The 56,699-nt window shown below is 57.3% G+C and carries 55 protein-coding genes, 1 tRNA gene and 2 pseudogenes (2 of these 58 only partly in view); 32 read left to right on the top strand and 26 right to left on the bottom strand.

Annotation, left to right across the window (positions count from 1 at the left end):
• The 9 genes from C5F53_RS04780 to C5F53_RS04740 form a co-directional block, all read left to right on the top strand.
• Positions 1-2,188, top strand: partial view of an FdhF/YdeP family oxidoreductase gene (locus C5F53_RS04780; RefSeq protein ID WP_105260140.1) — the 3' portion only. The gene continues 116 nt to the left of window position 1, outside the view; only the last 2,188 of its 2,304 coding nucleotides appear in the window; its start codon lies beyond the left edge, outside the window; the stop codon is at positions 2,186-2,188.
• Positions 2,185-2,439 carry a hypothetical protein gene (locus C5F53_RS04775; protein WP_105260139.1) on the top strand — a complete coding sequence of 85 codons (255 nt, stop codon included), beginning with the start codon at positions 2,185-2,187 and terminating at the stop codon, positions 2,437-2,439. The genes C5F53_RS04780 and C5F53_RS04775 overlap by 4 nt, the downstream gene beginning before the upstream one ends.
• The gene (fdhD, locus tag C5F53_RS04770; RefSeq protein ID WP_105260138.1) at positions 2,432-3,256 is read left to right on the top strand and encodes a formate dehydrogenase accessory sulfurtransferase FdhD; all 825 of its coding nucleotides are present in this window, start codon (positions 2,432-2,434) and stop codon (positions 3,254-3,256) included. The genes C5F53_RS04775 and fdhD overlap by 8 nt, the downstream gene beginning before the upstream one ends.
• A gap of 107 nt (positions 3,257-3,363) precedes the next feature.
• Entirely contained in the window at positions 3,364-5,880 is a 2,517-nt protein-coding gene (locus C5F53_RS04765) for an ABC transporter permease (RefSeq protein WP_161499886.1), read from the top strand.
• Between the two features lie 231 nt (positions 5,881-6,111).
• A complete protein-coding gene (locus tag C5F53_RS04760) occupies positions 6,112-6,519 on the top strand; it encodes a type II toxin-antitoxin system MqsR family toxin (RefSeq protein WP_105260136.1) in 408 nt (135 codons plus the stop codon).
• Positions 6,520-6,533: 14 nt separating this feature from the next.
• Complete coding sequence (locus C5F53_RS04755) at positions 6,534-7,100, top strand: type II toxin-antitoxin system MqsA family antitoxin (RefSeq protein WP_105260135.1); 567 nt, start codon at positions 6,534-6,536, stop codon at positions 7,098-7,100.
• On the top strand, positions 7,091-7,513 hold the full coding sequence (locus C5F53_RS04750) for a hypothetical protein (protein WP_105260134.1): 423 nt from the start codon (positions 7,091-7,093) through the stop codon (positions 7,511-7,513). The genes C5F53_RS04755 and C5F53_RS04750 overlap by 10 nt, the downstream gene beginning before the upstream one ends.
• Before the next feature lie 72 nt (positions 7,514-7,585).
• On the top strand, positions 7,586-7,987 hold the full coding sequence (locus C5F53_RS04745) for a group II truncated hemoglobin (RefSeq protein WP_105260133.1): 402 nt from the start codon (positions 7,586-7,588) through the stop codon (positions 7,985-7,987).
• A gap of 23 nt (positions 7,988-8,010) precedes the next feature.
• Positions 8,011-9,045 carry an XdhC family protein gene (locus C5F53_RS04740; RefSeq protein ID WP_105260132.1) on the top strand — a complete coding sequence of 345 codons (1,035 nt, stop codon included), beginning with the start codon at positions 8,011-8,013 and terminating at the stop codon, positions 9,043-9,045.
• On the opposite strand, the gene C5F53_RS04735 is transcribed toward C5F53_RS04740, so the two are convergent.
• Positions 9,046-9,690 carry a Smr/MutS family protein gene (locus C5F53_RS04735; RefSeq protein ID WP_105260131.1) on the bottom strand — a complete coding sequence of 215 codons (645 nt, stop codon included), beginning with the start codon at positions 9,688-9,690 and terminating at the stop codon, positions 9,046-9,048.
• Positions 9,691-9,699: 9 nt separating this feature from the next.
• Complete coding sequence (radC, locus tag C5F53_RS04730) at positions 9,700-10,419, bottom strand: DNA repair protein RadC (RefSeq protein WP_105260130.1); 720 nt, start codon at positions 10,417-10,419, stop codon at positions 9,700-9,702.
• A gap of 78 nt (positions 10,420-10,497) precedes the next feature.
• Between radC and C5F53_RS04725 the strand changes: the two genes are divergently transcribed.
• The 4 genes from C5F53_RS04725 (at position 10,498) to C5F53_RS04710 (ending at position 13,450) form a co-directional block, all read left to right on the top strand.
• Positions 10,498-10,953 (top strand): peptidylprolyl isomerase, encoded by a 456-nt coding sequence (locus C5F53_RS04725; protein WP_105260129.1) that lies wholly within the window; start codon positions 10,498-10,500, stop codon positions 10,951-10,953.
• Positions 10,950-11,909, top strand: coding sequence for a 4-hydroxy-3-methylbut-2-enyl diphosphate reductase (gene ispH, locus C5F53_RS04720; protein ID WP_201740787.1), 960 nt, complete (start codon positions 10,950-10,952; stop codon positions 11,907-11,909). The genes C5F53_RS04725 and ispH overlap by 4 nt, the downstream gene beginning before the upstream one ends.
• Positions 11,910-12,010: 101 nt before the next feature.
• Entirely contained in the window at positions 12,011-13,327 is a 1,317-nt protein-coding gene (serS, locus tag C5F53_RS04715; RefSeq protein WP_105260128.1) for a serine--tRNA ligase, read from the top strand.
• Positions 13,328-13,362: 35 nt separating this feature from the next.
• Positions 13,363-13,450 (top strand) — tRNA-Ser (locus C5F53_RS04710).
• 97 nt (positions 13,451-13,547) lie between these two features.
• Here the strand turns inward: C5F53_RS04710 and C5F53_RS04705 are convergent.
• The gene (locus C5F53_RS04705) at positions 13,548-14,459 is read right to left on the bottom strand and encodes a hypothetical protein (protein ID WP_146097296.1); all 912 of its coding nucleotides are present in this window, start codon (positions 14,457-14,459) and stop codon (positions 13,548-13,550) included.
• 688 nt (positions 14,460-15,147) lie between these two features.
• Between C5F53_RS04705 and C5F53_RS04700 the strand changes: the two genes are divergently transcribed.
• The 7 genes from C5F53_RS04700 (at position 15,148) to C5F53_RS04670 (ending at position 24,405) form a co-directional block, all read left to right on the top strand.
• Entirely contained in the window at positions 15,148-16,521 is a 1,374-nt protein-coding gene (locus tag C5F53_RS04700; protein WP_105260126.1) for an AAA family ATPase, read from the top strand.
• Entirely contained in the window at positions 16,518-17,330 is an 813-nt protein-coding gene (locus C5F53_RS04695) for a retron system putative HNH endonuclease (RefSeq protein WP_105260125.1), read from the top strand. The genes C5F53_RS04700 and C5F53_RS04695 overlap by 4 nt, the downstream gene beginning before the upstream one ends.
• A gap of 320 nt (positions 17,331-17,650) precedes the next feature.
• Positions 17,651-20,173 carry a DEAD/DEAH box helicase gene (locus tag C5F53_RS04690; RefSeq protein ID WP_105260124.1) on the top strand — a complete coding sequence of 841 codons (2,523 nt, stop codon included), beginning with the start codon at positions 17,651-17,653 and terminating at the stop codon, positions 20,171-20,173.
• Between the two features lie 674 nt (positions 20,174-20,847).
• The gene (locus C5F53_RS04685; protein ID WP_105260123.1) at positions 20,848-21,177 is read left to right on the top strand and encodes a hypothetical protein; all 330 of its coding nucleotides are present in this window, start codon (positions 20,848-20,850) and stop codon (positions 21,175-21,177) included.
• A 125-nt stretch (positions 21,178-21,302) separates the two neighbouring features.
• Positions 21,303-22,271 carry a DUF932 domain-containing protein gene (locus tag C5F53_RS04680; protein WP_105260122.1) on the top strand — a complete coding sequence of 323 codons (969 nt, stop codon included), beginning with the start codon at positions 21,303-21,305 and terminating at the stop codon, positions 22,269-22,271.
• A gap of 44 nt (positions 22,272-22,315) precedes the next feature.
• Complete coding sequence (locus C5F53_RS04675) at positions 22,316-23,326, top strand: YqaJ viral recombinase family protein (protein WP_105260121.1); 1,011 nt, start codon at positions 22,316-22,318, stop codon at positions 23,324-23,326.
• A gap of 119 nt (positions 23,327-23,445) precedes the next feature.
• On the top strand, positions 23,446-24,405 hold the full coding sequence (locus tag C5F53_RS04670; RefSeq protein WP_105260413.1) for a hypothetical protein: 960 nt from the start codon (positions 23,446-23,448) through the stop codon (positions 24,403-24,405).
• Here C5F53_RS04670 and C5F53_RS04665 read toward each other — a convergent pair.
• Positions 24,392-24,655, bottom strand: coding sequence for a helix-turn-helix domain-containing protein (locus C5F53_RS04665; protein ID WP_255413697.1), 264 nt, complete (start codon positions 24,653-24,655; stop codon positions 24,392-24,394). The genes C5F53_RS04670 and C5F53_RS04665 overlap by 14 nt on opposite strands.
• 118 nt (positions 24,656-24,773) lie before the next feature.
• Here C5F53_RS04665 and C5F53_RS04660 point away from each other — a divergent pair, with 118 nt between their 5' ends.
• On the top strand, positions 24,774-25,121 hold the full coding sequence (locus C5F53_RS04660) for a hypothetical protein (RefSeq protein ID WP_105260119.1): 348 nt from the start codon (positions 24,774-24,776) through the stop codon (positions 25,119-25,121).
• Between the two features lie 1,251 nt (positions 25,122-26,372).
• On the opposite strand, the pseudogene C5F53_RS04655 reads toward C5F53_RS04660, so the two are convergent.
• The 10 genes and pseudogenes from C5F53_RS04655 to merT form a co-directional block, all read right to left on the bottom strand.
• Positions 26,373-26,474, bottom strand: a pseudogene (locus C5F53_RS04655) (hypothetical protein); the annotation flags it as partial.
• A gap of 603 nt (positions 26,475-27,077) precedes the next feature.
• Complete coding sequence (locus tag C5F53_RS04650) at positions 27,078-27,425, bottom strand: copper-binding protein (RefSeq protein ID WP_105260118.1); 348 nt, start codon at positions 27,423-27,425, stop codon at positions 27,078-27,080.
• Positions 27,426-27,545: 120 nt separating this feature from the next.
• The gene (locus C5F53_RS04645; protein WP_105260117.1) at positions 27,546-30,689 is read right to left on the bottom strand and encodes an efflux RND transporter permease subunit; all 3,144 of its coding nucleotides are present in this window, start codon (positions 30,687-30,689) and stop codon (positions 27,546-27,548) included.
• A complete protein-coding gene (locus C5F53_RS04640; RefSeq protein WP_105260116.1) occupies positions 30,686-32,341 on the bottom strand; it encodes an efflux RND transporter periplasmic adaptor subunit in 1,656 nt (551 codons plus the stop codon). The genes C5F53_RS04645 and C5F53_RS04640 overlap by 4 nt, the downstream gene beginning before the upstream one ends.
• A gap of 1 nt (position 32,342) precedes the next feature.
• Complete coding sequence (locus C5F53_RS04635) at positions 32,343-33,626, bottom strand: TolC family protein (RefSeq protein WP_236635210.1); 1,284 nt, start codon at positions 33,624-33,626, stop codon at positions 32,343-32,345.
• Positions 33,627-33,826: 200 nt separating this feature from the next.
• Complete coding sequence (locus tag C5F53_RS04630; protein WP_105260412.1) at positions 33,827-34,279, bottom strand: hypothetical protein; 453 nt, start codon at positions 34,277-34,279, stop codon at positions 33,827-33,829.
• 186 nt (positions 34,280-34,465) lie between these two features.
• Entirely contained in the window at positions 34,466-36,178 is a 1,713-nt protein-coding gene (gene merA / locus C5F53_RS04625; RefSeq protein ID WP_105260114.1) for a mercury(II) reductase, read from the bottom strand.
• A 40-nt stretch (positions 36,179-36,218) separates the two neighbouring features.
• Positions 36,219-36,641 (bottom strand): organomercurial transporter MerC, encoded by a 423-nt coding sequence (gene merC / locus C5F53_RS04620; protein WP_105260113.1) that lies wholly within the window; start codon positions 36,639-36,641, stop codon positions 36,219-36,221.
• Between the two features lie 23 nt (positions 36,642-36,664).
• A complete protein-coding gene (merP, locus tag C5F53_RS04615; protein WP_105260112.1) occupies positions 36,665-36,940 on the bottom strand; it encodes a mercury resistance system periplasmic binding protein MerP in 276 nt (91 codons plus the stop codon).
• A gap of 13 nt (positions 36,941-36,953) precedes the next feature.
• A complete protein-coding gene (merT, locus tag C5F53_RS04610) occupies positions 36,954-37,304 on the bottom strand; it encodes a mercuric ion transporter MerT (protein WP_105260111.1) in 351 nt (116 codons plus the stop codon).
• A gap of 65 nt (positions 37,305-37,369) precedes the next feature.
• Between merT and merR the strand changes: the two genes are divergently transcribed.
• Positions 37,370-37,789, top strand: a complete 420-nt coding sequence (gene merR, locus C5F53_RS04605; protein WP_105260110.1) for an Hg(II)-responsive transcriptional regulator — start codon at positions 37,370-37,372, stop codon at positions 37,787-37,789.
• Between the two features lie 91 nt (positions 37,790-37,880).
• On the opposite strand, the gene C5F53_RS04600 is transcribed toward merR, so the two are convergent.
• From C5F53_RS04600 to C5F53_RS04575, 6 genes are all read right to left on the bottom strand, one after another.
• Positions 37,881-40,229: a heavy metal translocating P-type ATPase gene (locus C5F53_RS04600; protein ID WP_105260109.1), complete on the bottom strand. Its 2,349-nt coding sequence runs from the start codon at positions 40,227-40,229 to the stop codon at positions 37,881-37,883.
• A gap of 57 nt (positions 40,230-40,286) precedes the next feature.
• On the bottom strand, positions 40,287-40,760 hold the full coding sequence (locus tag C5F53_RS04595; protein WP_105260108.1) for a DUF411 domain-containing protein: 474 nt from the start codon (positions 40,758-40,760) through the stop codon (positions 40,287-40,289).
• Between the two features lie 121 nt (positions 40,761-40,881).
• Positions 40,882-41,223: a copper-binding protein gene (locus C5F53_RS04590; protein WP_105260107.1), complete on the bottom strand. Its 342-nt coding sequence runs from the start codon at positions 41,221-41,223 to the stop codon at positions 40,882-40,884.
• A 56-nt stretch (positions 41,224-41,279) separates the two neighbouring features.
• A complete protein-coding gene (locus C5F53_RS04585; protein WP_105260106.1) occupies positions 41,280-41,765 on the bottom strand; it encodes a plastocyanin/azurin family copper-binding protein in 486 nt (161 codons plus the stop codon).
• Positions 41,766-41,802: 37 nt separating this feature from the next.
• A complete protein-coding gene (locus C5F53_RS04580) occupies positions 41,803-43,215 on the bottom strand; it encodes a multicopper oxidase family protein (protein WP_105260105.1) in 1,413 nt (470 codons plus the stop codon).
• Between the two features lie 15 nt (positions 43,216-43,230).
• Positions 43,231-44,247, bottom strand: a complete 1,017-nt coding sequence (locus C5F53_RS04575; protein WP_161499885.1) for a TolC family protein — start codon at positions 44,245-44,247, stop codon at positions 43,231-43,233.
• Between the two features lie 233 nt (positions 44,248-44,480).
• On the opposite strand from C5F53_RS04575, the gene C5F53_RS04570 reads away from it, so the two are divergent.
• The 3 genes from C5F53_RS04570 (at position 44,481) to C5F53_RS04560 (ending at position 47,000) form a co-directional block, all read left to right on the top strand.
• A complete protein-coding gene (locus tag C5F53_RS04570; protein ID WP_105260103.1) occupies positions 44,481-45,167 on the top strand; it encodes a heavy metal response regulator transcription factor in 687 nt (228 codons plus the stop codon).
• The gene (locus tag C5F53_RS04565; RefSeq protein ID WP_105260102.1) at positions 45,164-46,558 is read left to right on the top strand and encodes a heavy metal sensor histidine kinase; all 1,395 of its coding nucleotides are present in this window, start codon (positions 45,164-45,166) and stop codon (positions 46,556-46,558) included. The genes C5F53_RS04570 and C5F53_RS04565 overlap by 4 nt, the downstream gene beginning before the upstream one ends.
• Before the next feature lie 154 nt (positions 46,559-46,712).
• On the top strand, positions 46,713-47,000 hold the full coding sequence (locus C5F53_RS04560) for a CopK family periplasmic copper-binding protein (RefSeq protein ID WP_105260101.1): 288 nt from the start codon (positions 46,713-46,715) through the stop codon (positions 46,998-47,000).
• Between the two features lie 394 nt (positions 47,001-47,394).
• On the opposite strand, the gene C5F53_RS20060 is transcribed toward C5F53_RS04560, so the two are convergent.
• Positions 47,395-47,667: a hypothetical protein gene (locus C5F53_RS20060; protein ID WP_146097295.1), complete on the bottom strand. Its 273-nt coding sequence runs from the start codon at positions 47,665-47,667 to the stop codon at positions 47,395-47,397.
• A 346-nt stretch (positions 47,668-48,013) separates the two neighbouring features.
• Positions 48,014-48,433: pseudogene (locus C5F53_RS04555) on the bottom strand (GTP 3',8-cyclase MoaA); the annotation flags it as partial.
• Between the two features lie 154 nt (positions 48,434-48,587).
• Here C5F53_RS04555 and czcI point away from each other — a divergent pair.
• The 7 genes from czcI to C5F53_RS04525 all read left to right on the top strand — a co-directional run bounded on the left by czcI (position 48,588) and on the right by C5F53_RS04525 (position 53,424).
• A complete protein-coding gene (czcI, locus tag C5F53_RS20760) occupies positions 48,588-49,034 on the top strand; it encodes a cation efflux protein, CzcI family (protein ID WP_370446702.1) in 447 nt (148 codons plus the stop codon).
• A 127-nt stretch (positions 49,035-49,161) separates the two neighbouring features.
• Positions 49,162-49,680, top strand: a complete 519-nt coding sequence (gene lspA / locus C5F53_RS04550) for a signal peptidase II (RefSeq protein ID WP_146097294.1) — start codon at positions 49,162-49,164, stop codon at positions 49,678-49,680.
• Positions 49,677-50,093, top strand: a complete 417-nt coding sequence (locus C5F53_RS04545; RefSeq protein ID WP_105260098.1) for a disulfide bond formation protein B — start codon at positions 49,677-49,679, stop codon at positions 50,091-50,093. Before lspA ends, C5F53_RS04545 begins: the two co-directional genes overlap by 4 nt.
• On the top strand, positions 50,090-50,746 hold the full coding sequence (locus tag C5F53_RS04540; protein ID WP_105260097.1) for a thioredoxin domain-containing protein: 657 nt from the start codon (positions 50,090-50,092) through the stop codon (positions 50,744-50,746). The genes C5F53_RS04545 and C5F53_RS04540 overlap by 4 nt, the downstream gene beginning before the upstream one ends.
• 55 nt (positions 50,747-50,801) lie before the next feature.
• The gene (locus C5F53_RS04535; protein ID WP_201740807.1) at positions 50,802-51,386 is read left to right on the top strand and encodes an SCO family protein; all 585 of its coding nucleotides are present in this window, start codon (positions 50,802-50,804) and stop codon (positions 51,384-51,386) included.
• A gap of 11 nt (positions 51,387-51,397) precedes the next feature.
• A complete protein-coding gene (locus tag C5F53_RS04530; RefSeq protein WP_105260096.1) occupies positions 51,398-52,633 on the top strand; it encodes a murein L,D-transpeptidase family protein in 1,236 nt (411 codons plus the stop codon).
• A gap of 170 nt (positions 52,634-52,803) precedes the next feature.
• A complete protein-coding gene (locus tag C5F53_RS04525; RefSeq protein WP_105260095.1) occupies positions 52,804-53,424 on the top strand; it encodes a DedA family protein in 621 nt (206 codons plus the stop codon).
• 94 nt (positions 53,425-53,518) lie between these two features.
• On the opposite strand, the gene C5F53_RS04520 is transcribed toward C5F53_RS04525, so the two are convergent.
• The 4 genes from C5F53_RS04520 to C5F53_RS04505 form a co-directional block, all read right to left on the bottom strand.
• Positions 53,519-53,977 carry a copper chaperone PCu(A)C gene (locus C5F53_RS04520; protein WP_105260410.1) on the bottom strand — a complete coding sequence of 153 codons (459 nt, stop codon included), beginning with the start codon at positions 53,975-53,977 and terminating at the stop codon, positions 53,519-53,521.
• 29 nt (positions 53,978-54,006) lie between these two features.
• Positions 54,007-54,381, bottom strand: coding sequence for a DUF3703 domain-containing protein (locus C5F53_RS04515; RefSeq protein WP_105260094.1), 375 nt, complete (start codon positions 54,379-54,381; stop codon positions 54,007-54,009).
• A gap of 62 nt (positions 54,382-54,443) precedes the next feature.
• Positions 54,444-54,947, bottom strand: a complete 504-nt coding sequence (locus C5F53_RS04510) for a TlpA disulfide reductase family protein (protein ID WP_105260093.1) — start codon at positions 54,945-54,947, stop codon at positions 54,444-54,446.
• A gap of 19 nt (positions 54,948-54,966) precedes the next feature.
• Positions 54,967-56,699, bottom strand: the 3' portion of a protein-coding gene (locus C5F53_RS04505; protein WP_105260092.1) for a heavy metal translocating P-type ATPase. Its footprint extends 562 nt past the window's final position; only the last 1,733 of its 2,295 coding nucleotides appear in the window; its start codon lies beyond the right edge, outside the window; it ends in the stop codon at positions 54,967-54,969.

The raw sequence follows: 56,699 nt of genomic DNA, 5'->3' as shown, positions 1-56,699 counted from the left end.
GCTGTCCGCCAACCAGCCCGATGGTTTTGACTGCCCGGGTTGTGCCTGGCCCGACCGCAACCATGCCTCCACGTTTGAATTTTGCGAAAACGGCGCCAAGGCCGTGGCCGCCGAGGCGACCGCACGCCGTGTGACGGCTGATTTTTTTGCGCAGCACACCGTGGCCGAGCTGGCCACACAAAGCGACTTTTACCTGGAAGACCAGGGCCGCCTGACCGAACCCATGGTCTATGACGCGGCGACTGACAAATATTTACCCATCGCCTGGGACGACGCCTTTGCGTTGATTGCCAAATACCTGAATGCGCTGCCCGACCCGAACGAGGCCATCTTCTACACCTCGGGCCGCGCCAGCAACGAGGCCGCTTTTTTGTACCAGCTGTTTGTGCGCGAGTACGGCACCAACAACTTTCCCGACTGCTCCAATATGTGCCACGAGCCCAGCGGCACCGGCATGCGCGAGAGCGTGGGCGTGGGCAAGGGCACCGTCACGCTGGACGACTTTGAGCAGGCCGACGCCATCTTCATCTTCGGCCAGAACCCTGGCACCAACCACCCGCGCATGCTGGGCGAGCTGCGCCAGGCCGCCAAGCGCGGCGCGCGCATTGTGAGCCTGAACCCGCTGCGCGAACGCGGGCTGGAGCGTTTTGCCGACCCGCAGGACAAGCTGCAGATGGCCACGGGCGGCGACACGCAGATCAGCACCCACTATTTCCAGCTGCGCATTGGCGGCGACTTTGCCTTTGTCAAAGGCATGATGAAGCACTTGGTGGAGCTGCAAGACCAGGGCGAGGACGTGTTGGACCAGGCCTTTATTGCCGAGCACACCACGGGTTTTGATGCGCTGCTGGCCAACCTGCGCGCCGAGTCGTGGGACCTGCTGGAGGCCGAATGTGGCTTGGCGCAGGAGCAGATCCGCGCCGCCGCCGAGGTGTACCGCCAGGCCCGCAGCGTGATTGCTTGCTGGGGCATGGGCATCACCCAGCACCAGAACTCGGTGGCCACCATTCAGATGATCGTCAACCTGCTGCTCATGCGCGGCAACATCGGCCGCCCCGGCGCCGGGCCTTGCCCGGTGCGTGGCCACAGCAATGTGCAGGGCGACCGCACCATGGGTATTTGGGAGGCACCGCCGGTGGCGCTGCTCGACAACCTGCAAAAGGTGTTTGGTTTTGAACCCCCACGCGCCCATGGCTACAACACGGTGGAGTCCATCCAGGCCATGCTCGACGGCCATGGCAAGGTGTTCTTTGCGTTGGGGGGCAACTTTGCCGCCGCCACGCCCGACACCGTGCAAACCTGGAAGGCGCTGCGCAACTGCGACCTGACGGTGCATGTGACCACCAAGCTCAACCGCAGCCACATCGTGCATGGCAAGGCCGCGCTGATCTTGCCCTGCCTGGGCCGCACCGAGATCGACATGCAGGCCGCTGGCGTGCAGGGCGTGACGGTGGAAGATTCGATGAGCATGGTGCACATTTCGGTGGGCATTAACCCGCCAGCATCTGAACACCTGCTGTCTGAGCCTGCCATCGTGGCCCGCCTGGCCGCCGCTACTTTGGCGGGCCGCAGCCAGACGCCCTGGCTCTGGCTGCTGGAAGACTACAGCCGCATCCGCGACAAGATCGAGGCCGTGTTCCCCGACTTCAAAGACTTCAATCAGCGCGTCAAAGTGCCCGGCGGCTTTCGCCTGCGCAACACCGCCAGCGAACGGGTGTGGAACACCGCGAGCCACAAGGCCGTGTTCAAGACCCACCAGGTGCCCACCGGCACGCCGCTGCAGCGCGCCCGCGAGCGCAAGGGCGACGCGATTGTGTTTGCACTGATGACCACACGCTCGCACGACCAGTACAACACCACCATCTATGGGGCCGACGACCGCTACCGCGGCGTCTATGGCCAGCGCCGCGTGGTGTTTGCCAACGCCGAGGACATCCACGCCCTGGGCATGAAGGACGGGGACTGGATTGACTTCCAGACCGTGTGGGACGATGGCGAAGAGCGCCGCGCCGACGGCTTCAAGCTGGTGAGCTACAACATCCCGCGCGGCTGTGTGGCCGCCTACTACCCCGAGACCAACCCGCTGGTGCCACTGTCGTCGGTGGCGGCCAATGCGGGCACGCCCACGTCCAAATGCATTCCTGTGCTCATGCTGCCCCACCAGCGCAAGGAGGCGCAGGCCGCATGAGTGAGGACTTGTCTGGCGCCTTGCTGCGCGCCTTGGCAGAGGATGGGGCTCCGGTCTCGATTCCGCGCCTGGGCAAACGCCTGGGCGTGGGGGCCAGCGTGGTGATGCGGGCCCTGACGCTCATGGGCGATGCGGTACTGGGCGGCCAGGCCGGGCCGGGCTGGGTGCATATGCGCCATGAAGAGGGGCGCTGGGTGGTGAGCCTGACCGAAGCCGGGCGCCAGCACTGTGCGCAACGCAGCCATGGATGACACGCTGGTGGACCTGCCCGGCCCGCTCAGTCGCAGCCAGGTGCTGCGCCAGCCCGACGGGCTGCTGCTGAGCGACACCTTGGCGGCCGAGGTGCCTGTGGCGCTGGTGTTCAACGGCATCTCACACACGGTGATGATGGCCACGCCGCAAGACCTGGAAGCCTTTGCCCTGGGCTTTGCGCTGAGCGAAGGCATTCTGGACCACGCCAGCCAGTGCTTTGGCATAGAAGTGCTGCCGGTGCAGATGGACGGCAGCCCCGCGCTGGAAGTGCAGCTGGAGATTGCCACCCCCTGTTTTGCCCGCCTGAAAGACCAGCGCCGCAGCATGGCGGGCCGCACCGGTTGTGGCGTGTGCGGGCTGGACAGCCTGCAGGCGCTAGACCTGGCGCCGCCCCGCATGCCCGAGCAACCTTGGGTGCGTGCGCTGCCCGTGGCCACGGTGCTGCGTGCGTTCGAGGCCATGGCGCCGCGGCAAGTGCTCAACGCGGTCTGCGGCTCGCTGCACGCCGCGGCCTGGGCCACGCCGGAGGGTGAGGTGACGCTGCTGATGGAAGACGTAGGCCGCCACAACGCGCTAGACAAATTGCTGGGCACACTGGCCCGCAGCGGCCGCCTGGGCCCGAACGGCGAGCCGGGTTGGGTGCTCATGAGCAGCCGCGCCAGCCACGAGCTGGTGCGCAAGTGTGTGCGCCTGCAGGTGCCGCTGCTGGCCACCATTTCGGCCCCTACCGACCTGGCCGTGGCCATGGCGCTGCAGGCCGGCCTGCAGCTCTGGGGCCTGTGCCGCGCACCACGCGCAGTCCTCTACACCCCCTGAGTCGGCCTACGCCTGACTCCGCTGGCCCCTAAGGCTCTGGGGAATAGGGGGCGGGGTGAATAATGGGCGACTTGCGGGGCGTGTGTGCCTCCCCTGAGGAGCTTCCCTTGAAACTGTCTTTTTTTGCCCTGGGCTGGCGTACCTTGTGGCGCGATGTGCGCTCGGGCGAATTGCGGCTGCTCATCCTGGCCGTCACGCTGGCGGTGGCGGCGTTGACCGCGGTGGGTTTTTTTGCCGACCGCTTGCAGGGCGGCCTGCAGCGCGATGCGCGCCAACTGCTGGGTGGCGACGCCGTTATTTCCAGCGACAACCCGCCGCCCGAAGCTTTTGAGGCACAGGCCCGCGCCTTGGGCCTGCAGGTGGTGCACACGCTGGGCTTTCCGACCATGGCCCGCGCCAGTGAAGTGCAGGGTGGGGCGGCCAAACTGGTGGCGCTCAAAGTCGTGGAGCCGGGTTACCCACTGCGCGGCAGCCTGCGTGTGAGCACGGCTGCCGACGGCCCGGATGCACCCACCAAAGACACCCCCGCCAAAGGCAAAGCCTGGGTGGATGCGCCGCTGCTGGAAGCGATTGGCCTGAACGTGGGCGACACGCTGCTGCTAGGCGACAGCCAGTTCACGGTGGACCGCATCATCGTGATCGAACCCGATCGCGGGGGCGGCTTTATGAACTTTGCGCCGCGCGTGATGATCTCGCAGCCCGACCTAGCTGCTACCGGCCTGGTGCAACCGGCCAGCCGGCTGAACTACCGCCTGGCCGTGGCCGGTAACGAGCCTGCGGTCAAACGTTTTGTGGACTGGGCCGATGCGCAAGTCAAAGGTGGCGTGCGTGGCGTGCGGGTGGAGTCTCTGCAAAGCGGCCGGCCTGAGATGAGCCAGACGCTGGACCGCGCGCAAAAATTCCTGAGCCTGGTGGCGCTCTTGGCCGCCTTGCTGAGCGCCGTGGCCGTGGCCTTGGCCGCGCGCGCCTTTGCCGCCAACCACCTGGACGACTGCGCCATGCTGCGCGTGTTGGGCCTGTCGCAGCGCACCATTGCCAGCGCCTACGCGTTTGAGTTTGCGCTGGTCGGCCTGTTTGCCAGCGGCCTGGGCGTGGCGCTGGGCTTTGGTGTGCATTACCTGTTTGTGGCGCTGCTGGCGGGGCTGGTGGATGCGGCCTTGCCTGCGGCTTCGCTGTGGCCAGTGTTGCTGGGCGTGGGCATGGGCCTCACGCTGCTCATGGCGTTTGGCCTGCCACCCGTGTTGCAGCTGGCCCAAGTGCCCGCGCTGCGCGTGATCCGCCGTGATGTGGGCAACCTGCGCCCCGCGTCGCTGGGTGTGCTGGCGATTGGTGTAGCGGGGTTTGCCGCGCTGTTGATGACGGTGAGCAGCGATCTGCTGCTGGGCTTGATTGCGGTAGGCGGTTTTGCCGCGGCCGTGCTGGTGTTTGCCGCCTTGAGCTGGGTGGCCGTGAAGGTGTTGCGCCGCAGTGTGAACGAGGCCACCGCCCCGCGCTGGCTGGTGCTGGCCACACGCCAAATCTCGGCGCGCCCGGCCTACACCGTGGTGCAGGTGAGTGCGCTGTCGGTCGGCCTGCTGGCGCTGGTGCTCTTGGTGCTGCTGCGCACCGATCTGATCAGCAGCTGGCGCAAGGCCACGCCACCCGATGCACCGAATCGTTTTGTCATCAACGTGATGCCTGAGCAGTCCGATGCCTTCCGGAAAGCACTGACTGACGGTGGCGTGACCAAGTTCGATTGGTACCCCATGATCCGCGGCCGCCTGGTGGCGGTGAACGGCAAGGCCGTGTCGCCCGACGACTACACCGAGGACCGTGCCAAACGCCTGGTGGACCGCGAATTCAACCTCTCCCACAGCAGCAAAAATCCGCCGCACAACGACGTGATTGCCGGCCGCTGGACCGAAGACGAAGAGGGGGCGGTGAGTGTGGAGGAGGGCATTGCCAAGACGCTGAACCTGAAGCTGGGCGACAGCCTGCAGTTTGACATTGGTGGGGTGCAGACCGAGTCCAAGATCACCTCGCTGCGCAAGGTGGACTGGGGCTCCATGCGCGCCAACTTCTTTGTGATGTACCCGGTGGGCGTGCTCAAGGACGTGCCCAGCACCTACATGGGGGCCTTCAAGGCGCCCGAAACCAAAGGCTTTGACAACGCGCTGGTGCGTGCGTTCCCCAACATCACCAATGTGGACATGACCAGCACCATCAACCAGGTGCAGCGTGTGCTGGACCAGGTGATCCGTGCGGTGGAGTTTTTGTTTGGCTTTACGTTGGCCGCTGGCCTGGTGGTGCTGTTTGCCGCAGTCACTGCTACGCGCGAAGACCGCGCACGCGAGTTCGCCATCATGCGCGCCGTGGGCGCGGGCAGCAGCCTGCTGCGCCAGGTGCAGCGCACCGAACTGGCCGGTGTGGGCCTGCTGGCCGGCTTCTTGGCCTCCATTGTGGCTGCCGCGGTAGGCTGGGCGCTGGCGCGTTTTGTGTTCGAGTTCGACTGGACCGTGCAACTCTGGGTGCCGCTGGTCGGCGCCCTGGCCGGCGCGGTGCTGGCTCTGGCCGCTGGCTGGTGGGGCCTACGCGATGTGCTGCGCCGCCCGGTGGTGGAAACGCTGCGCCGCGCGGCGACCTGATTGCTATGCTTTCAATAGTTGCTAGCGCAATATTCATGGGCTCTAGAGGCTGATTAGGCTTAAAAATAGGTGCAATTCAGCTGTCGGTAGCCAAAATGGCTTCCATCGAAGCGAAAACGGCTACACAGATGCGATCTTGTGGCTTCCTGCGTTGCGATGTGGGGCAAAAGCGTCGAAAGCAATGGATAAACGTACAGCAATACCCGCACTTTTAACCGTAAAATTACCATAATGGTAACTTTTGTCATCGTTTCCGAGTACAGTTTGACTTCGCCCACCTATGGAGGGGGCGAGAAGATTGCGGGTGGGCCGATATATGACCTGAGCCGCGTCAAGTCGATCATTCACGATGGCAAGGGCTTAACGCTGTGGACCAAAGATTGTGTAAGCAACGTCAGAGAGCTTGGATGGGAGAACTCCGATGTCATTGATTTGGTTTTGCAATTGCGCGATGGTGACTACATTGATTCTGAGTGGTGCGAAAACGGTAGGGGCGCCTATGCCGCCTGCGATGCTTATTCGCTGAGAGTCAAAGAGTGGGTCGAAACGGCCAATAGAGAGATGTTGATCGGGTATTTCGTGAAGTTTGCAATTAACAAACTTGGCACGATGGTGTTGACGATTTCTTGTCACACTTGAAATTAGGAAAAAACATGGATAAGCAAGAGCTCTGCCCAATTTGTGGTGAGGGCCACGTGACAGACCACGTGGACCAAGTCGAGAGCGAATACAAAGGGCAAAAAAAATTGTTGCCCTTGCACTATCGGCTGTGCGACGTCTGCCATTCGGATTTTGCTGGTACGAAAGAAAGCAAGCTGAATAAGCGGGGCGTGATGGCTTTTCGCAAGTCTGTAGATGGCTTGCTGACGGGCACCGAAATTTGCGCACTGCGTGATAAATACAAGCTGACACAAAGTCAGGCGGCAAAGCTGTTTGGTGGCGGGCCTGTGGCGTTTAGCAAGTACGAGAACGATGATGTTGCGCAATCCGAGTCAATGGACAAGCTGCTCCGTTTGGTTCGTCGCAGTGAGAGCGCGTTTTGGGAGCTGGTTGAAGAGTGCGGAATGGCAAGTGAGTTCTCGAAAGAGAAAGTCATTGCAACTGCCAGCATTAGTTCGAATGTTGTTTTGATGGAAAACTATCGAGCAGATCAGCAACGCAGCCCCTCGACCGTGACTTTCCGTCCCTATGGGCAAGAAGGGGCCAAACGGTGGAAGTAATCGAGCAACGGCCTAAATTGGTGTCGTTTCGCGCAATTGCTTTTCATGGTGAAAACAGAGCGCCAGCGACGGGCAAAGGCGGGTGGAATTTTCAGCTGACACAGAACATTGAGGTGGGCCTAGCTGTACCTACCCTTCCAGGTGGAATTCTGCAGGCTGTAGTGAAGATTGATCTGAGCACTGTCGCAAATAGCGAAACCGATGCAGCTCATCAAGCATCGTTTCAGGCTGAGTACGAAGCTAAGTTTGATTACCCCGCAGGCGTAACGGACGAAATTGTTGTGCCCAAGTTTGAGCATGAGCAGTACCAATACGTGTTGGTGGCACAGGCTTTTCCATTGGCTATGACGCATTTCAGGCGTGAGTTGCAGTCAATGGGGTTTGATGCACGCGTTCTACCGTTAGGTCTTTGATTTTTGCTCCTCTTTTGAGAGCTGCTTGCGCAATATTCATGGGTGCTAGAGGCTGATTTGTTATAAAAACGTATGACTGACGAAACCCCCACCGGCATCACCCCCTTTGAATGGATAGGTGGCGAAGCCGTGGTCCGCAGCCTGGTGGACCGTTTTTACGACCTGATGGACCTAGAGCCCGGCTATACCGAGTTGCGGGCCGCGCATGGCAGCAGCTTGGACAAGGCGCGGGACCATCTGTTCTGGTTCTTGTGCGGTTGGCTGGGCGGGCCCGATTATTTTGTGGAGCGTTTTGGCCACCCGCGGCTGCGCGCGCGGCACATGCCGTTCAAGATTGGCATTCTGGAGCGCGACCAGTGGTTGGCGTGTATGGACCAGGCGATGGGTGACAGCGCTGTCCCCACCGAATTGCGTGAACGGCTCAAGACCTCGTTCTTCCAGACCGCCGACTGGATGCGCAACGTAGGCACTTAGCCCTGCTGCAAGGACCAAGCCCCATGGAAAACCTTGATGTGATGGTCTTGCGTGCCCTGTGCGGCTGGCGCCAGGCCGGGCGGCGCGCGCTGCTGGCCACGGTGGTGCGCACCTGGGGTTCATCGCCACGGCCCGTGGGGTCCATCATGGCGCTATGTGAGGACGGTGCCGTGGTCGGCTCGGTATCGGGCGGTTGCATTGAGGACGATCTGATTTTTCGCTTTACACGGGCCTACGCGTCTGACGGTGCGGCCTCTGGCGCTGATGCGCAGCAGATCCCCAGCGGCCCGCCGCAGCGCGTGAAGTACGGCATCACCGCCGATGAGGCCCACCGTTTTGGCCTGCCCTGTGGCGGTACGCTGGAGCTGCTGCTGGAGTTTGATCCCGATGCGGCCAGCTTGGCCGATCTGGTGGTCCGGCTGGAGCGGGGCCAGCTGGTGCGCCGCACGGTGCAACTGGCCGATGGCGCGGTGGGCCTGCAGGCCACCACCACGCCGGCGGCACTCAGCCTGTCAGACAGCACACTGACCAACACCTTTGGGCCCGAATACCGCCTGCTCATCATCGGCGCAGGCCAGCTCAGCGAGTACGTCGCCACCATGGCCAAGTTCAGCGGTTTTGCGGTGACCGTGTGCGACCCGCGCGAGGAGTACCGCGGCGCCTGGGCCGTGCCCGGCGTGGTGGTGAACAGCGGCATGCCCGACGAGGTGGTGACTGCCTTTACGCCCGACCGCCGCAGCTGCGTGATCGCGCTGACGCACGATCCCAAGCTGGACGACTTGGCGCTGCTGGAGGCGCTGAAGTCCGACGCTTTCTACATTGGCGCCATTGGCTCGCGCCGCAACAACGCCGCGCGCCACCAACGTATGGTGGAGCACCTGGGCCAGACGCCACAAATGCTGGCACGTTTGCGTGGCCCCATCGGTATTTACATCGGCAGCAAGACGCCGCCCGAGATTGCGGTGAGCGTGATGGCCGAAATACTGGCCGTGAAAAACGGCGTGGCCCTGCCGCGCGATGTGGATGTGTCGCACGCCAAGGGCGGGCTGGAGGGTTAGCTAGCCGCGGTTCAGCGGCTGCAGCAGTACCACTAGCGCCCCCGCGCCACCCTGTGCGGGCTGGGCCTGCACAAAGGCCACCACCTCGCTTTTTTGTACCAGCCACTTGTGCACTTTGTCCTTGAGCACCGGCGCCTTGCCGGGCGAGCCCAGGCCTTTGCCGTGCACCACCCGCACGCAGCGTATGCCCTGTTTGTGCGATTCGCGGATGAAGGCACCTAGCGCCTCGCGCGCCTCGTCGCTGCGGTAGCCGTGCAGGTCAATCTGCTTCTGGATGCTCCACTTGCCCTTGCGCAGCTTCTGCGTCACGTCGGTGCCCACGCCGGGGCGCCTAAAGCTCAGGTTGTCGTCGGTGTCCAGCAGCGTGGTCACGTCCACCTCGTCGCTGATGGCCTCTTGCAGTGCGGCCGCATCGTCCAGCAACTGCTGTTTGGGGATGGGTTGGGGCGGCGCGGGTGCCAGTGCGGCCCGCTGGGGCGGGGCCATGGGTTTGACCTTGCCAATAGCGGCTTGGAACAGGTTGCTGGCGGCGGCCTTGCGTTTGGCGTCCAGCGCCTTTTGCGCGGCCACGGCAGCCTCACGCGCAGCCTGGGCTTCGATTTCTTTTTTGACCAGCTTCAGGTCGGACAGGGCGTTGATCTTCATGGCAGCCCCTTAGAGTAAACCGGCCTCGGCCATGGACAGAGCCTGGCCTGGCCCAACAATGATGTGGTCCAGCACACGCACGTCCACCAGCGCCAGCGCGGCCTTCAGCGTCTGGGTCAGGGCTTCGTCCGCGCGGCTGGGTTGCACGGTGCCGCTAGGGTGGTTGTGCGCCAGCACCACGGCAGCCGCACTGTGGTGCAGCGCGCGAATGACGACTTCGCGCGGGTAGACCGAGGTTTGGGTCAGCGTGCCGCGGAACAGCTCTTCCATGGCCAGCAGTTTGTTTTGCGTGTCCAGAAACAGCACGGCAAAGACTTCATGGCCCTTGGCCGCCAGGTGCAACTGCAGGTAGTGCTTCACAGCCTGCGGGTCGGCAAACACCTCGCGCTCCTGCAGGCGCTGGGCCATGGCGCGACGCGCCAGTTCCAGCACCGCCACAATCTCGGCGCGCTTGGCGGGGCCCAGGCCCTTGACGCGCTTGAGGTCGTCCGCAGTCGCGCTTAAGAGCCCCGCTATGCCTCCAAACCCGCCCTGGCCCCGGTCCGTATTGCGCGGGGTGCTATGGTTTTTGAGTTGCAGCAGCTCGTCCGCCATCTGCAGCACGCCTTTGCCCGCAATGCCGGTGCGCAGCAGGATGGCCAGCAGCTCGGCATCGCTGAGCGCGCCGGGGCCACGCGCCAGCAGCTTTTCGCGCGGGCGGGCATCCAGGGGCAGGTCTTTGAGCGGCATGGCGTGGGGGTGAAGCAGGGGGCGGAATGCCGGGCGGGGCAAGCTTTCTACAATAGAGGGCAGTTTATCGGGACTTTTATGACCACCACGACCCCCCGCGTCCAAGCGGGCTCTTTCCTCACCTTGCACTACCGCCTGGGCGGCCCGGCTGGGGACATCATCAACACCTTCACCGGCAAGCCTGCCACGTTGAGCCTGGGCACGGGGGAATTGTCCCCTGCGGTGGAAGCCTGCCTGATGGACATGGAAGAGGGCGCACGGGCCACATTCGAGCTGCCCGCAGGCGCCGCTTTTGGCGAGCGCAACCCCGACATGCAGCAGTGGCTGGCGCGCAAAGTGCTGCGCGACATGGGCGACCCGCACGAGACCTATAACGTGGGTGATGTGGTGCAGTTCCCCACGCCCGATGGCCAAGGCCAGTTTGCCGGTGTGGTGCTGCAGCTGCGGGACAACGATGCCGTGCTGTTCGATTTCAACCACCCATTGGCCGGCCAGCCCGTGACGTTTGAAGTGCAACTGATCGGGGTTCTATGAGCAGCGCCGTGAACATCACGCTGCCGCAGGAAATCATCCTTGCCGAGCCGCGTGGGTTTTGTGCGGGTGTGGACCGCGCCATCGAGATCGTGGACCGGGCGCTGCAAAAATTTGGCCGTCCCATCTATGTGCGCCACGAGATCGTGCACAACACCTATGTGGTGAACGACCTCAAGGCACGCGGTGCCATTTTCATCGAAGAGCTGGACGACGTGCCTCCCGGCGCCACGCTGGTGTTCTCGGCCCACGGCGTGAGCCAGGCTATCCAGAAAGAGGCAGAACGCCGCGGCTTTCAGATCTTTGATGCCACCTGTCCGCTGGTGACCAAAGTGCACGTGGAAGTAGCCAAGCTGCACAAAGAGGGTTATGAATTCATCATGATCGGCCACAAGGGCCACCCCGAGGTGGAAGGCACCATGGGCCAGCTGGAGAGCGGTATCCACCTGGTGGAAGACGTGGCCGACGTGGCCAAGGTGCAGCCCAGCCAGACCACCAAGCTGGCCGTGGTGACGCAGACTACGCTGAGCGTGGACGATGCGGCCGACATCACCGCCGCGGTGGTCGCCCGTTTCCCGCTGATCAAAAAGCCCAAGATGCAGGACATTTGCTACGCCACCCAGAACCGCCAGGACGCGGTCAAGGTGATGAGCCCGCAGGTGGACATCGTGATCGTGGTGGGCAGCCCCACCAGCTCCAACAGCAACCGCCTGCGCGAAGTGGCCAAAAAGCTGGGTACCGAGAGTTATATGGTGGACAACGCCGAAGAACTGCAGGCTGAATGGTTTGAAGGCCGATCCCGCGTGGGCTTGACCGCCGGCGCCAGCGCCCCCGAGATTCTGGTGAAAGCCGTCATCGACCGCATCAAGGCGCTGGGCGCCGTGTCGGTGCGCAAGATGGACGGGATCGAGGAGACCGTGAAGTTCCCGCTGCCCAAGGGGCTGAAACTGGACACCTGAGGGCTCGCAAGGGCGCTATAAAAATAGTAGCTGCTTGCGCAATAAAATAGAGGGCTAGAGCCCGATTTGAATCTGATTTGACTTAAGAGTACGAGAACGCCATGTTAGACATCACCCTGCTGCGCAAAGACCTAGATTCGGTGGTTGCCCGCTTGCAAACCCGCAAGAACCCGCAAGCCTTTCTGAACGTGGACGCCTTCAAGGCGCTGGAAGCCGAGCGCAAGACCATCCAGATGCGCACCGAAGAAATGCAGGCCAAGCGCAACACGGTCAGCAAGCAGATCGGCATGCTCAAGGGCAAGGGCCAGCACGCCGAGGCCGATGCGGCCATGGCCGAAGTAGCGGGCCTGAAGGCCGAGCTGGAAACCTCCGCCACGCGCCTGGACGCTATCCAGGTCGAGATGCAAACCATGCTGGAAGCCGTGCCCAATCTGCCGCACGAGAGCGTGCCCGTGGGCGAAGACGAACACGGCAACGTAGTGGTGCGCTCTTGGGGCACGCCCAAGACGTATGACTTCGAGATCAAGGACCATGTGGACTTGGGCGCACCCCTGGGCCTGGACTTTGAAATGGGCGTGAAGCTCACCGGTTCACGCTTCACCGTCATGAAGGGGCCGATTGCCCGCCTGCACCGCGCGCTCGCCCAGTTCATGCTGGACGTGCAGACCGAAGAACACGGCTACACCGAGTGTTACACGCCCTACATCGTCAACGGCGACAGCCTGCGCGGTACCGGCCAGCTGCCCAAGTTTGAAGAAGACCTGTTCGCTGCCAAAAAGGGCGGCCAGGATGGCGAAGCCCAGCCAGACCACACTGCGCTGTACCTGATCCCCACCAGCGAAGTACCGCTGACCAACTTTGTGCGCGACGTGGTATCCGCCGAAAGCGATCTGCCCATCAAGCTGACCGCCCACACGCCGTGCTTCCGCTCCGAGGCCGGTAGCGCCGGGCGCGACACACGTGGCCTGATCCGCCAGCACCAGTTCGACAAGGTGGAGATGGTGCAGATCGTGCACCCCGAGAAGAGCTACGAAGCGCTGGAAGCGATGGTCACCCACGCCGAAGCTATTCTGCAAAAACTGGGCCTGCCCTACCGCGTGATGAGCCTGTGCACGGGCGACATGGGCTTTGGCGCCAGCAAGACCTATGACCTGGAAGTGTGGCTGCCCGCGCAAAACACCTTCCGCGAAATCAGTTCGGTCTCCAACTGCGAAGCCTTCCAGGCCCGCCGCCTGCAGGCCCGCTTCAAGAACGCCCAGGGCAAGAACGAACTGGTCCACACCCTGAACGGCTCCGGCCTGGCCGTAGGCCGCGCCCTCGTGGCCGTGCTGGAGAACAACCAGAACGCCGACGGCAGCATTACCGTGCCGGAAGTGCTACGACCCTACCTGGGCGGCAAAGAGGTGCTGAAGGCCTGATAGAATCACGCCTTCGTTTCGACCGACACGAATCAGGAGAAGTGGCAGAGTGGTCGAATGTACCTGACTCGAAATCAGGCGTGTCGCAAGGCACCGAGGGTTCGAATCCCTCCTTCTCCGCCAGAAAGTTAAAAAAGCCCATGTAAATCATGGGCTTTTTTTTGTCTTAATGTTTTGACTATCAAATCAACTATCGAATGTGAATGCTCTTCACATGTTGTCACTTTCGGTTGCTTTGAGACCCAGCGGCCCCTTTTACTTTCAATCGCGCAGGATTGGTGGCAGGGTCTGCCGCGACCGATACTTTAGCCAAATGAAGTTTTGCATCCTCGCGATTCTGCTGTTCAAGAGTCACCAAGACCATCCCAGCGTCAATTGCAAACTTCGCCGCTGGGGCGAGCTTTTTGAGCTTCCCAATGATCCATGCGCGCGAGGTTGGGTGAAAAAAAGCAAATAGAACCCCTGCAAGCACCGCCACCTTCAGCTCTGGCCGTACGTTCTCCAAGCTTCCCTTTAATCGGCCAGCGAGTCGTAAGAGGCTTGCCAAGGTAATGGTGCCTAGATAGATCCCAGAAACTCGGATAGTTACTGAGATTGCTGCTGCTCTAGCGTAGCGTCTAGCGTCAAACACAAAGTCAAAAGTGAGTCGATTACCCCCCATGCGTTCTATGTGCCGATCTTTGCTGAGGATGCCGACGGCGTTTATCACTTTTTCCAACTGAATATAGGGAAAATCCTTTGGATCTGCTTTTTCAGCAGGTAGCTCAGCTGGGTATGTAAACCTCTCGTCCCATTTGAGAATGAGTTGGTACTTTCGCCAAGCAGCCCACAAGTCGTCCTCAGCAATGCTCACGTTTTGTGAGACTTGATTGAATGCAGACGGCAACTCGTTTTCTAACCATCGGGGCGCAAATATCTCCAGGACAGAGGAATGCGCTAGTTCCTCCAATGCAGTATTTCCACGTTCGGGGTATTTGACCTTCAGCAGGAGATCGCTGATGACCATATTTACATCAATAACGACACGGAACTGGGCGAACTGTCCAATGGACTTCAGCAACTCAGGATGTCGGCCAACAAGGTCTCGAAGATGCCGAATAAAGCCCGTGTCAATATGAGGTTCAGATGACATGCCACCAAGCGAGATTATTGAGTAACTGGATAATTCTCTCAGGTAGTCGTGGCAGCGGCTGCACGCTCTTGTGCCTGTATGATCTCCGAAGGCACTGCCATGCGAAGGCTCTCGCGAAGCTGCTCCGCGTGAGGCCTGTGTTTGGTCCCATTGAAATAGTCTGCAATAGCCATGCGTCACTCCCTGCATTGTTGTTGTGACTAAATGTTACACGGCGATCGAGGGTTTAAGTTATTTTGGTGTTTGGACTTTGGGTAGGTGCTGCATCCCATGAAGTATCCATGCGGTCCTTTGCGCCTGGTCCGGAAGACGTGCAATTCAATGGAATTTCTTAATCTGCCAGCCACACTGGATGAAGTACGTTCGACTAAACCAAGCAGAAGGCTTGGCACTGTAAAGTCACACTGAAGTGAAGGGGTGAGCCAAGGGCCAAAACACCTTCACCGTAACCAGCAACGATATTCGCCATGGTCTGAACCAGAGGGAAAAATTCGCTCCGGCCGTATTGATGGTTGACGGAGACCGTCCGGATTCCTTGCACGAAGTCCCATTGCCCTTCGCCAAGGAACCAGTCATGCGTAAGCCGGCATGAACCTCGATTTAGCCCTCCAGCTGGCAAGTGCCACGGCCCCTGCCGCGTATTGCGGATAATGACTGTTTCATCCAGACCGCTTACTAGGGTCACCCCATGCGTCTAGAGCAACTTTATATTCAGAATTACCGCTGTTTCGGCGACCTCACCATTGAGCTGCACCCAGAGCTCACGGTGTTGATCGCCCCTAACGGCGCAGGTAAAACAACCCTCTTGGATGCTGCACGCGTGGCGATCTGGCCATTCGTCAAAGGATTTGACCTGGGCAGCCAGACAGGCAAGGCTGCCAACATCCACCCACTGGATGTTCGTCTTCTGAAGCAAGAAGATGGGAATATGGAGCCCCAGCTGCCCTGCATAGTCACCGCCAAGGGCAATTGGGAACAGGGACATGCAATCGAGAGCTGGACCCAGACCCGCGAACGCGTCAAGGCTGGCACAAACACCCTTGCAGACGCCAAAACCAGGAAAATTACAGCCTACGCGGAGCAACTCCAGAAGGCCGTTCGTGATGGCCAGGCCATTGTGACGCTACCGCTGATTTCTTACCTTGGCACTTCTCGGCTGTGGTTTGAGGGCCGATTTACTTCGGTGGCCGAAGACACGACGCTTGACAACAATGAATACTCTCGGACCTCGGGCTACTTGAACTGCCTGTCTTATTCATCGAGCTTCAAGGCTTTCACTGCCTGGTACGGCTGGCTTTATCGCAGCTACCTGGAAAGTCAAATCAGTGCGCTTGAAAAGCAATCCCCTCTGGATAAAACAGGCCAAAGATTTGCGAACGCCGTCGACGTCATCAAGCAAGCCATTGATGCACTGGTGAAAGAAGCTACCGGCTGGCACACCCTGGAATTTAGCCAGCGACACAATCAGCAATTGGTGATGCACCACGACGAACATGGTGCGATGCCTGTAGACATGCTCAGCGATGGCCTGCGAAACACCATCGCAATGGTCGCTACCTTGGCATTTCGCATCGCCAAACTTAACCCGCACCTGGGTGCTAAAGCTGCTTTGGAAACCCCTGGCGTTGCTCTGATCGACGAAGTGGACATGTTTCTGCATCCTTCGTGGCAGCAAACGATTTTGAAGTCACTACGCACTGCTTTTCCCAAAGTCCAGTTCATCGTTTCGACGCATAGCCCACAGGTGCTAACCACTGTGGCATCCGAATCGATTCGCATCCTAAGTGATGGCAACGTGTATGGAGCGCCTGCAGGTACTGAGGGTGCAGAGCCAGGACGGCTACTGACCTCCGCCCTCGGTCTTAAAAGTGAGCGCCCGCCGAATAACATAGCAACTCAAGAGCTTTTGGCCTACCTAGCACTAGTGGACCAAGACAAATGGAACAGTCCTGAGGCTTTGGCGTTGCGCAAAACTTTGGACGCTCGATACCAAGGCAATGAGCCCGCGCTTCTGGAGGCCGACCTGCTCATCGAAAACCGTAAATGGGAGCTGGGTGAGTGAAGCGTGTATTGAAAGGTGATGAGCCTGCCTCTCTGAGGGCCTACAGGCAGGCTCAGCCACAAGCCTCTTGGGACGAACTCAAAAACGATGCACAACACGGGGGCAAGCAGGCCTACACAGACATCAGAGACCAGACGCACACGGATTCAAAGGGCCTGTGCGCTTACTGTGAAATTGATATTAAAGACAACGACCCGCTGAAATCTCGCATCGAACACTTCCACCCAAAGTCCGACAAGAGCACTGCCATCAACTGGGCCTTGGCGTGGGGAAACATGTTCGCGGTGTGCGCGGGCGGTTCCTACAGGCATGGCGCTGCTCCACACACGATGGAGCCGTTGACCGAGAATCTAAGCTGCGATGCGCACAAGGATCGATTGATTCAGCAAAAAATTCTGGCTGAAGCATGCGAAGGTTGGATCCTGAACCCATTGCAATTGCAAGCTTGGCACAGCTTGTTCGAGATCAACAAGCTCACAGGCGAGCTGCGTGCAAGTGACGCCAACTGTGCGGCTGCAGCGCCTTGGCCCAACATTCAACACGCAGATACAAAAGCCTTGGTTGAGCACACCATTGTCAGCTTGAACCTGAATTGCACTCGGCTGTGCCAGGCCCGGCTCGCGGTGGTACACGACGTTGAGCGCAACAAGAAAAAGCAGCGCTTGGCAGGTTGCACACCAGAACAAGGCCTTGCCAACTTGGCGGTGCGTTATTTGAACAAGCCATGGCCTAGATTCTTCACGACAGTCTGCATGTGCTTGGGATCAGCATCGGACGACTACCTACAACAAATCCAATACCAAGGCTGACCTCGATCTCACAACATCAGCTCACTGATGTGACAGAAGCCGGTCAAATACCTAGCTATATCGACGCCACATGGTATTTTGCCGATCCGATATTTTCATGCCGCCAGATGAATCGAGTTCATCTTATGGATTGCACTGGCGCGGAGGAGCAGTTTTAAGATAAGCCTTTGTCGGGAGTAGACGCTCTTTAGCGCTAGCTCAAAGGCATCGGTCTTACTATTGATGCATCATGCTAGGGTGGCGACTGCGTGACATGTTTTTGCTCGTTCTCGTGAGTGGCTGCCGATTCTCAAAGAACACGTTAACGGGAGGAATTTTTTGTGGTTGATTTCACCAAAAAGCTAGCAAATAAGAAGGTCTCGAAGGTATCGGACCCAATTGAACTCTACAAAGGGCTTGACCGAGCGAGCGACAAAGGTCCTCTACGTCCGTCTCAGGATGCGATTCTGAAAGAATGGAACGTGACAGGGCGCGGTCAGCGCGACATCATCGTCAAACTGCACACCGGGCAAGGTAAGACATTGGTTGGTCTTCTTATGCTGCAGGCCCGCCTGAATGAAGGAAAAGGTCCGGCTATATATCTGTGCCCGAATAATTACCTTATCGAACAGACGTGTGAGCAAGCGCGTCAGTTCGGTATCGCTACGTGTCAAACAGAACCAGATCTGCCTGAGGCTTTCCTCACAAGCGAGCAAATTCTTGTGACATCGGTGCAAAAGCTCTTTAACGGCTTGACGAAGTTCGGTCTAGAACGCAACTCAGTTGCTGTCGGGACGCTGCTAATGGACGATGCACACGCGTGTGCAGATACTATCCGCGAGCAGTGCAAGATCCGTATCGACACCAGCGACGCTGCCTATCAGGCGCTTCGAACGCTGTTTGCTGCCGAGCTCGAACAACAAGGCGTCGGCACCTACGCAGACATTTGCAATGGGAAACATGATGCGCTTCTGCCGGTTCCCTATTGGGTTTGGCGCGATCGCGAGTCCGACGTAGCAGCGATCCTGTCAGCAGCATCTGATCGGAAGAGCGTCAAGTTCGCATGGCCGCTCTTGCGCAACATGCTCGCCCATTGCCAGTGCATAGTCTCCGGAACCTCGATCGAAATTGAGCCGCAGATTGCACCGCTTCAGTCATTCGGAAGCTACTGGAAGGCGGAACATCGGATATTCATGTCAGCAACTGTGACCGACGATGCATTCTTGATCAAGGGGCTTCGGCTGCTGCCGTCGACGATCGTCGCGCCGCTTCTCTACTCCCATGAGAGTTGGTCTGGCGAGAAGATGGTGCTGCTGCCTTCCGTGATCAATCCGTTACTGAGCCGTGAAGCGATCGTCGCTCAATTCGCCCCCAAGGATGCGCGACGCCGGTACGGCGTTGTCAGCCTCGCCACCTCTTTCAAAAACACCGCGGATTGGGAAGCCTACGGTGCCAAAATTGCAACAACGGAAACGGTTTGGACGGATATCGATGGACTACGTAAAGGTAGCTACGAGCGGACGATGGTACTGGTCAATCGCTACGACGGCATTGATCTGCCTGACGATGCATGTCGAATCTTGGTGGTGGACGGAAAGCCGTACTCAGAGAGCCTGATTGACCTGTACCAAGAGGAATGTCGTCCTGCGAGTGACACTACTCTTATGCGTATGGTGCGAACAATTGAGCAAGGCATGGGACGAAGTGTTCGAGGTGAGAAGGACTATTCCGTGATTCTTGGAATAGGTCCAGATCTCACCCGAGCACTTCGAGACCAGCATTCGCGAAGCTACCTGTCGTCCCAAATGGCCACGCAAATCGAAATCGGTCTTGAGGTTGCTGGTTACGCAAAAGACGATATTGCCTCTGGAGTCGACGTTGAGACAGCTTTCTTCGGACTTATCCGTCAATGCTTAGGGCGTGACGAGGGCTGGAAGGCTTTCTATTCAGAGCACATGGAGAAAGTTGAAGCGCGGGGTGCCAATGAACGGTTGCTCGACATCTATGCAGCTGAACTCGAAGCCGAAGAGCTTTTCATGGCCGGAGACTATGGTGGTGCTGTACGGCGCATTCAGAAGTTGATGGACGCTCACAAGTTCGATGCGTCGGACCGTGGATGGTACCTTCAGATCATGGCACGATATAGCTATCCGCTTGATCGGACCGAGTTCAATCGCCTACAGTTGGCGGCTCATGGAGCCAATCGCATGGTGATGAAGCCACCGCAGGGCTTGAAGGTCACGAAGTTGTCTCTCATCAGCCAGGGGCGCGTGGAGCGCATTGCGCAATGGATCCGAGACCACAACGATTACGCCCAACTAGACGTCGCGTTGGCGGACATCCTCGGGCGTCTTGTTTTTGGTGTCAAGGCTGACAAGTTTGAACAAGCGCTTGATGAGCTCAGCCGCGCGCTTGGGTTTGCTGGCGAGCGACCTGACAAGGAGTGGAAGGAAGGTCCAGACAATCTCTGGGCGCTAGATGATGCCAACTACATCGTGTGGGAGTGCAAGGACGAGGTCGACTTAGGCAGGACCGAGATCAATAAAACGGAGGCCGAGCAGATGAATCGATCTGCGGCATGGTTCAAGAAGCACTACGAAGGATGTTCTGCCATCCATATTGAGGTCCACCCCGCGTATCAGGTACAAAGTGCTGCCAACTTCTTGGTGGACGTCAAGGTGATGCGTGAGAAAGAATTGAAGTCCTTCGTGAAGGCCGTGAAGACTTTTTTCCAATCCTTTCAGCGTCTCAACTTCAAAGATTTATCTCTGCCGCACATCCAAAACCTCCTCGTCGAGAATGCATTGGACGTGGACAATCTGCTTGCTGGCGGCTTTACTAAGAAGACCGTTGATCGGAAATGACCCATCGTGGCCAAGTGTTCTTTTAGGCCGGAGAAGCTTCTTGAGTTACCGCCGGGAAGTTTTTCCAATCAACATCCGTCGAATGTTCTGAGACAGTGTCTACAGGTGCTGAGACTATGCGCGAATGACTCTGACCAGCCCGATTCAGAGATGAAGATGAAAGGCTGGGGTCGGATAGTGAGCAGGGTTGCACGATAGCAACGCCTTTGCACCGATCAAACTGCGATACGGGCTGCAACGAATTGGCAGCGGTTCTTAGTGCGTCTGCTTGTCTGCACGTTGCTATTCTGCCCACTCCGGTAAGCAATGTCTGAGCGTCCGTTACCAGGCCAGGAATTAGAGTTGCCATAAGTCCGCTTTAGGTAGGTTTGAGCTGTTTTCCCCTTCCTAAAAAAACTCAGTCACACATACTTCCCCTGACCTCCAGCAGGGAATAACCACCACCAGGCCCTAAGCCTAGCCATCTCTGCCATTCAGCCCTATCCAGGTGCCTGAAACCCAGCTTCACGTTCTGTGGAGCTGACCTACCACCTTTCCCCGCTGTAGTCACACCAGACCGCTCAACACCTCGTTGAGCGGCTCTGGGCTTTGTGCCGCACTTTTCCATGCCTGTCTCTTTTGGGATGGCAGGGAGACATGCGTCTGTCATTCCCTCTTTTCACGAAAGCATCCCCATGAGTATTCATTGCCCTCAATGTGGTTCCACCCGAATCACCACCCGAGATGTCGGTAAAAAAGTCGGTGGCGCCACTGGTGTCATTGCAGGCGGCGTCACCGGCTGGACCAGTGCCGTTACAGGTGCACGTGTAGGTATGACCGTCGGTTTGATGGGTGGCCCTGCAGTCATTGCCTTGGGCTGCGTGGCCGGCGCTTTGGTGGGCGGCCTGGTTGGCGCTGCTACTGGCGGTGTCGCTGGCGCCAAGATCGGCTCGGTACTGGACCAGCGTGTGTTGGACAACTTGGAGTGTGTGGTTTGCGAGCACGTCTTCAGCGCTCCCGAATAAACCACCAATTACCCAGCCTCAGCGCGTTCCCGCAATAGCAGTCCATTGATCGGTCTGCATCTTCGTTTCCCTGGCTTCACGCACGAAGTCATTCCCCATTCCCCCTCATTCACAAGGAGCCCCACATGGCACACCAAGTTCAAACCATGGCCTACGTTGGCGCAACACCCTGGCACAGCCTAGGCAACGCACTCCCACCCAAGCAATCCATCGACGTCTGGGCCAAAGAAGCCGGCATGGACTGGCAGATCTGCTCCAGCCCCGTTCGCTACATGACTGAACAAGCGGGCAGCCTGGGCAGCATCATGTCCTTCGATGACCAAAAGGTGCTCTACCGCAGCGATACCAAAGCCCCGCTGTCCGTAGTTTCTGACCGTTACCAGGTGGTGCAGCCCCGCGAAGTCCTGGAGTTCTACCGTGACCTCACCGAAATCTCCGGCTTCGAGCTCGAAACAGCAGGTGTTTTGAAGGCAGGCAAGAAGTTCTGGGCTTTGGCCAAGACCGGTAAAGAAAGCACCCTCAAAGGCAAGGACAAGGTCAACGGCTACATCCTCCTAGCCACCAGCTGCGATGGCACCTTGGCCACCACTGCAACCCTGACCTCCATCCGAGTCGTCTGCAACAACACCCTGACGGTCGCCCTCAACGGTGCCGCCAGTGCCGTCAAAGTCCCCCACAGCACCAGCTTCGACGGACAGGCCGTCAAGAAGCAACTGGGAATCGCCGTATCGCACTGGGATGGCTTCATGTACCGCATGAAGACCCTCTCCGAGCGGAAAGTGAAGTCCCACGAGTCCTTGAACTACTTCCTCAATGTCCTGTGCCATACCGACCAGCCCGCCAACACCAAAGGCGGCTTGGTCAATGAACGGGCATTGAAGCGGGTGCAGGAGCTCTATGACGGAGCAGGCAAGGGCGCGACTCTGGACTCTGCTACTGGCACTGCTTGGGGACTGCTCAATGCGGTCACCGAGTACGTGGACCACGAACGCCGCGCACGCAGCGCGGACTACCGCCTAGACTCCGCCTGGTTTGGCCAAGGTGCTGCCCTCAAAGCACGCGCTCTGGACCACGCCATGCAGCTGGTGGCCTGACCGTCGCTCAAAAACAATTCACTCCCACAACCGAAAGGAAACCCATGTCCAAAGCCTTAGCCCTGGACCGGGAGGCCCGGCCACGCCCAGCCCTCAAGCTGGTGAAGACCAACGACCTCAGCCGCGAAGACTGGCTCTCGGTTCGCCGAAACGGGATCGGAAGTTCTGATGCCGCTGCTGCCGTTGGCCTGAACCCCTACAAATCCCAGCTCGCACTCTGGATGGAGAAAACCGGTCGTGATGACCTCTTTGCCCCCATCGACGTCAACGATGAGTCAACCCCGGTCTACTGGGGCTCTCTGCTGGAACCCATTGTTGCTGCGTCCTATGCAAAGCGCACTGGCAACCGTGTCCGCAAGGTCAACGCGGTCCTGCAGCACCCAGACCATCCTTTTTTGCTGGCCAACCTGGACCGAGAAATCATCGGGGTTCCCGAAGTCCAGATCTTGGAATGCAAAACAGCTGGTGTCCAAGGGGCCCGTCTCTGGAAAGAAGGCGTCCCCGAATACGTGCAGCTGCAGGTACAACACCAGCTAGCGGTCACCGGCAAACGGGCAGCCGACGTCGCTGTCCTGATCGGCGGCCAGGAACTGCAGATCCACCGCATCAAGCGGGACGACCTGTTGATAGAACGCCTGATCCAGCTGGAAGAAGTGTTCTGGGGCTATGTCCAGTCGGATGTAGCACCACCGGTTGATGGATCTGACTCTGCGGACCAAGCGCTTCGGCGTCTGTACCCCAACGATGTCGGATCAACCGTGGACTTCAGCCAGGACCTAGAGATGTCAGCTGCCTTCTCTGACCTAGTAGCCGTTCGACAGACCTTGGATACCCAGACCAAGCTGGAAGCGCTGCTCAAACAGCGGATCCAGCAACAGATGGGGGATGCCTCCAAGGCCGTGTTTGAAACTGGTGATGTCACCTGGCGACGCAGCAAGGACGGGGTGGACATCGACCTCCCCAAGATCCTGGCTGACCACCCGGACTACCAAGAGACCTACGCCATCCCCAGACCCGGCAGCAGACGGTTTCTGGTCAACGTGGCTAAGGACTGATGGAGCGATCCAGACAACCCAGCCCGACAGCGAACTTTTTACTTCAACCCAACAAGCCCCACCCCGGATGGACCGGAGTGGGGCTTATTTTTTTGCTCACCTACAAGGACGAAACGATCATGCTCAAAGGATTGGCCATTACACCCCCCATCGTGGGACGTATCTCCATCGGCAAAGTTGTGGAGAAAGGCGGACGTCGACTCCCTGAAAAAGACGACGAATTCACCATCACCACCCAGGTCCAGACCAAAGACGGCTGGATGCTGCACCCCCTCAACCTTAGCCTGCGCAAAGAGGGTGACGCCAACAACAAACTGCGCTCCATTCCGGTGCGCGTCATGTTCAATGACCCAGACCTGAACCTGCGGGCCAGCTACCACTACTTTGATCGCCAGAGTGGACGACCGCTGTGTGTAGGTAATGGAGACAGCTGCAAGCGTTCAACCGTGGACGGTATTCAGGAACTGCCATGCCCAGGACCGGATGGCTGTCAGATGGGGCAGGGTGGAAACTGCAAGCCCTATGGACGTTTGAACGTGCTCATTGGGGATGAGGATGAGCTGGGTTCGTTCATCTTCCGTACGACGGGGCACAACTCCATCCGCACCTTGGCTGCAAGGCTGAAGTACTTCCATGCCATCTCCGGTGGAAGGTTGGCAACGCTCCCCATGGAGCTCAAGCTGCGGGGGAAGTCCACTGCGCAAAGCCATCGCGCGCCAATCTACTACGTGGATTTGACTATCCGGGTGGGGATGGGCATGGCTGAGGCAGTGACAGAGGCTAGGCGGTTGGACGAAGCTCGCCAGGCTGCCGGGATAGACCAATCAGGCTTAGATGAGGCAGCGCGCCTGGGCTTTGCGGCTGGGGCGTTTGAAGAATCTGCCGAGGAGGGTGGGGCGGTGTTGGAGGAGTTCTATCCACCGGCGGACACAGTGGGGGTGGACGGGGGAGAACCGGCAGAAGGAGCGCAAGGTACGGTGCTGCGGTCTGGTCAGGACACTTTGAGCCAGAAGTTGGATCGCAAGGTCTTCAACAGTGTCGCTACACGTCCAGCGAAGTCGCTTTCTAGGCCTTCGTGACAGCGCGTTCCTCTGGCTGGAGCATGCGCCAGAGATCCTGGCCTACGGCTTCAGCCAGTTTTTCCATATTGTCGACGGAGATGTTCCGCTCCCCACGCTCAACCTGGCCGATGTAGGTTCGGTGCAGATCGGCTTGGTCTGCCAGCTCTTCTTGAGACACGGCCATCTCCACCCGCGCGGCGCGAAGTCGCAGGCCAAACAAGGCTTTGGCGGGTAGTGTTTTGGGAATGGGGGGCTTGGTTGCTGGCACCCCCTGAGCGTCATATTTAGATGATTTTAGGTCTACAGAATCTAAGTATCATTCATGCTAAAGTGAGTTTGAGTGATCACACGCGGGATCGCGCTTCAACCTAAAGGAACTGAAAACCATGGACTACTCTGTGTACTCGATCAACACCGTCTCTAACGAAAAAGTCGCTGAGCTCATTGATCAGCGCAAGTCCTTTGTATTGGAGGACGTGGGGAGGCTGAACATGACTGAGGCGGTTGCGACCTTGGAGAAGGTCATTGAGTCAAAAGGCCTGAAGTGCCGGGTCTATACCAAAGGGCGTATGGCCACGATGGCTGCGGCGGCGATTCCGATTTCTCCAACGGTAATTGGGGGATGGGCAGCGGGAATTGCGATGGGTATCCACAACTTGGCGACCTGGAATCCGGACTACGAGATCGCAAAAAACGCGGTTACGGGGACTTTGACGATTGATTACAAGCGCTAGGAATTGAGAGGGGGAGGGGCATAAGTACCCAGTGCTTCTTGCTGTTGTTGTGATCTCAAACAGTCCCGAATGATCGCATGTTAGCCTGCCAGCGCCAACTAGGTCGCTCGTCGCATCAGCCTGTTTTGTATACGGACGATGCAGGTTTGTCGTGTTGTTATTGAATCCCTTCGAGGTCTACCTGCGCCGGCCGCTCGCACGTCGGTTCGGCGCTTCTTCAGGCTCCAAGTGGTCAAGTGGAGCGGATGGCGATTCTATTGATTGAGCCATGATGCCAGCTGAATCGTCAACCGAGTTGGGAGGCGTTGCACCAGCCGCCAATTTGTCTTGGTTTCGTTTCACGTGATACTTCCGTAGCGATGTAGATATCTTTATCCTTGTGCTGGGAGACACACTATGCCCTGTGAGGGCGTGACTGATCTTCTGCTTAGTTTCAGGGGAAAGAGGAATGCCAGATATTTCCTGAACACGCTTCCAAGTACCAGTGTCTTTGTTGATTTGCCGATCAAGTGCCACCCAGTCTAGCTTTTTCACTTCTTCAAGAATTGTGTTTAGCTCAGTGACCGCAGGTGTCACCCTACTTGGGGCCGTATTTTTTTTGTGTTTCATAAACAGTCTTTTGAGAGCATGCAAGGCAACATGAAGAATTTGGGCTGATCTTAGTTTTACTATGAGTTTTGCGTGCGCACGCCAAGCAACCAAGTTAGTGGGTTTGCACATTGACAAACCCACTAAATCGAAAACATATTGGGATGTACTTTTCCATAGTGGCCTGTATCCCGGCTCCAAAAGAGCTTAGCCTGACAAGGGTATTTGTTGTGATTGCTTGAAATGCCCAGCGTTCACCTTCGATCGAGAGTGCCAGCCTTGGGTATGATGCCGCTCATTGTTAGCAGTATCTCTCGGCGCTTTATACCGTGCCTTTGGAACAATCGCAGCCACCATTCCCATTGCTGTCTGGGGTGGAGCAAGCAGCCCGGATTTGGGCAGTTGCTGCCTGCTTGCGGCGCTGCCCCACATACCAAACACTCACCCCAGCAGCGGCCGCCAAGCTGATGGCTACTGCAACGGCGATTCCGGCCGCCCCTTGGAAAAATTGGTCAATAGCCAGGATAGACAGGCCGGAGACCGACAACGCACCAATGATCGGGATCGCCAGGGGAATCGCACAACATGCTGCGCACGCACCCACCACACCCAACGTGGTCTGCTGCTAAGTAGCTACTCATCCCAACCTGTTCAATGCAGTCGTCAGTGGCTGGCCGGTTGCAAAACAATAACCGCCATTCCCACCAGCGCGATGCCGGCTCCAGCCATATCCCATCGGGTCAGTGCCACACCGTCAACCAGGTAGGGGTGATCTAGGTTTAGGTGCTATTTGTAGCGCTTTGGAGTGCGGGTAAACCCTAGTATTTCGAAGGGCCACTCGACATCAGCCTATGGGGCGGGGCTTCAACCCGTTGGCGAATGCGAAGACTCTCCCCGTGAGTAATTCGAAGTCGCCATCGCTCAGTACTTCCAGGATCTTTGTGCATATCCCCTCGACCCCCAAGAGTCGCTGTGTGCTCTGCTTCAAACCGGCACTGTCCAAAACTGCGTTCAGGACATCTATCGAAGTCGCCTGTCTTGTCGTGGGTGGCGATGTCTTTCTCCACTCGTCCCAATGCCGAAAGTAGTTTGAAGCCGCTGCAAGAACAGCTCCTGTTGGCGCCGATCGAAAATTGACACTGTCAAGATTCAATCGGCGCCAACATATCAGGTGGGCCGATACCGCGTCGTGGCCAACCCTGCGGGGTACGTACGCAACCGGGCTTCGTCGGTTTCCAGGGAGGACTTTCTGTTCGAGAACGAAGCATTTAGCAAGGAACTGGTGATTTCTTTGTACTGAGATGCCATGTCAGCAACTGCACCACACAGTTCGTAGAGCCCCATGGTGGCAACTTCTGCAGATAACGGCTACTGGACCGATGTGAAGACATATCCTTTCGCATCCTGCATGAACTCGAAGTTCACTTTCTTGCCCACGGGCAACTTGTCGAGCAGCATCTTGTCGTTGACCATGAAGCCCATGGTCATCGGAGGCCAGTTCATGCTGTTGACGGCCTCATGGGCGAGTGTGACGACGCCCGTTTTGGAATCAACCTTCTTAACCACGCCCGTGGCCTTGTGAGTCACTTTGGATTCAGCTGACGGCTTCATGGCTGAGTCCATGGGTTTCATATCCCCCATTTTTTGCTGGGCCAAAACTGCCGTAGCAGGCAACAGCAATGCAACAACGAGAGCAGAGTACGAGAACTTTTTCATTTAATTTCCTTGGTTGAAATGGTTTGAGCGAAACCGACGCTCGACTGCATGGATGTACGCGTTACTTTCACGCGCAGAATTCAAGTCGCATGAAGGGGTAAAAGAGAGAGAGGCTGGGTTCTACGGGTGTTCACCTCCCTGTTTTCTTTGGGTGCGGCGCATCAGCAAGTACACCGCAGGCACCACAAACATGGACAACAGCGGCGCCGTAATCATCCCGCCCACCATGGGCGCAGCAATGCGTTGCATCACCTCGGAACCCGTGCCCGTCCCCCACATGATCGGAAATAAGCCCGCCAGGATGACGGCGACCGTCATGGCCTTGGGCCGTACCCGTAGCACAGCCCCTTCGCGGATGGCATCCAGCAGGTCTTCGGTGCTGCTCTTACCCTGCGCGATGCGCTCATCCCAGGCGTGCTTGAGATACAACAGCATGATGACCCCAAACTCTGCTGACACCCCGGCCAACGCAATGAAGCCCACCGCGCCCGCTACCGACAGGTTGTAGTTCAGCAGGTACAGCAGCCAGATGCCGCCAATCAGGGCAAAGGGCAGCGTTGCCATGATGAGCAGGGCCTCGTCAAACCGCCGGAACGTCAGGTACAGCAGCACAAAGATGATGAGCAGCGTGAACGGCACCACCACCTTGAGCTTGGCTGTGGCACGCTCCAGAAACTCGAACTGCCCTGACCACGACACCGAGTAACCCGCAGGCAAGGCCACTTGCGCTGCAACGGCCTTTTGCATGTCTTGAACCGCAGAACGCAGGTCCCGCCCGCGAATGTCCACATATACCCAGCCGGACAAGCGGGCGTTTTCGCTGCGCAGCATGGGCGGGCCATCCGTGATACGGATGTCGGCCACGTCGGACAGCACCAGCCGCTGGCCGCGCTCTGTGGTGATGGGCAGCACACGCAGCTTTTCCAGCGAATCGCGGATTTCACGCGGATAGCGCATGTTGATGGGGAAGCGTTGCAAGCCCTCCACCGTCTCGCCGATGTTGTCGCCTCCCACGGCGGAGGTGATGACAGACTGCACATCAGCGATGTTCATGCCAAACTTGGCGGCGGCATCGCGGTTGATGCTCACGTCCACATAGCGTCCGCCCGTCAAGCGTTCAGCCAGCGCGCTGCTGACACCGGGCACGTCCTTGAGCGCTTTTTCGATCTCGCCGGTGAGGCGGTCTATGGTGGCCAGGTCGGTCCCGGCCACTTTGACCCCCACCGGGCTCTTAATGCCTGTGGCCAGCATGTCGATGCGGTTACGGATCGGCGGGACCCAGATGTTGGCCAGGCCGGGCACCTTGACGATGCGATCCAGTTCGTCCACCAGTTTGTCCTGCGTCATGCCGGGCCGCCATTGGTCTTTGGGCTTGAACTGGATGGTCGTCTCGAACATCTCCATGGGCGCGGGGTCGGTGGCGGTCTCTGCCCGGCCTGCTTTACCGTAGACGCTCAACACCTCGGGCACGGTTTTGATTAGCCGGTCGGTCTGTTGCAGCAGTTCGCTGGCTTTACCTGCGGACAAGCCCGGCAACGCGGAGGGCATGTAGAGCAAATCCCCCTCGTCCAGGCGTGGCATGAACTCACCACCTATGTGCTGGAGCGGCCACAGGCTCAAGCCCAGCAGCAGCGCAGCGACTGCCAGTGTGGCCTTGGGCCAGGCCAGCACCACGTTCAGCAAGGGGCGATACACAGCAATCAAAAAGCGGTTCAGCGGGTTGGCCTTTTCATCCGGGATACGACCCCGAATCAGGTAGCCCATCAACACCGGGATCAGCGTGACAGACAATGCCGCTGCCGCTGCCATGGCGTAGGTCTTGGTAAACGCCAGTGGTGAGAACAAACGCCCCTCCTGTGCTTCCAGTGTGAACACAGGGATGAACGACAAGGTGATGATGAGGAGCGAGAAAAACAGCGCAGGGCCTACCTCAGCTGCGGAATCCCCAATCACCCGCCAGCGGGCATCACCCTGGAGCTTTTGATCCGGGTGCGCATGGTTCCAATGCTCCAGATGTTTGTGGGCGTTCTCGATCATCACTACGGCGGCATCCACCATGGCCCCGATGGCAATCGCAATACCACCCAGCGACATGATGTTGGCGTTCACCCCCTGGTAGTGCATGACGATGAACGCGGCCAGAATGCCCAGCGGCAGCGACACGATGGCGACCAGGGCCGAACGAAGGTGGAACAGGAAGATGAAACACACCACCGCCACTACCGCAAACTCTTCCAGCAGCTTGAAGCCCAGGTTCTCCACCGCCCGCTCGATCAGCCCGGAGCGGTCGTAGACGGGAACGATTTCCACTCCCTTGGGTAAGCTGGCCTGCAAGGTTTTGAGTTTGGCTTTGACAGCGGCAATGGTCTCCAACGCGTTTTTGCCGGAACGCATCACGATCACGCCACCCGCAGCTTCGCCTTCGCCATCGAGTTCACCAATGCCCCGGCGCATTTCTGGCCCGAGCTGGATACGCGCCACATCACCGAGACGCACCGAGACACCAGTGGCCGTAGTCATCAGCGGCACTTTGCGGAAGTCGTCTAGCGATTGCAGATAGCCGCTGGCCCGCACCATGTATTCGGCTTCGCCCAGCTCCAGCACCGAACCACCAGCTTCCTGGTTGCCCTTCTGAATGGCTTCAACCACCTTGCTGTGCGGAATGCCGTAGGCCGCCAGCTTGTCCGGCTGTAGCACGATCTGGTACTGGCGCACCATGCCACCTATGCTGGCCACCTCCGCCACGTTGGGCACGGTCTTGAGTTCGTACTTGAGGAACCAGTCTTGCAACGCCCGCAGTTGGGATGCGTCCTGTGTTCCCGAGCGGTCCACCAGCGAATACTGGTAAATCCAGCCGACACCGGTGGCATCCGGGCCTAATGTGGCCTTGGCACCGGGCGGCAGGCGCGATTGCACCTGGTTCAGGTACTCCAGCACGCGGGAGCGCGCCCAATACAAGTCGGTGCCATCTTCAAACAGCACGTAGACGAACGAGTCGCCAAAGAAGGAGTACCCGCGTACCGTCTTGGCCCCCGGTACCGACAGCATGGTGGTGGTCAGCGGGTAGGTGATCTGGTTCTCGACGATGCGTGGTGCCTGGCCGGGATAGCTGGTGCGGATGATGACTTGCACGTCCGACAAGTCGGGCAAGGCATCCAGCGGTGTGCGCACCACGGAATAGACACCCCAGGCCGCCACGATCAAGGTCGCCAGCAACACCAGAAAGCGATTTCCGATAGACCAACGGATGAGCTTAGCGATCATGGCTTGCTCCCGGCTGGTTTGGCTGTGGCCGGTTTGGGCTCGGGGGCCATGGCGCTGATGCGGGTGATTTGCGGCAGGCCTTCCGCATCCATGTAGAACTCGAAGTTCACTTTGTCACCCGGCTCCAGATTGCGCGGCTTGCCGCTGGCAGGCAGCTTGAAGTCCATGGTCATCGCACCCCATTTGAGGGTTGGAATCGGGCCATGCGACAGGGTGATGCTGTCTTTGCCAATGCCTTCAATCCTGGCTTCGCCGTCATGGCGGGGCGCGGTATTGGCTGCGGTTGGCTTGGGCGCGTCGTTGAGGCGAGCCTCTACCCCCTTCAAACTGGCTTCCGAATCGATCAGAAACTGCGATGACACCACCACGCGCTGCCCGGCTTGCAGTCCCCGCTTGATTTCAGTTTGGCCGTTGCTCTCGATGCCGGTTTCCACCTCGACCGGACGGAATTTGCCTTTGTCTTCGGCCAGCATCACCACCACACGCTTGCCGGTCTGAATGACGGCTTCGGTAGGGATCAATAGGGATTTTTCGGCCCGCATGTCCATGAACTGCATGTTGACGAACATGCCGGGCACCAGCACATTTCCGGGGTTGGGCAGCTCCACACGGGCTTTGAGTGTGCGGGTCGCGGCATTCACCTCGGGCAATATCGCTTGCACCGTGCCGCGCAGATTGGTGCTGGGTGCGGCTGCGCTGTTGGCTTGTACCTTGGTGCCTGGGCGAACCAAGGCAGCCTGGCTTTCGGGCACCTCGGCGTTGGCCCACACGCTGCCAAGCCCGTTGATGCGGAACAGCGTGGCGCCCGGCATCACTGTCATGCCTTCACGGGCCATCAGTTCGACCACCACGCCGCCTATCGGGGCGACCAGTGTGATGCGGGCTTGGGTCTTACCGCTGCTCTCTACCAGTCGAACTTGTTCTTCGCTCATACCCACCTGGCGCATGCGCTGGCGGGCACCGTCAACCAACGTTGCCAGGTCTGTGCCTTGCATGCGCCGCACCGACAGAAATTCCTCCTGTGCAGCAATCCAATCGGGCACATAGAGTTCGGCCAAAGCTTGGCCCTTGCTCACCCGGTCCAAGGTAGCACGAACATGCAGACGTTCGATGTAGCCGGTGGCACGGGCCTGCACAAAGGCCTGGTCGCGTTCATTGAAAGCGATGTTGCCCACGGCAGAGACTTGCGGCGACAACATGCCCTCGGTGACTTCGGCGGTCCGAACCCCCAGGTTTTGCTGGATGCGTGGGCTGACGGTCACCTTGCTGCCGTCATTGCCCGTATCCCCGTCGGCATACACGGGCACCAGCATCATGTCCATGAACGGAGATTTAGCTGGCTTGTCGAATTTATTGCCGGGCACCATGGGATCGTGGTAATACAAAATCTTGCTGCCGTTGGCGGGGTCGATATCACCAGCCTTGACGCCTTTCTCAATATGGCGGCGTGTCGCGGCTTCACCTTCTGCAATACTTTGAGGAACCGCGCCGGGCGATACGTTTGCGGGTGTGGCGACGGCTCCCGCTGACGGGACGGCGGCGTCAGCCATGCCCATGCCGCGCTGCATTCCGATGTTGTATAGGCCGTAACCGCTCGCTGCGAGTACGCCCGCACCGACCAAGCCAATCAGCAGTGGTTTGAGTTTTGTCATGTTATTTCTCCGTTGCTGTTGTTGGGGTGGGGAGTGAGGGCTGGCGCGGCTCCTTAGTCGGTTGGTGCTCAGCAGGAATCAAGTACTCCAGCTGCGCCCAGAGGGCTGCGGTTTCCATCGCCAGGCGCAGGCGATCCATGCGGGTGTCGATTTCCATGCGCCGGGCTTCGAGTACCGATGTGAGCTGGCCACTCCCACCCCGGTAGGCGGCTATCGCGGCGCGGGTGCGCTCAAGCGAAAGAGGTATCAGGTCACTGTCGTAGTGCGCCAGACGTTCGTGGTTGCTTTGCCACTCCTGCAACCACATGCGGGTGTCTGCCACATGCTCCCGCGTGGCCTCCTCGCGTTGGGCACGCATCTGCTCGGCGGCAGCCAGCTTGGCGGACAGCTCCCGGTCTTGGCGGTTCTTTTGATCCCATTGCAATGGAACTGAGACGTTGACCGACACCATATTCGAGTAGGCCGGGCCTCGCTGGCTGTACATCAGCTCCACGCTCCAGTCAGCGCGTTTGTTGCTCTGTGCGACATCCGCATCTGCGCGAGCCACCTCTTCCTGCTTGGCCATCACGGCGATCTGGGGATGGTGGGCCAACTGGTCCTCCAGACCGAGCAGATCAAGAGGAACAGCGTCCAAGCTGGGCGGTGTATCCAGTGCCTGGGACGCATCTTCACCCACCCAGCGCGCCAGCTTGATCTTGGCCGTGCCAATCTGCTTCTCTATCTGGCGGATGCGGTCGTCTATCTGCGCCACCATGGAGCGCGCGGCAAATACATCCGCTTGTGTGCCACGTCCGCCACGGTAGGCGGCATCGGCGGCTTCGATCTGCAGACCCGCTTCGGCCCGTTGGGGGCGCAGTACGTCGAGCATGCGCTCCTGGTAATAGCGGTCCAGCCAAGCCATGGCGGTGTCACGCCGCAGGTTGGCAAGGGCCACGGCGCGGCCGGCTTCCGCGACCTCGGCCTCACTGTTGAAGCGGGCAGAGCGGGCCTTGCGCTTGTCACCGCGTGTGATCTCCTGCATCACACCGACAGACCGCATGGTCATGAAGTCATTGGTCAGATTGAACTGATCTGGCCCGTTGATCGGCAGGTTGTTGATGCCTAATTTGAGCGTAGGGTCAGGCAGTTGGCCAGCGGCAATGCCCATTTCGCGGGAGGCCTTGGCAGCGGTATCTTGGGCTGTGAGTTGATGTGATCGACCTTTGGCAAGCTGCAAAGCCCGATCGAGAGACAAAGCCTGTTGGGCGTAGCCGTTGACACTGACGATGGCTATACCCAGGGCCAATAAGCAGCCCCAAGAGGGACGGTGGCAACGGGGTGACGCACCTTTAAATGAATCAGAAAACATGGATTCTCCAGACAACGAAACAGTGGTTTCATGTCGGCCCGGTGAGGCAGCGCAGCTTGATGCTGGCAGCCGCAAACGGGCACGACCAATACACTGAACCAGCCTAATAGGCCGTCAGCGCAAATTCGTCTGGAAGATCAGATTCGGAAGCAGCAGTGCAAAATGGTGTGCGGCGGAGAAGCCGCAACCAGGGCACTTGGGGTGGCCGCTACGGGGGGCAGTTCGGCCACAGGCGCAGGCACCAGCGGCGCGAAGTACAACGCCATCAGCAAAACAGCAGGAACGGTCAAAGTGGATGCCTGGTCGCTTTGTTGTCCAACCTTGCAATGCTCGACACACAGGTTGGCATTCTGGGAATCCATGGCAACCGGCGCAATGTCTTCGCCCATGCTTGCGCAAGGAGTCGCCTGATTGCTCGCAATCGGCATGGCCGCAGTATCGGAGCTGGCTTTGACCATTTCCATGGACGGCATTTGAGTGTTTGCCGACACGGAAACGCCAGGACAAACATAAGCTGCAATGGCCATCTGCGCAAACAGCAAAACGCCAATCAGAACCCCGGCAACTGACCGCAAAAACTGGCGAGTCATGACAGCCATCCTGGTAAGGCGTCCATCCACGGCGCGCTCCACCCGGCGCGGAGAGCGCCAGTAAATTGAGGCTGCAAGTAGAACTGAACCGGCATAGCGGGTGTTTCGTTGGTTTCTGTTGCTGGGATCGTGGCTGTCACAAATAGTTCCCGAGATTGTAAAAGGAGGTAAGGTTTCGCCTTTTACTCACCCGGCGCAGCAGGAAAGCTGCTTCACGTCCTTGTTGAAGGTTTGCGCCGCGAGCTTCAGCCCTTCGACCATCGTCAGGTAGGGGAATAACTGGTCGGCCAGCTCCTGCACCGTCATCCGGTTGCGAATCGCCAGCGCGGCCGTCTGGATCAGCTCGCCTGCTTCCGGCGCGACCGCCTGCACGCCGATCAAGCGTCCGCTACCCACCTCGGCCACCAGCTTGATGAAACCGCGTGTATCGAAGTTGGCGAGCGCACGCGGCACATTGTCCAGCATCAGCGTGCGACTATCGGTCTCAATGCCGTCGTGGTGCGCTTGCGCCTCGCTGTAGCCGACGGTGGCGACCTGCGGGTCAGTGAACACCACGGTCGGCATCGCGGTCAGGTTCAGGGTCGCATCACCGCCGGTCATGTTGATGGCGGCGCGGGTGCCGGCCGCTGCTGCGACGTAGACGAACTGCGGCTGGTTGGTGCAGTCGCCGGCGGCGTAGATGTGTTCCACGCTGGTACGCATGCCGGGGTCGATGACGATAGCGCCTTGCGGGGTGAGCGCGACGCCCGCCGCGTCCAGGGCCAGACTGCGGGTGTTGGCCGCGCGGCCGGTGGCGACCAGCAGCTTGTCGGCGCGCAGCTCACCGTGAGCCGTAGTCAGCACGAATTCGCCGTCCCCTTCACCATGGACATAGGCGACCTGGCTGGCCTGCGTGTGTTCCAGCACCTCGATACCTTCGGCGCGGAACGCCGCCGTGACGGCTTCGCCGATGGCCGGATCTTCGCGAAAGAACAGCCTGCTGCGAGCCAGGATCGTCACCTTGCTGCCAAATCGGGCGAACGCCTGCGCCAGTTCCAGCGCGACGACAGACGAACCAATCACGGCCAGCCGCTCAGGGATAGCCTCGCTGACCAGCGCCTCGGTGGAAGTCCAGTAAGGCGTGTCTTTCAGGCCGGGAATCGGCGGCACGGCCGGGCTCGCGCCGGTGGCGATCAGGCAGCGGTCGAACATCACTACCTGCTCGCCGCCGCCGTTGAGTTGCACGACCAGATTGCGGCTATCTTTGAAACGCGCTGCGCCATGCAGCACGGTGATACCGGGTTTGCTCTCCAAGATGCCTTCGTATTTAGCGTGGCGCAGTTCATCGACGCGCGCCTGCTGCTGGGCCAACAGCGCTGCGCGCTGGATGGCCGGCGCAACCGGATGGATGCCGTTGTCGAACGGGCTTTCGCGACGCAGATGGGCGATATGAGCGGCGCGGATCATGATCTTGGACGGCACGCAGCCGATATTGACGCAGGTGCCGCCGATGGTGCCGCGCTCGACCAGGGTGACGCGTGCACCTTGTTCGACGACCTTTAGCGCCGCAGCCATCGCGGCCCCGCCGCTACCGATCACGGCAATGTGCAACCGTCCGGCGCTGTGGCTGGCCTTGTCCTCACTACCCAGCCATTCGCGCACCTTGCCAAGCAATCCGCCACCCACCGGAGTCACTGGCGCATCGGCGGCGAGCGTGGCCTGATAACCCGTTTTGGCCAGGGCGGCGGCCACGCTGGCAGTCAGCGCATCGGGCGACGTGCCGGAATCAATGTTCAGTCTGGCGCTGCCCTTGGCATAGGACACGTCCGCCGAGCGCACGCCGGGGATTTTCTCCAAGGCGTCCTTGACGTGCACTGCGCACGAGTCGCAGGTCATGCCGGTGATGTTGAGGGTGGTCATCCCATTGTTCCTTTTCTGTGTTGGCCGCCGGCTAACGCCGTCAGCCTTGTTTCGCGTGGCGTTCGCAGCCGTCCGGGCCGCAGCGACGGTGCGCGGGGTAGACGAAATCCCAGATCGACACGCCAATCATCAAGGCCAGGCCGACGTACAACAGGTTCGCTGTCCACCAGTTGCCCAGCAGCCAGACCGTGGCCGCGAACACCATGGCCGGCCCGATCATGCCGAGCAGACTGCGATGCCATTGCCGATGGCTGAACCAGCCCAGCCCGTTCCCCACGAAAGCAAGGGCGGAAAACAGCGGCAGCAGGCGGCTAATGAACAGGCCCTCGTACTGGCTCAGGAAGCCCAGTCCGATGGCTGCGCCAAAGCTGGCGAGCGCCGGGAAGCAGGCGGCGCAGCCCATCGCGGAAACGACACTGCCGAGCGCGCCGGTTTTATCGGCAATACGTGTCATCAGTCCCATGATGTCGCTCCCGGGTCAGTGGCTCACTGCTTGACGCTGGACGGATAGCCGGCATCTTCGGTAGCCTTGGTCAGCTTCTCCGCGCTAGTCTTGGTATTGTCGAAAGTGACGACGGCCTCGCGCTTCTCGAAGCCCACATCGACCTTGCTGACGCCTTCGATCTTGGAGAGCGCTTTCTTGACCGTGATCGGGCAGGCGGCGCAGGTCATGCCGGGAACCACCAGCGTGACGGTCTGGGTGGCGGCCCACACCGGGGCAACGACAGCGGCAAGTGCGAGGTAGGCAAATAGCTTGTTCATGGTGAACTCCTGGTTAGTAGAAAAAAGGAACGACATAGGGAAATCCAAGCGCGACCAAGGCCAGCACGGCCACGATCCAGAAAATCAGCTTGTAGGTAGTGCGCACCTGCGGGATCGCGCAGTTATCGCCAGGCTTGCAGGCTTGCACCGGTCGGTAAATGCGCTTCCAAGCGAAGTACATCGCCAACAGCGCAGCTCCGAGGAACCACGGGCGGTAGGGTTCCAGCACCGTCAGGTTGCCGATCCAGGCTCCGGAGAAGCCCAGGGCAACCAATACCAACGGTCCCAGACAGCAAGTCGACGCAAGGATGGCGGCCAGCCCGCCGGCGAAGAGCGCACCGCGCCCGTTTTGCGATTCAGACATAGGTTGGCCTTTTTGGAATTGGACAGCGTAAGATACTTCCGTACTTATGTACGGAGTCAAGCGATATGGCGAACAATTTTGAGAACCTGACGATTGGCGTTTTTGCCAAGTCGGCGGGCGTCAATGTGGAGACGATCCGTTTCTATCAGCGCAAGGGCTTGCTGCCCGAGCCAAGCAAACCCTATGGCAGCATCCGCCGCTATGGCGGTGCGGACGTGGTTCGGGTGAAATTCGTGAAATCGGCACAGCGGTTGGGGTTCAACCTGGACGAGATTGCCGAGCTGTTGCAGCTCGACGATGGCACCCACTGCGAGGAAGCCAGCAGCCTGGCCGAGCACAAGCTCAAGGACGTGCGCGAGAAGATGGCCGACCTGGCGCGCATGGAAACCGCTCTGTCTGAACTGGTGTGCGCCTGCCATTCGCGGCAGGGAAATGTTTCCTGCCCGCTGATTGCGTCACTACAGGGTGACGTCGACCGTCAATAACCTAGGTGAGATTTAATCACTGTTGTTTTTGAGATGGCCTCTTGCAGTTGGCCCAAGTTCTGGAGCAGTTCAGAGCCGGTGCGACTAACGCTTAACCTCGTAGTCCTCGCAAGCGTAAAGCGTTGCCAATCACTGATGCCGAGCTGAAGCTCATAGCTAGTGCTGCGACCATGGGCGACAGCAGCCAACCCGTGAACGGGTAAAGCAAACCTGCGGCCACCGGAATTCCCAGCGCGTTATACAGAAAGGCAAACATCAGGTTTTGCTTCATATTGCCCACGGTGGCGTTGGACAGTGCAAGTGCGATGGAAATACCGCGCAAGTCGCCCTTCACCAGGGTGACCTGGGCGCTGTTCATCGCTACGTCCGTACCTGTTCCCATGGCAATGCCCACATTGGCTTTCGCCAGGGCCGGCGCATCGTTGATCCCGTCACCGGCCATGGCCACGATACGGCCTTGCTTTTGCAGTAGGGCCACCAAAGCCAGTTTGTCCTGTGGTTTGACCTCGCCATGCACTTCCTCGATTCCGAGCTTGGCGCCAACGGCCTTGGCGGTGGTGACACCGTCACCAGTGGCCATTACGATGCGCATGCCGGAGGCTTTGAGTGAGACCAAAGCTTCCATCGTGCTGGCCTTGATCGGGTCGGACACGGCCAGCAGTCCAGCCAACTTGCCATCAACGGCTAGATGCATCACACTGGCTCCCTGGTTGCGCAAGGCTTCAGCCTGGGTTGTAAGGGGGGCCACGGAAACGTTGATCTGTTCCATCAGTGCCGTATTGCCCAGCACTAGGTAGCGTCCTCCCACCTGACCTTGAACACCAATGCCAGATCCGGATTCAAAGTTTTCTGGTTTCTCCAGTACCAGCTTGCGCTCACGCGCCGCCGCCACAATCGCCGCCGCCAAGGGGTGCTCGCTGCCCTGATCCAGGCTTGCCGCCAAACGTAGAACTTCGTCGGACTCAAACCCCTCGCTGGGCACAGCCTTCTCAAAGGTCGGGCGACCTTCAGTCAGAGTCCCGGTTTTATCGATGATGAGGGTGTCCACCTTGCGCAGGTTCTCAATGGCTGCCGCATCACGGAACAATACGCCATTGGTTGCGCCTTTGCCGGTGGCCACCATGATGGACATGGGGGTCGCGAGCCCCAGCGCGCATGGGCAGGCAATGATCAGGACGGCAACCGCATTGATCAGGCCGTACACCCAGCTCGGTTCGGGGCCCAACAGGCCCCAGCCTAGAAAGGTCAGTACGGCAATGCTGACCACGGCGACCACAAAGTAGCCTGCCACCACATCGGCCATGCGTTGCATGGGTGCTCTGGAGCGCTGGGCCAAGGCCACCATTTGTACGATTTGGGACAGCACTGTGTCCGATCCCACTTTTTCCGACTTCATGACCAGGGTGCCGCTGGTGTTGATGGTCGCGCCTATGACCTTGTCTCCCACCCGCTTGGTAACTGGCAGGGGTTCTCCGGTCAGCATGGATTCATCGACTGCGCTGCTACCTTCTGTGACCACGCCATCCACTGGCACCTTCTCGCCAGGTCGCACACGCAACAGGTCCCCAAGGTGGACGTGGGTCAGCTCAATGTCCTCCTCTGTACCGTCAGCCTTGATGCGCCGCGCGGTTTTGGGGGCCAGGCCCAGCAGGGACTTGATGGCCGCCGAGGTCTGGGAGCGGGCCTTGAGCTCCAGCATCTGGCCGAGCAGAGTCAGAGAGATGATGACGGCAGCCGCTTCGAAGTACACGGCGACCCGGCCCATGGACACAAAGGAATCCGGAAACACACCCGGAGCGACGGTAGCCACCACGCTGTAAAGGTAAGCCGCCCCCGTGCCCAGACCAATGAGTGTCCACATATTGGGACTGCGGTTGGCAAAGGATTGTGCGGCGCGAACAAAAAATGGCCATCCCGCCCATAACACGATGGGGGTAGCCAGCGCGAACTCGACCCAGCTCTGCACTGCCATGTCCATCCATTGCAATCGGTGCCCAAACATAGCCAGCACGAAGACGACAGCCGTGAGCGGCAGCGTCCACCAGAAACGGTGCTGAAAATCCAGCAACTCCGGATTCTCTTCGTCCTCCAACGAGGGCATCACCGGCTCCAATGCCATCCCACATTTGGGGCAACTTCCCGGATGGTCCTGTCGTATTTCCGGATGCATGGGGCAGGTGTAAATCGTTCCCGCTGCCACTGGCTGTGCGGCTAGCTTCTCATGAGGCATGCCCATGTACTGCATGGGATTGGCGTCAAACTTTGCTTTGCACTTGGGGCCGCAAAAGAAAAAGCTGTGCCCCATATGCTCGGAATAGTGGGTTGACTGGGCAGTTACCTTCATTCCACACACAGGATCTTTGAGCGCGTCTGAGTCGCTGGACTGCCCAGTCTGCTGATGATCAGAGACTTGATGCACGCTATGCGTTGAATGGTCCATTTTTTCTAGCTTTCCCTGAAAATCTACCAAAACACCTCAAATCCCACGAGTGCCTACTTAGCGATGGCCTTGAAACACGCGCGAACTGCCGTCTTTGGAAACCAACAAGACGTCATAGGGGTCTTTGCGTCCCCCATATACAGCGCCATCCATACCCGGCGAGCCCACAGGCATCCCCGGCACGGACAAGCCGATCGCGGTAGGTTTCTCTTTCAGCAGCCGTTTGATGTCATTCGCTGGCACATGCCCTTCAATGACATAACCACCGACCACGGCAGTGTGGCAGGAACCCAATTTCCTGGGCATGCCCAAGCGCTCGCGCACTACATCGTTGCCGTTCTGATTGACCTTTACGGTGAAGCCAGACTTCTCCAGATGAGCGCCCCAATCTTTACAGCACCCACAGTTGGGGTCTTTCCAGACTTCGATGGAGGTGCCGTGGCTGGCGGCATGTGCGCAGGGCAAAGCCAGAACCAAAATGGATGCGAGCAGCATTCGGCGCTGCAGTTGTGTTTTAAAAGGAGTGCTCATGGCCGATCCTCAGTAGTTTGTATGCAAAGCACCATTTCCGCTTTGACAAATGACAAGGCGCCATGTCGGCGCCTTGTCATTTCCGGAAGTTGCGTGCAAGCCTCACTTGCCAATAGGTAGCTTATTTGACCGTCTTTATGTCGGTGACCACCATTTTTCCGCCGTCGTTGATGACTGCGAACTTCACCTTATCGCCCGGTTGCACCTTGTCCAACAGCGATTTCTCTTTGGCGGTAAAGATCATGGTCATTCCCGGCATGTCGAGATTTTTGATCTCTCCATGCTTAATGGTGACCTTGCCAGCGTCTTTATCCACTTTGCGGATTTCGCCGTCCGTCATGGGTGCCATCTGTGTTGCATCCATTTTGTTCTGGTCCATTTGCGCATTGGCAATACTGGGCACGCCGACTAGCGTTGCCAGAACTGCAACCGCAGCGACGAGTGTGTGTTTGATTCGTGTCATGTTGAATAATCCTTTGTGGGTTGAAATCGACTTGCTTCTCGACACATCGGTGCCGTTTACTTGGCTCCGACCTTCACTTGCCCCTTCATGCCGGCCTCAAAGTGGCCAGGCATCAAACAAGCAAAGTTGACTGTTCCCGACTTTGTGAACTGCCAAACGATTTCACCTTGCTTGCCTGCATCCAGCGTGATCTTGCTGGGTTCGTCATGTTCCATACCGGGGTTCTTTTTCATCTGCTCCAGGTGCTCCAACAGTTCTTTTTCTGTCCCCAGACTCAGTTCGTGACGGACCTTTCCCACATTCTTCACAACAAAGCGAACGGTCTCGCCCTTCTTGACCTGGATCTCAGAGGGGGTGTAGCGCATGTTGTCGGCCATCTCCACTGTTACCGTGCGTGTGTTTTTTGTGGCGACGCCAGCTTTTCCAATAGCAGTCTCCTCACTATGACCACCTCCGTGGCTTCCACTTGCCAGTGCGCCGGTGGAAATTACCGCAAAGCTGGCGGCTACGAGGATGGTGGAAAAGGTTTTTGCAAATTTCATGGTGGGTCCTTGGGTTAAAAATAGTGACGTTGAAAAATTAGTGACCAGAATGCGCCTTGGGCTTCTTCGCATTCATTACGGTGGCTGGCGATGGCTGGTCGTTTGCGGCCTTGCCAGAGCTGATTTCCGAGCGCAGACGGGCAGGTTCCGACAGAGGACCTGTATATTCCTGAGCAACAGTGCCTGCGGGGTACTTGTAAGGGCCTGGATCGCTGTAGTCGCCGGGCTTTTGATCCTTGCGCACTTTGAGCACACTGAACATACCGCCCATTTCAACCGGTCCAAACTGGGCCTGGCCAGTCATCATCGGAGCGGTGTTTTCAGGAATCGGCATTTCCATTTCACCCATGTCTGCCATGCCGCGCTCGCCCATGAGCATGTAGTCTGGGGAGACTTTCTGGATTTTTTTAACCAGACCCCGGTGATCCACTCCAACCATCGTGGGAACCGTGTGTCCCATGGCGTTCATGGTGTGGTGGCTCTTGTGGCAATGCATGGCCCAGTCACCTTCTTCGTCGGCCACGAACTCAATCTGGCGCATTTGCCCCACGGCTACATCGGTCGTGACCTCATACCAGCGCGATGTGGGAGGTGTCGGGCCCCCGTCAGTCCCTGTGACCAAGAATTCGTGGCCGTGGATGTGAATGGGGTGGTTGGTCATTGTCAGGTTGCCCACACGGATGCGAACCCGGTCGTTGTGGCGCACATTGAGCGTATCGATGCCCGGGAAGACACGGCTGTTCCAAGACCAGATGTTGAAATCCAACATGGTGTTGATCTTGGGCGTTTTGGTTCCAGGCTCGACATCAAAGGCGTTCAGCAAGAAACAGAAGTCCCGATCCACATCACTGATATGGGGGTGCTTTTCCTTGGGGTGTGTGACCCAGAAACCCATCATTCCCATGGCCATCTGGACCATTTCGTCCGCGTGGGGGTGGTACATGAATGTCCCTGGACGGCGTGCGACAAACTCGTACATATAGGTCTTCCCGACAGGAATAGCCTTTTGGTTGAGGCCACCCACACCATCCATGCCGCTGGGTAAACGTTGTCCGTGCCAATGGATGGTTGTGTGTTCTGGAAGCTTGTTGGTGACGAAGATTCGAACGCGGTCGCCTTCCACCACCTCAATGGTGGGGCCGGGACTTTGGCCGTTGTAGCCCCACATATTGACTTTGAAGCCAGGGGAGACTTCTCGCTCAACCGGCTCTGCTACCAGGTGAAACTCCTTGACACCGTTATTCATACGCCACGGCAGTGTCCAGCCATTCAGTGTTACGACGGGGTTGTAAGGGCGTCCGTTGTTTGGAATCAGCGGTGGTGCAGTGTTGACGGATGTCTGAATGACGGGTTCTGGCAAAGTGGCCAATGCAGAACGTGCAACCGTGAGGCCAGCAACGGCGGTGGCAGCGCCTGCAAAGAATCGACGACGGGAATTGGTTTGATCCATGGTATGTCCTATTAATTACTCAGGCGAAGCACCACCACCGGCGCCGATGCTCACAAAGTTCGCAGGTTCACCGCCCTGCAGCACCCAATGCAAATCAGCTTCCGCAATGAGGAGGTCGCGTTTGGTGTTGATAGAAGTGACGCTTGACTGCAGTTGGGTCGCGGTCTCTGTCAGAAGATCCCAGACGCTAAGCAGCATTCCGTTGTACCGAAGTACAGTTTCGTCATAGATGAACTGACGCAGCTTTTGTTCGTCCTGTGACAAGCGAGCAGCCGCGTAGCTCGCTTTGTAAATGTCGAAAGCCTGTTGTGCTGTTCCCTGGACACGTAGACCCTCGGAACGTGGAAGCACCGAACGCACGTCTTTCAGACCTTTTTGGACGGCTTCTGCGGTGATGGGTTGCGCAGAGACATCAGGAAGAGAGTCTGGCAGGCCAACGCTAGAGGAAATGCCCCACAACTTGAGTGTCTTGAGCAACGCAATCTGTGCCTGCTTGGCTTCTGCCGCTGATTTCAGGGTTTGCAGCTTGACATTCCCCAGTTTCGACTGAGACTGGGCCTGCTCCATGCGGCTCCAGTTGCCCACGCGAGCCATACGACGGGCCAGTTCAGCTGCCGCAGACGAAGCCTCTTCCATATCCTGTTGCAGTTTCAGTCCAGCCTGGGCTGACACCGCATTCCACCAGGCCTTGCGAGTGTCTACAGCGACATCAAGAACGGCGTCAAAGTCGTCCACATGGCGACGCACGGCGGGATCTACCTCCAACCATCGCCCTTGGGCGATATGCTCTTGATTGACAGCACCTAACTGGGACAAAGAAGAGGACAGCTCAGGGTGTGCACGCCATGCCTGCCGAACGGCTGCGTCCGCCGTTTTGAGCCATAAGTCGGGCGCCGTAGCGGGAGCGTCTTTAGTCGTTGCGTCATTGGCTTGCTCCCACTTGAGAACATCCGCATGCCCCCGCTTGAACTGAGAGACCTCATCATTGGCTTTACGCCAGTCAATGGTGCCCTGTTCCACAGGTTCTTGCACGGCCTGTTGGGCTGATGCTGTACCCACAAGGGTACACAGGGCGAGCGTTGCTAACCACAGTGGTTTGCGTCGCAGGATCGGAACACGATGCATAGGAGTCCTTTGGCTTTGTGTAAAACTGACTGAACTTTATCGAGACGGTCCCAACACCAAGCTGTCGCTTTGATTACAAATTTGTAATCTTCGGCGACGCTAGCGTCAACCGGTGCACACTTGAGAAAAGGACACCGACTGTGAAGATATTGATCATTGAAGACGAACCCAAAACGGGCGAATACCTGCGACAAGGCCTGAAAGAGGCCAGTTTTATTGTGGATCTGGTCCACAACGGCAACGATGGCCTGCACACTGCCCTTGAGGGTGAGCACGATCTCATCATCTTGGATGTGATGCTTCCAGGCATGGATGGCTGGGAGGTGATGCGTAACCTGCGCCGCAAGGGTAATGAAGTTCCGGTTTTGTTCCTGACCGCCAAAGATCAGGTGGAGGACCGAATCAAGGGTTTGGAACTGGGCGCAGACGACTACCTGGTCAAGCCTTTTTCATTTGCGGAGCTGCTGGCCCGTGTCCGTACTATCTTGCGGCGCGGCAAGTCCGGTGTCGAGGCAACCTCACTGAAAGTAGCTGACCTGGAGCTGGATTTGCTGCGTCGCCGTGTGACACGTGCAGGCAAACGCATCGATTTGACCTCCAAGGAATTCGGTTTACTGGAGCTTTTGATGCGCCGACAGGGGGAAGTGCTACCTCGATCCCTGATCGCATCGCAAGTCTGGGACATGAATTTTGACAGTGACACCAATGTCATCGAAGTGGCTGTAAGGCGTCTGCGCAGCAAAATTGACGACGCGTTCGAACCCAAATTGCTCCAGACCGTACGCGGCATGGGATATGTTCTGGAAAATCCGCTACAGAACCCATGACACAGCGCTTCTCACTGACCACCCGTCTCACCCTGTTTTACACACTGGCTTCAGCCACAGTACTGTTGGGCCTGGGATGGGTAACCTCTTTGGCGATGAATCAGCACTTCGAAGATTTGGACCGTAGTCTTCTGGAGGACAAAATCCACCTGATTCAAGAGGTCGCAACGAAAGCCAACTCACCGCAGGATCTTCAAAACCGCTTGAACGAAGTCCTTCACAGCCATGAAGGGCTTATTGTCCATGTGCAGATCAGCGGAAAAACGCTTTATGAGACTGCAAAGTTTGAAATTCCTGACGGATACGCAGGTGCGGTGGGAACTGACCTGAAGTCACAAAAAATGCAGAGTTGGCAAAGTGCGGGACATCAATACCGCGCCCTGGGTATGTTGATCAACTCAGAATTGCAAAATGATGAGCCTCTGGCTGTGTGGGTTGCCCTAGACACAAAATTGCATGTTCATTTTCAGACGCATTTCCAGACCACTCTCATGCTTTACGTGACTCTGGCGACTTTGTTCAGTGGCGTGTTGGGGTGGATGGCAGCCAATCGAGGATTGGCTCCGCTTCGGATTATGCGAACACGTGCCCAAGCCGTGACCTCCAACAAACTTGAGGAGCGCATGCCGGTAGAAGCAGTCCCGGTAGAAATGGCGGATCTCGCTGGTACCTTGAACGACATGCTGGACCGCCTGCAGGAAGACTTTCGTCGACTTTCTGAATTCTCTTCTGATCTGGCGCACGAGCTCAGAACACCGATCAGCAATTTGCTCACCGAAACCCAAGTCACGCTGTCTGCCAAAAGAAGCAATGAAGACTATCAGGACGTTTTAGCTTCCAACTCCGAGGAGCTACAGCGCTTGGCCAGGATGGTGTCAGATATGCTTTTTTTGGCTAAAACGGAGCATGGGCTAGCACTTCCAAGTCGAGAGAGTATCGCTGTGGAGGTGGAGGCCCGGGCCCTGTTCGACTTCTACGAGGCACTGGCCTCAGACAAGGATATTCTCCTGGAGTTGGTTGGCAGCGGTACGGTTGGCGGTGATCGCTTGATGCTGCGACGGGCATTGAGCAATCTGCTCTCCAATGCGCTTCGCCATGCCTCTCCTGGTACGGTTGTGTCCATTGAAATTCAATCGGGAGACGGCGTTGAGGTCACCGTGTCCAACCATGGCCCAAGCATCAGCCCGGAAATGCTGCCTCGCCTGTTTGATCGGTTCTTTCGCGTTGACAAATCGCGGACCCATCCAGAAAGTGACGGTGCAGGACTGGGATTGGCGATCACCCGCGCCATCATGGCGGCTCATGGAGGTGGGATTTCCGTGACGTCAACGTCCGGCGTGACGCGCTTTACCCTCAGATTCCCCAAATCTGAAAGTCTTGTCCAAGAGTAAACCTAGAGCGCATGTGGAGACATGACGTCTTTGTAACGAGTGGGTCATGCTCCCGTAGGGGGCAACTTTCTACATTGGAGTCAACGGTGCAGTGATCGCATCGTTCCCACGAAATCCCTCGTGGGGTTGCACTCACTTTGAAGGAATTTCAATCATGTCTATCCGCAAGTCTGTCATCGCTCTGGCTCTGGCCGTGCCTTTCGCATCTGCTTTCTCGATGGATCTGGCAATTGCCAAGTCGATTCCACTGAAGGACGGCTCCGTCGTTCACCAATTCAAGAACGGCAAGATGGCTATGGAAGACAAGTATGGACGCCCCACTCGAATGAATGTGGGCGAAACCATGGCTGCCGCTGATGGAACGACGATTACGGCTAACAGTGACGAAGTCGCGTTGCTCTCTTCGGTAATTCGCGATCATTACGGTCGCACTACCAAGTAAGTCTGACTTTTCCAGTCAGCTTGACAAGCTCAGCCGACCGGCTGACCCGGTAGTTGCCGATACCAGAAAATCCCAGACCGTTGTCTGGGATTTTTGTTGGCGCCGTGGTCTTCCCCCCTTGTACTTGCAGTAGGCTTGTAAATAAGAGGCGCAATTCCCGTAGGCCTATAAATGACACACGAACTCATCAATTTGCCCAAGGCGTCGCATGAAACGCTGAGCATCATATTGGTCTATGGTGGATTGGCTTCTTTGGCTCTGTTGCTTTGGATCGGCTACATGTACTGGCGTGATCGAAAACGATTTGGTCAACGCAAGCCGAATGTCAGAGATCGACCTCGTTCCAAGCGGAAAAAGCGATATTGAACTGCTCAGCATTGATCTCTATCGTCATTCAGGACATTGTCGCCCACACCGAATCAGGGAGAAGCAACATGATGATGTCCGCATCTGGTAGTTCCACTGAGCCTCCGCTGCGACGCGGCCATATGGCAATGTCCCGTGCGTAGGAGCCAGAAAGGAAGTTGGTTTCCCGGAGTTTTCTCAATTCAGCATGGCCTTGCAGATGAGACTGTTTGCCTTTGTGCACTGCAGCCGCGTTTGGATTTGTCGTTGTACTTGGCTCAATGTCAGTCAAAGAATCTGTGGAACGGGCATTGGCGACCATGTGGGCATTTCCAGGTAGGGAAGTCGGTCGTTCCGGCAAACCACTTGAGCAAAAGGGCAGATTTACTCGATCACATTTGATAATCCAAGATTATCAAATGTAATGCTCGAATTTCCTATTTTTGCATCCTTCCAAAAAAAGCGCACCACTTGACAGCAACATTTCATATTCCTCGCACGTCGAGCAAACGGCAACTAGTAGAAAGTCGCTTTGGCACTGAGAATTCGTGTCCTTTAATGTTGTTCAAGAGGCCGCGGCATCACACCGGATAGTTACGTAGAGGGAACATTCCTGGTGACAATATCCTCGGTATCTCGTCGAACATACCCAATTCAGCTAGAAGTGCTCACCCCCCGATGTAGCTCATCTCTACCCTATGACTTCCACCAGTGAACGTACCAATTGCCTCAGTAGAGCGAGCTTCAGAATAGCGATCATCACGTTTCCTCCAAATATTTGAGATTGCATGTTGAAGCTCCAAGTCAGACAACCCTTTGGACCGGCGCAAAAGGCTGCGCAGGTCATACCCATGCGTAGCGAATAAACACAAATAAACTTTTCCCTCAGTCGAAATTCGAGCTCGATTGCAGGTTCCGCAAAATGCTTGGGACACGCTACCGATAACGCCGATTTCGCCTAGTGATTTGTCATGGAGTCCATGAGCACCGGCATACCCCCAGCGCTCTGCAGTTTCCCCATTTGCATTTGGTGAGAGAGCGACGAGCGGCATGGACTGATTAATTAGCGCCACCAACTCTGCACTAGGCGGTCATCATCGGTTACACGGTATATGCGTATCGGGTGTTCTGGGGCAAGAGTACGGCGCTAAAGTATTGAGCGTACCCGTCGCCGGCTGTTGAAGTCGATGTTCTGCAAGTCTGTTTGATGCTCGTGTTGTACGTCACTTCTTTTAAAACGTGATGTTTTTTCTACCAAGCACACGCGGTAACCATAGGCCCTCTGGTGGCTTTCTGCGTTGTTTACTTGCTTCTGTAGCTGCTAAACTCACAGGCATGCGACGCTGGCTTCTGGTCTTTCTATTGGTGCTTATGCCTATGCAGCTGACATGGGCTGCAGTGAGTACCTATTGCCAGCACGAGAGCAAGTCTTCAATCCGACATATTGGTCATCACACTCACAAACACTCCGGTTCTATCTCGGGTGGTGATGGTGTTGTTTCCTCCGAAGTTGGATCTCTTGAAAACGACTGCGGCGTTTGCCATGCGAATTGTTCCGTAGCGTTTCAAAGCTCGTCGCAAACTTTGCGACTAATTGCAGAACCCGTGCGGATCGTTGTCAAAGCCGCTTCGTACTTAGCCCACTACCAAGACTTACCCGAACGCCCGCAATGGGTTTCCCTGGTTTAACCAGGGGCGTCTCAGTTGAAGCACAGATCGGTTCCTTACCGGTCCGCGTAACGTAACTTTTCTTCCCCTGGATTCTTGATCCGGCGATTTCGCCGATTGTGATTGAAGCCTGTTGGAGGAGTTGTTTGTGGCGCAAGCTTTTTGGCGCGTATACCCGCGTTGGGTCTGGGTCGTAGTTGTTCTGATGTTGATCTTGTTAGATCAAATCACCAAAGATTTCTTTGCTTCAATCATCCCGTTAGGGGAATCGATTGAAGTCACTTCGTGGTTTAACTTCGTACATCTTCTCAATACTGGGGCGGCGTTTTCCATCCTCGCCGATGCAGGTGGCTGGCAGCGTTGGTTTTTCATCTCTCTCAGTGTGCTGGTGGTGGTGCCAATAACGGTGCTATGTCTACTCAAAAAAATCGACCCCGCTGAGCGTTGGATAGGTGCTGGAGTTGTCGCAGGTGGTGGTGGGAACCTGATTGATCGTGTCCAGACAGGCGCCGTCGTCGATTTTCTGGATGTCCATTGGAGATCGCTCCACTGGCCAGCGTTTAACTTGGCGGACGTATTTATTGTCTGCGCCATGATCGCTTGGGTTGGGCTGTCAATCGCCATTTCAAAGCGCAAAGCTACAGGTCTACGTGAGGAGAGCCAATGAAGTCCACTTGGCTACTACTTTTGACCGCATGGCTGCTCGCAATGTTGTCGACAGCCGGGGCTCTTTTCATTGGCGAAGTGATGCTGATGACGCCCTGTACTTTGTGTTGGTATCAGCGTATCGCGATGTTCCCCTTGGCTGTGGTTCTGGGCATTGCTAGTTACAGCAACGATCGCCAGGGTGCCGTTTATGCCTTTCCTTTGGCATTGGCCGGGACCCTGATATCCGCCTATCACACGCTGCTCGTGGCCGGTTGGATTCCAAAGGCTTGGATTCCCTGCGGTGCTGGAGTCTCGTGCGCAAATCAAAAGCTTGACATCCTGAACGGTCTCCAAATCCCTTGGCTCTCCTTGGTTGCCTTTCTTCTCATCACCGTTTTGCTCGCCTTTTATCTCAAGAAAACTTCCAAATGAAATCAAAAAAACTAACCGTTGCAATTCTCGTGGGTATCGTTGCAGCCTTCTTTGCGTTCGGTATGTACGTCTACCAGCAGCGTGTCCAGAACTCCCAAATGGACAAAGTGAGCCAAGCGGCAAGTAGGCTGATTCGTCCCAACTCTACGGTGCTTGGGCCTGTGAACGCTCCCGTGACGATCGTCGAATTCTTTGATCCCGCGTGTGAGACATGCAGAGCTTTTTACCCACTGGTGAAAGACCTGATGCGCAAACACCCCAGCGACATTCGTTTGGTGCTGCGGTATGCGCCGTTTCATCAAGGATCCGATCAAGTCGTCAAGCTTTTAGAAGCGGCCAAGAAGCAGGACAAATACTTACCTGTTTTGGAAATGGTCCTGGCAGCGCAACCCATGTGGGCGGATCACGGAAAGCCCAATCTGGAAGTGGCCTACCAAGCTGCTGAAAAAGCCGGATTGGACATTCAAAAAGCCCTGATTGATGCAAAGTCCAGCGAAATTGAGGCTTTGTTGGCACAGGACATACAGGACTTGACCGCATTGGAGGTCACGAAGACACCAACGTTTTTTGTGAACGGTCGAGGCCTGCCCAGTTTTGGTCCTGAGCAATTGCAGGCATTGGTGGCTGAAGAGCTGGCCAAAACTAAGAAGTGAGCCAGCGATGATGAACACTCACAATGGACATGAGCACACCGACATTGCACGACGAATGATGTTGGGAGGGCTGTTTGTGGGCTTGGTATCGCCTGCATTAATTGCTTGCTCCCCCGAAGCACAGACCTTCAAAAACACGGACATCACAGGGGCGAAATACGCACAGGACTTTCACCTGAAAGACCACAATGGCAAAGTGAGGGGACTCGCGGAGTTTCGGGGCAAGGTTACGGTCGTATTTTTTGGATTCACCCAATGCCCGGATGTTTGCCCGACGTCCATGACCACGATGGCGGAAGTGAAGCGACTTCTTGGCGAGCAAGGTGATGCGCTGCAAGTAGTGTTCATCACGGTGGACCCTGAGCGCGACACCCTGCCGCTCCTTAAAGAGTACATGTCAAATTTCGATCCGACTTTTCTGGCACTGCGGCCGGAGCCGGCTGAGCTACCTTCTTTGGCTGCGGAGTTCAAGCTTTATTACAAGAAAGTCGAGGGAAAAACACCGACCTCTTACAGCATGGACCACTCGGCAGGAAAGTTCATTTTTGACACTCAGGGGCAGGTACGGTTGTTTTCTCAGTATGGAACCGAGGCAAGTGTGCTTAAAGATGACATTCAAGAATTGCTGAAGGTCAGCTGATTGGACTGCTTATGCGCTTTGACACATCTTTCAAGCAGTTCATTATTTTGATGGTCTGTCTGATGAGCGCGGTGCAAGTATCTGCACAGTCAAGGATCAAATCCAGCGCCTCACAACCGACAAAGCCAGCCAGTTCGGACGGCATTGCAGAAGCACGTCTCATAGAAATCTACCGCCTGATTGGGAAAGCGAACACCCGCGAGGCTCTGGCCAAGGCGGGGGCGCTGGTGAATGAGTATCCGCACTTTCAGTTGGCCCAGCTGGTTTATGGGGATCTGCTATCCACACAGTCGCGTCCTATTCGCCAGATTGGTGATGTTCCCGATGTTCTGGAGCAGGCTGCGGCAAAAAACCTGCAAGCTTTGAGAACAGAGTCACAGTTGCGTATAGCTGCATTGCAGCAGCGGCCCCCAGTTGACTCAATTCCCGCGCAGTTTGTTGGCCTATCCAAGCGAAATAAGCATGCGATCGCCGTGGACACCGCCAAAGCTCGGCTGTATCTTTTTGAGAACTCTGGCAGAAGAATCCGTTTGCTGGCCGACTACTACATCTCCGTTGGCAAGGCGGGTGTAGGAAAGAACGTCGAGGGCGATCTTCGCACCCCACTTGGTGTCTATTTCATTACCAGCAGTCTAGACCCCAAGAGTCTGCCGGATTTGTATGGATCTGGAGCGCTGCCAGTTAGCTACCCCAACGTGCTGGACATGCGCAGGGGTAAAACTGGAAGCGGCATTTGGTTGCATGGGAATCCATCCAGCCAGTTCACGCGAGAGCCCCAAGCTACGGAGGGTTGCGTGGCGATGGCCAATCCCGATCTAGATCGCATCATCAGCACTGTAGAAATTCGGACTACCCCCGTCTTGATTGGTAAGAACCTTCAATGGGTCCGACCGACTGAGCTGCAGCGAGAGCGGGATCAGTTGGAGGGCACGTTGTTGAGCTGGGCGTCGGCCAAGAGCTCCGGGGATGTACGAGAGCTTTTGAAATACTATGCCCACGATTTCAGCGCGGATGGCAAAGATCTCACTGCGTTTGGAAAAACTGTGCATGCTGACATCGCAAAACTGGGCCGAAAACCGATTGAACTAAATGATGTGTCTCTTATCCGCTGGACAGATGAGGCAGAGATTCTGGTTGCGACCTTCGGAGAGTTGGTGCAGGGGGCGCGTACCGGACGCACCATCAGGCAGTATTGGCAGAAACGCTCTGAAACTTGGAAGATCATTTACGAAGGCGTGCTGGGATAGCCAACTTTCTCATACGTGAATCTGGCCGTGACCAAATCTTGGGCGATTCAGCCGTGGCAAAACGTACGGCATTCTGATCGATAGCAATAGGAGACTCGGCATCGATCCGGGGCAACGGGAAAGAGACCTCTGCCAGGAAAGTTTTTCATCTTGCTGGGATAGTGGAAAAAATGAACCTACCCGAACTATTGGATTGGATTGCCCGCTACGACCTGTGGATATACGGCTTGTTGCTGGCCTACTGTCTTGGTAAAACAGGCCCGTTGCCAATGGTTGCCGGCTATGCGGCGTCACAAGGTGCATTGCGGATAGACGCGCTTCTGATGGTCACTGTCCTTGGTAGTGTCGCTGGCGGACAACTGCGCTTTGCGTTGGGGCGATTCGCTTCGCCTTGGATCTGTAAGACCTTTCCCAAGGCAGCTCCTTGGATTGCCTTGGCCAGTGCCGGCGTAGAGCGGTATGGCTTCCGAATTCTGTTGTCATACCGATTTGTCAAAGGAGCGTTTTCGTTGGTCGGCTTGGGCGCCGGTGCCTCACTGCTTTCTTGGCGGCGGTTTTTTTTGATTGACGGATCGGGGGCCATTTTGTGGATTGCCTGCATAGTCAGCATTGGTTGGGGCTTTGGACTGCTGGGGGCTGTACTCGACCCACGGTGGGCTGCCTACGTTGGGCTAGCTCTGTTGGTTTTCTCTCTCATATCGTTGGCCATATTCGGAAAACGTTTAAAGCAGCGCTTATTACCTTTCGCCGAAAATATATTGAAAGAGCGCACAGGGAAAAAACAAGCGTGAGGGGGCATTTGCGAAAGGCGTAGCTTTGCAGAGCACCTTGTTTACTGTAGTCCCCGTGGATAAAGCCGAAATCTGCAAAAGGCGCTCTTCTGATTCATTTTTTTGCGTGCGGAGATGTGTTCGCTATTGGTGCATGAACGTAGATGGACTCACGCTTTCCGTCGTTGCTTTCAAACACCAGAGTTAGTTGTACCTCAAAGCCCGCTCGTACTGGTTTCTTGAGATCCATGAGCATCAAGTGATAACCGCCTGACTTGAATTCCACAGGTTCGCCTGCCGGAATCAATAGACCTTTTACAGGTCGCATGGACATAACACCTTGCTCTAAAAGCATCTGATGAACTTCCACAAACCCTGCGTTTGGCGTTCGTGCTTCAACTAGCTTCACATCCTTTTTCGTCGAAATACGCATAAATGCGCCTGTTGCTTGTTGGCCGCGTACTGTCGCTCTTACCCAAGCGTCATCGACCATAACCTGTGCTCGAATCGACGTCGCTCCGAACATCTGGAAAACCAACAATGCAACAAAAATGCGAAGCTTGATGGAGGTCATTGAGGAGGGGCTCATTTGGGTTTCAAGCCTCACAACGACTGGCGTGATTCCGCGATTGTCTGCAATATTTTGGAAGAGGGCTGCATCGGCTTAAATGCACTGACATTTGCGCGACCGGGATTCCCAATCGGTAGACGTCCGACTAAATGACCCACAGGAACCAGGGCGATTCTGAACAACTGCCCTGCCAACTCCGGGAGGTCTTTGGATTTCCAAGCTAGATTCAGCATCGCCACGTGCACCCTCAAATGAGGTTCAAAGCGGGTTTGTCCAACAATGTGCGCAGCCTCCAGAAGAAGCCAGCGCTGCTCAAGTTGATCCATTGGTGTGTCTCGTGCCCTCGTCAGTAAATGCTCAAACACGTCAATACTGTTTCTGGTGGTCTCTGGTTTAGGCGTTTTCATGGTGAATCTCTATCTGGGAATGAAGGTTTGATGATCAATATCTAAGCCAGCGCTTGCAGCCTTCATCCTTCAGACAACAAGTTTTCCAACAATGCATGGAGTGCAACAAAATCTGGTGCACCGACATACTTCTTCACGATCTTGCCTTGCTTGTCCACAATAAAGGTCGTTGGAGTGATCTTGATATCCCCCCATTGCTTCGCGTTTTCGCCCGTGTTGTCCAGGGCGACTTTGAATGGCAGCTGGCGGGTTTTGGTGAAGTTGACGACCCAGTTCACCGGGTCGTATTGCATGGCAACTGCGACCGTTTCAAATCCTTTGCTTTGGTACTTGATGTATGTGTTCACAATTTCAGGCATTTCCTTCACGCAGGTTGTGCAGGTTGTGGCCCAAAAGTTGATCAGTAGGACTTTTCCTTTGAGCGTGCCCATATTGGTGTAGCTGCCGTCCAACAACAAAAAGCTGGAGTCTGGTGCGTTGTCGCTCAGAGCGCATCCTGATAGACCGCTGAAACCCACTGCGGTAGCCAAAGGCGCTATCAGCGCTGTTCTTCTGTTCATGGACATGATTTGCGCTCCTTTGTCTCTACTTACGCAGTAAGCGTAGGCCGTTGCCGACGACCAGCAAACTGGCACCGACATCGGCGAATACAGCCATCCACATCGTGCCCGCACCAGTAAGCGTCAGCACCAGGAAAACAGCCTTGATGCCTAATGCCAAAACAATGTTCTGTACGAGCAGTGCATGGGTGTTTCGCGACAGGCGAATAAAACGAGGAAGTTTGCGCAGGTCATCGTCCATCAGCGCCACATCAGCGGTTTCAATGGCCGTACCAGTACCAGCTGCGCCCATCGCAAAACCTATGTCTGCTCTGGCCAATGCCGGCGCATCGTTGATACCGTCTCCCACCATTCCGATAGCGCCACCCAGACTAATCTTGCTTTCTATGGCATTGAGCTTGTCTTCAGGCAGTAGATCGCCACGTGCTTCGTCGATTCCGACTTGAGTTGCAATTGCTTTGGCTGTGTGCGCGTTGTCACCAGTCAGCATGACCGTCTTGATCCCCAGGTCATGCAATTCAGCGATGGCCTGGCGGCTGCTGTCCTTGACCGTGTCAGCGACGGCAAACATGCCATGCACCTCTTGGTCATCGGCCAGCAGAATGACGGTCTTGCCTTGCTCTTCCAGCGCAGACAAACGGGCTTCCAGTGCCTCAGAGCAACGACCTTGTTCGTGGATCAGACGGTGATTCCCCAAGTAGAAAAGCTTTCCGTCGATGATCCCCTTGGTACCACGCCCAGGCAAAGCTTCAAATGCCTCCACATTGCGCAATGCAACGCCATCTTTGTTGGCGGCTTCCGTGAGCGCTTTGGAGACGGGGTGGTCTGAGCGACCTGCCAAGCTGGCAGTATGGCTACGCAACTCGACCGCGCTCATCGCGCTAAGCGTCACAAAGTCCGTCTGCGCTGGCTTGCCATGGGTGATGGTGCCCGTCTTGTCCAATGCCAACCATTTCAGCTTGCGCCCCTCTTCAAGATACACGCCACCTTTTACCAAGATGCCCTGACGCGCAGCGGCGGCCAAACCGCTGACGATGGTGACAGGGGTGGAAATCACCAAAGCGCATGGGCAAGCGATCACCAGCAAGACGAGTGCCTTGTAGATCCAGGTCAACCAATCTCCACCCATAAACAGGGGTGGAAAAATGGCGACTGCCAATGCGATAGCAAACACCACTGGCGTGTACACGCGGGCGAATTGGTCAACAAAGCGCTGGGTTGGTGCACGTGCGCCTTGCGCTTCTTCGACTGCGTGGATGATGCGTGCGAGCGTACTGTCGTTTGCGGCGGCAGTCACGATGTACTCGAAGGAGCCTGACTCGTTGATGGTGCCTGCAAATACCTGGTCACCTTCGGTTTTTTCCACGGGAAGGCTTTCCCCGGTGATGGGCGCCTGGTTGATGGCTGAGCGGCCGGTGACGATTCTTCCGTCCAAAGCGATGCGCTCACCGGGTTTAATCCGGACACGTGCGTCGACGGCGACAGATTTGGCTGCAATTTCTTGCCAAGACCCATCGGCTTGCTGCACTGTCGCTCGTTCTGGCGTGAGTTGCATCAATCCGCGAATGGCATTGCGGGCCCGGTCCAGCGACTTGGCTTCGATCAGCTCTGCAATCGTGAACAACACCATCACCATGGCAGCTTCAGGCCATTGGCCAATCAGCAAGGCCCCTGTTACCGCAATGCTCATCAGCGCATTGATATTGAGATTGCCGTTGCGGATGGCAATCCAGCCCTTCTTGTACGTGGTGATTCCAC

Source organism: Rhodoferax sp. TS-BS-61-7, from assembly GCF_002943465.1.
Lineage (GTDB): Bacteria > Pseudomonadota > Gammaproteobacteria > Burkholderiales > Burkholderiaceae_C > Allorhodoferax.
This window is presented reverse-complemented; position numbering and strand designations above follow the sequence as displayed.

Excerpts from the sequence above, each read along its gene's own strand:
- C5F53_RS04775 (WP_105260139.1), top strand. The coding sequence starts at position 2,185 with ATGAGTGAGGACTTGTCTGGCGCCTTGCTGCGCGCCTTGGCAGAGGAT.
- fdhD (WP_105260138.1), top strand. The coding sequence starts at position 2,432 with ATGGATGACACGCTGGTGGACCTGCCCGGCCCGCTCAGTCGCAGCCAG.
- C5F53_RS04760 (WP_105260136.1), top strand. The coding sequence starts at position 6,112 with ATGGTAACTTTTGTCATCGTTTCCGAGTACAGTTTGACTTCGCCCACC.
- C5F53_RS04755 (WP_105260135.1), top strand. The coding sequence starts at position 6,534 with ATGGATAAGCAAGAGCTCTGCCCAATTTGTGGTGAGGGCCACGTGACA.
- C5F53_RS04745 (WP_105260133.1), top strand. The coding sequence starts at position 7,586 with ATGACTGACGAAACCCCCACCGGCATCACCCCCTTTGAATGGATAGGT.
- C5F53_RS04740 (WP_105260132.1), top strand. The coding sequence starts at position 8,011 with ATGGAAAACCTTGATGTGATGGTCTTGCGTGCCCTGTGCGGCTGGCGC.
- C5F53_RS04735 (WP_105260131.1), bottom strand. The coding sequence starts at position 9,690 with ATGAAGATCAACGCCCTGTCCGACCTGAAGCTGGTCAAAAAAGAAATC.
- radC (WP_105260130.1), bottom strand. The coding sequence starts at position 10,419 with ATGCCGCTCAAAGACCTGCCCCTGGATGCCCGCCCGCGCGAAAAGCTG.
- C5F53_RS04725 (WP_105260129.1), top strand. The coding sequence starts at position 10,498 with ATGACCACCACGACCCCCCGCGTCCAAGCGGGCTCTTTCCTCACCTTG.
- ispH (WP_201740787.1), top strand. The coding sequence starts at position 10,950 with ATGAGCAGCGCCGTGAACATCACGCTGCCGCAGGAAATCATCCTTGCC.
- serS (WP_105260128.1), top strand. The coding sequence starts at position 12,011 with ATGTTAGACATCACCCTGCTGCGCAAAGACCTAGATTCGGTGGTTGCC.
- C5F53_RS04705 (WP_146097296.1), bottom strand. The coding sequence starts at position 14,459 with ATGTCATCTGAACCTCATATTGACACGGGCTTTATTCGGCATCTTCGA.
- C5F53_RS04700 (WP_105260126.1), top strand. The coding sequence starts at position 15,148 with ATGCGTCTAGAGCAACTTTATATTCAGAATTACCGCTGTTTCGGCGAC.
- C5F53_RS04685 (WP_105260123.1), top strand. The coding sequence starts at position 20,848 with ATGAGTATTCATTGCCCTCAATGTGGTTCCACCCGAATCACCACCCGA.
- C5F53_RS04680 (WP_105260122.1), top strand. The coding sequence starts at position 21,303 with ATGGCACACCAAGTTCAAACCATGGCCTACGTTGGCGCAACACCCTGG.
- C5F53_RS04675 (WP_105260121.1), top strand. The coding sequence starts at position 22,316 with ATGTCCAAAGCCTTAGCCCTGGACCGGGAGGCCCGGCCACGCCCAGCC.
- C5F53_RS04670 (WP_105260413.1), top strand. The coding sequence starts at position 23,446 with ATGCTCAAAGGATTGGCCATTACACCCCCCATCGTGGGACGTATCTCC.
- C5F53_RS04660 (WP_105260119.1), top strand. The coding sequence starts at position 24,774 with ATGGACTACTCTGTGTACTCGATCAACACCGTCTCTAACGAAAAAGTC.
- C5F53_RS04650 (WP_105260118.1), bottom strand. The coding sequence starts at position 27,425 with ATGAAAAAGTTCTCGTACTCTGCTCTCGTTGTTGCATTGCTGTTGCCT.
- C5F53_RS04645 (WP_105260117.1), bottom strand. The coding sequence starts at position 30,689 with ATGATCGCTAAGCTCATCCGTTGGTCTATCGGAAATCGCTTTCTGGTG.
- C5F53_RS04640 (WP_105260116.1), bottom strand. The coding sequence starts at position 32,341 with ATGACAAAACTCAAACCACTGCTGATTGGCTTGGTCGGTGCGGGCGTA.
- C5F53_RS04630 (WP_105260412.1), bottom strand. The coding sequence starts at position 34,279 with ATGACTCGCCAGTTTTTGCGGTCAGTTGCCGGGGTTCTGATTGGCGTT.
- merA (WP_105260114.1), bottom strand. The coding sequence starts at position 36,178 with ATGACCACCCTCAACATCACCGGCATGACCTGCGACTCGTGCGCAGTG.
- merC (WP_105260113.1), bottom strand. The coding sequence starts at position 36,641 with ATGGGACTGATGACACGTATTGCCGATAAAACCGGCGCGCTCGGCAGT.
- merP (WP_105260112.1), bottom strand. The coding sequence starts at position 36,940 with ATGAACAAGCTATTTGCCTACCTCGCACTTGCCGCTGTCGTTGCCCCG.
- merT (WP_105260111.1), bottom strand. The coding sequence starts at position 37,304 with ATGTCTGAATCGCAAAACGGGCGCGGTGCGCTCTTCGCCGGCGGGCTG.
- merR (WP_105260110.1), top strand. The coding sequence starts at position 37,370 with ATGGCGAACAATTTTGAGAACCTGACGATTGGCGTTTTTGCCAAGTCG.
- C5F53_RS04600 (WP_105260109.1), bottom strand. The coding sequence starts at position 40,229 with ATGGACCATTCAACGCATAGCGTGCATCAAGTCTCTGATCATCAGCAG.
- C5F53_RS04595 (WP_105260108.1), bottom strand. The coding sequence starts at position 40,760 with ATGAGCACTCCTTTTAAAACACAACTGCAGCGCCGAATGCTGCTCGCA.
- C5F53_RS04590 (WP_105260107.1), bottom strand. The coding sequence starts at position 41,223 with ATGACACGAATCAAACACACACTCGTCGCTGCGGTTGCAGTTCTGGCA.
- C5F53_RS04585 (WP_105260106.1), bottom strand. The coding sequence starts at position 41,765 with ATGAAATTTGCAAAAACCTTTTCCACCATCCTCGTAGCCGCCAGCTTT.
- C5F53_RS04580 (WP_105260105.1), bottom strand. The coding sequence starts at position 43,215 with ATGGATCAAACCAATTCCCGTCGTCGATTCTTTGCAGGCGCTGCCACC.
- C5F53_RS04565 (WP_105260102.1), top strand. The coding sequence starts at position 45,164 with ATGACACAGCGCTTCTCACTGACCACCCGTCTCACCCTGTTTTACACA.
- C5F53_RS04560 (WP_105260101.1), top strand. The coding sequence starts at position 46,713 with ATGTCTATCCGCAAGTCTGTCATCGCTCTGGCTCTGGCCGTGCCTTTC.
- C5F53_RS20060 (WP_146097295.1), bottom strand. The coding sequence starts at position 47,667 with ATGGTCGCCAATGCCCGTTCCACAGATTCTTTGACTGACATTGAGCCA.
- czcI (WP_370446702.1), top strand. The coding sequence starts at position 48,588 with ATGTTTTTTCTACCAAGCACACGCGGTAACCATAGGCCCTCTGGTGGC.
- C5F53_RS04545 (WP_105260098.1), top strand. The coding sequence starts at position 49,677 with ATGAAGTCCACTTGGCTACTACTTTTGACCGCATGGCTGCTCGCAATG.
- C5F53_RS04540 (WP_105260097.1), top strand. The coding sequence starts at position 50,090 with ATGAAATCAAAAAAACTAACCGTTGCAATTCTCGTGGGTATCGTTGCA.
- C5F53_RS04535 (WP_201740807.1), top strand. The coding sequence starts at position 50,802 with ATGATGTTGGGAGGGCTGTTTGTGGGCTTGGTATCGCCTGCATTAATT.
- C5F53_RS04530 (WP_105260096.1), top strand. The coding sequence starts at position 51,398 with ATGCGCTTTGACACATCTTTCAAGCAGTTCATTATTTTGATGGTCTGT.
- C5F53_RS04525 (WP_105260095.1), top strand. The coding sequence starts at position 52,804 with ATGAACCTACCCGAACTATTGGATTGGATTGCCCGCTACGACCTGTGG.
- C5F53_RS04520 (WP_105260410.1), bottom strand. The coding sequence starts at position 53,977 with ATGACCTCCATCAAGCTTCGCATTTTTGTTGCATTGTTGGTTTTCCAG.
- C5F53_RS04515 (WP_105260094.1), bottom strand. The coding sequence starts at position 54,381 with ATGAAAACGCCTAAACCAGAGACCACCAGAAACAGTATTGACGTGTTT.
- C5F53_RS04510 (WP_105260093.1), bottom strand. The coding sequence starts at position 54,947 with ATGTCCATGAACAGAAGAACAGCGCTGATAGCGCCTTTGGCTACCGCA.